Origin of the sequence: Thiocapsa sp. C2-2m (genome assembly GCF_041903745.1) — a bacterium.
Taxonomy (GTDB): domain Bacteria; phylum Pseudomonadota; class Gammaproteobacteria; order Chromatiales; family Chromatiaceae; genus Thiocapsa; species Thiocapsa roseilacustris.
Window position 1 is genome coordinate 1 of the sequence record NZ_JBBWVD010000043.1, and the last position, 44,384, is coordinate 44,384.

Here is a 44,384-nt window from a genome sequence, read left to right on the forward strand (position 1 = left end):
GGTCATCGAGGATGCGTTGCGCGCGGGCCGGATCGGCGCAGGCGAGCAGCCCGTTGTCCAGGGCCTCGAAGGGGATTCCCGCTTTGGCCAACTGGCGTTTGACGTACTCATGACCGTTCAGACAGACCCGCGCGGTGTAGGGAAAGTAGGAGCAGAACTTGATGAACAGAGGGCCGAAGTCCTCGTCGACCAGGTAAAAGTAATAGTGGTTGCACATCACCGTCCCGCGGGTGAACCAGGGGTACGGCTGGCCGGTGTGGGTGCTGATCTTCTTGATCATGCGGAAACTCGCAAATCGCTCCTGAGCCTTGCCGATGTACAGGACACCCTCGGGTTGAGCGAAGTCGCGGAGCCGCTCGCGGGTGACGTCGTCTTTGCGCTGTCCCTTGGCGAAGGTCACGATCTCCACGCCCTCGCGTTGCGCAAACCCATGGATCGCCTTGACAAAGGCATGGCTGATCGGGGCCATCAGTACCGTGGAGGCGACCTTGGCACCGCGATGGACTTTGAAGAACGTGGCCACCCCGCCACCGGTCTGTAGCCGCGGCTGATACAGGTTGAGATACAGCCGATCGATTCCTTCCAGATCCAGCGTGACCCGATCGTTCAGCAACGCTCCGACAGTTTGGTCTAACATGATGGCAGGCCCCGGTTGACATCTTGGCCACGCGCCACACGCCGCTACGTGCGGCTACTACCGGAAGTTTAGCCTTCCGTCGCTCAACCGGGGCCGCCCGACACCGGAGCTCCCCCATGACTCGTCGGTCTGAGGCGAAGCCTCGCTAGATGTTGTGCGGACGCTGCTTGCCGCGAAGGCGAATGTGAACGTCGCGAGCAAGTCTGGTTCCACAGCCTTGGATGGTGCGTCGCTAACTGGGATGTTAGAAGTCGTACGGACCCTTCTTACTGCCAGGGCAAATGTGCACACAAAGACCAAAGATGGGCACACGCCACTGATGGCTGCAGCGCTGGAAGGTCACTTGGACGTAGTACAGTTGTTGATCAACAACGGTGCTGACGTCAGAGCAACAAGTAAAGAGGGCTATACCGCGAAGTACCTCGCATCTTTGGGCCGCCACGATGAGGTTGTGCGGACTCTCGAAAAGGCCGGGGCTAGGTAAGGTGAGGTAAGGAACCAGGCTCAATTAAATCCTGTGGTGAAGAGCAGCAAGACGTGACAGTAGGGGAAAAGGCGACAGGCTCAATTATGAATCCTGAAACTGGCCTAACAAGCCACCGAAGAGGGCCGCGCAACACAGATCTGTGCTGGCTAGGTGATTTCGTGCGTGGCGTGCGCCCCTTAGCTTTGCCCTTAGGGAATCCCTTACTACTCACCGCTTCCCGCGGAACACGGACGTGTTGCCGCTCTTCGCGCCCTTAATAATCGCTGGAAGATGCACACCCTGAGAATCGCGCACTGGACGCGCGGACTGAATACTTTTCACCGTTTGCTCAACCGACGACACCGAAAGAGGCGGAAAATGAAACACGTGATGGCAAAGCTAACTGTCATAGTTGGCATTCAAATTCTTTTGAATGGATGTATGCCGCCAGGGTATCACAGTCCAGGGGAAAAGGTATATTCACTTCCTGGCCCTGAGTCGTACAAGGCAATCGATCCATCATCAAGCGCAGTAATAGCAGACCTCGACTACGCTGAAGCGAATATCGGTACAAAGGAAGGCAAGACGGCTCTTGAAAGGGCTCTTGCGGTAATTAAATACGACCAATGCGTTGAGCCCGCATCCGCCTATATGGCGTGCAATCCTCGTTCCGGCGACCCCGTCTTTCAAGTGGCCGGCATGAGCAGACATAGTTACCCCAACCTCGGTGCCTGCCTGTACGTAATCCAGATTCCTGGGTCCTACACGCCGATTCTTACTCTGAAGTATTTGGCCGGGCAATGCACAAGCAGTATAGCGGAAATTCGGACAGAAGCACCCTCACCAAAGCCGCAATAGGATAAAGGTAAAGTAGCGAGGGAATAGGAGGGAATAGGGGCCAGGGAATAGAGGGAATAGGGGCCAGGCTCGGATTTTGCTGGCTGCAATGAAGAATTCGCCTAACACTTGAATCACCCGCGACCCCAAACCGCGCGCGGAGCTCGCAGCAAGACGGCAAGCGCAGTGCCGGCGCGGTTTGGGCCTCGGTATTCAAGACGTTAGCCTTCAAGAGCAGGCCAAAATAATGACCGCACGCTTTCTTATTTTTACGTCGTTAGCCCTGTTGATCTTCGCGGGACGTACTCACGCCTCTGAGTTGAGCACCAATAAACGCTTGATCCAGGGTTCATGGTATTGCCCTCCAACCAAAGATTTGTACCATCGTTTCGACTTCAGTCCGGATGGTAATTTTATGTGGTTGAGCTTTGCTCCGACGAAACGAAACAATCGCATCTGGTCTCCCTCATTCACCGAGCCCGAGCCATACTTATTTCGCTCCCCTAGGACCTATTCGCTCAACCTCTACGGTCGGGTGCGCGACGTGGTGGCTGCCGAACAGGTGGTGATGCTCAAGACCCTGCGCTGCCAAGTGCGCGTGGTCTGGGTCTACCGGCGCACCCAATGGATCGCGCTGGTGACCACCGACCTGACCCTGTCCGTTGAGCAAATTATTGAAATCTATGGCGCGCGCTGGAAAATCGAAGCCGGATTCAGTGCGGAGCGCCGGGGTCAGGTCTTGACTTGTGACTTTCCTGATCTACCTTTGCGGTTATGGCCAGACCGCTGCGACTCGAGTTTGCCGGTGCGCTCTACCACGTCACCTCGCGCGGTGACGGACGGGAGGACATTTTTCGGGCCGTCGGTGACCGGCGGGTGTTTTTCGATGTGCTCGCGGGCGTATGGGGACGGTTTAACTGGATCATCCACGCCTACTGCCTGATGACCAACCATTACCATCTTCTTGTCGAGACGCCGGATGGGAATCTCGGCAAAGGCATGCGCGAGCTCAACGGCGTGTACACGCAGCGCTTCAACCGGGTCTACCAACGGGTGGGGCACGTCTTTCAGGGGCGCTATAAGGCGATCCTGGTGCAGAAGGAGGCGTACCTTCTCGAAGTCGCGCGTTACGTGGTCCTCAACCCGGTCCGTGCGCGCATGGTTCGATCACCGGGAGACTACCCGTGGAGCAGTTATCGGGCCATGATTGGCGAGGACGCTGCCCCCGAGTGGCTTGAGACGCGCGCGATCCTCACGGCGTTCGGCCAGACGGAAGCGGGAGCCGTCGAGGGTTACAGGTCCTTCGTAGCCGCCGGCAAGGGGCAGCCCTCGCCCTGGGAGTCCCTCAAGCAGCAGGTCTTTCTGGGCTCAGACGCCTTCGTGGAGGCCATGCAACGCAAGGTCCCGCAGGACCGGGACCTCCGCGAGGTCCCCCAAGCCAAACGTCGGCCGGTTCCGCGTTCGCTGCCTGATTACGAACGGGCGCATGCGGATCGCAATCAGGCGATCAAGGCCGCCTACGCCAGCGGCGGATACACGATGCAGGAAATTGGCGACTACTTCCGGCTACACCACTCGCGCATTAGCAAGATCATCCGCGATGTACCTGGGCGTAGCGGCGAGGCACAAGTCAAGACCTGACCCCGCGGCCATTTTGGACCCCGCGGCCATTCCGACCATTCCGACGGCTCCTTTCTGCCCCTTGTGCTGCCTGTTGGTACGACGCTACAGTGGCATCAAGGGCTGAGAGAACATCGGCAATCCGCCACTGCTCCTCCAGCGGCGGCAGCGCGAACTCTTGCCTAGCAAGCGTCTTCCAATTGATAGTCGGCGAAAGCGAGCCCACAGAGATTTTCTGCGCCAGATCCATGAACAGATCCGACTGCATGAAGAACGGCAGGAACTCCGGCAGCACCACGTCGGGCTTGGCACGCAGTACCAAGGAATGCGCCGAGGCGATCCCCCGCCACTCGGCGACACCGAGCTTGCGCTGGTAGGCACGGCGCCGGGCAAAGATGATGTCGCCGGGCTCAAACAGCAGCTTGGTTGCGCTCACGTCGGCGGGGGAGCCCCAGCGGCAGATCTTCAGACTGTCTGAATCGAGGTGCTCCAGCCCGACGTAGTGGTCCACGCCCGCCGCGGCCGGATCATCCACCCGCACGTTGACGCTGGTCGCCATCTGCTCAAAGCGCCAACGTCGCCATCCAGGCTTCAGGCAGTGCACCTGAGCGGGGTGCGGGCCAATGGTCACGCCGAAGCCATCCGCTGCGCGAGGGCCTGCCAGTTCAAACACGACCACTTCAAGGAGCGGGGCAAGGGCGGTTCCTCCCGATTGGCGCGGCAGCGATCCGCGAGGGCCCGACCTGCATCGACCGCCTCTCGGCTGTGCTTTACCCGGACACCCTCGACGGACTCGTTCGTTGTACCGGTGCTCAAGAACTCAATCCAATTCTCCAGTCGGTCCTTGGCGAAGGCGAAGACCACCTGATCGAACTCCGCCTGGGAGATCCCCTTCTCTTGGGCGACGGCCCAGAACCTATTCTTGAGGGCGAGGCAGGTGGGCATATCGTGGTCCAGGTCCGCCCAGACCATGAGGGTGGTACTGGCACCCCTGCCGAGCACCAACCTCAGTTCGGTCGGCATCCGCTCGATCAGCTCGGTTCTTCCGCCGCAATCGACGGGCCTAACGATGTTGGTGCCCGGCCATGGCCGAATCCAGTTAGGCTTGAATCGTTTAAGGAAGGCGTTGATGAATAGGGGGTCGATGCTGCGTCCCTTCTTGCCTTCGTGCAGGCAGACGATCTGGGTTCGGCTAGCCATCGATCCATCCCCGAGCCATGGCCTCGCCGGCGGTCAGGCCGGCCGGGACCTTCAGCGGGCCGGAGCGGGTCGGCGAGGAATGGTTGTCGCGCCAGAGGTAGCGCCCGTATTCCTCGCTCGCGTTGCCGAGGATCTCCGGATGATGGGAGATCAGCACCGCTTGGTGTGCCTCGTCCAGAAGCCCCCGCAGGGCCAAGACCCAGGGTTGCAGCTCAGGCAGGCCCACATAGTTGTCCGGCTCATCGATCAACACCGTGGCCACGGCCCCGGTCGCCAAGGCCGCATGGATCATGTAGAGCCCGACGAGGGCGCGCTCCCCATCCGAAAGCTGATGAAACAGGAGCGTCCCATCGCCGCTGCCTTGGGGACCGTCGAACCGGAGCTGGAGCGCCTTGGCGTTGATGCCTACGTCCACCAACTTGAACGAGCGGAAGTCGGGCCAAACCTCCTGTAGCGAATCGCGCAAGGCATCGGTCCATTCCTGCTCCTGGGCCAGATAGCGATACCAGGACAACAGGTTCTCCATATGCCGGGAGGGGCTTCGGCTCTCCGCCTTGCTCTCGAAGTCCATCCCCCTCGGACTCGGGCGCACCACGACCATGGACGCCAGCGCGCTCTTCAGGATCTCGATCTCCCGCCGGTCGGACGCTGGCTGAATGGAGCCTAACGCCGCCTGGCGCCAGTCCAATGGAAAGCTCGTTGGTACGCCGTTCGCCTTCTGGAAGGTCACCCCCTCCAGGGTCCGCTCGTAGAGCAGTCGGCCATCGCAAGTCGCCTGCTCGCGGATCACCCGCGGCTTCAACTCCGGGGCGACCTGCTCAAGATGGATCAGATAGCCCAGCTTGTGGCCTTCGGCTTGGAAGTCGATCTCGAACTCCTGCACCTTGCTATCGAGCCAACCGGTGAGATCGAGCGAGGGAATGTCCCGATCCCCAGCGCCACCCAACACCGACTCGCCCGTGGCAAGGTCGCGCAGGAGGTTGATGGCATCGAAGACCGAACTCTTGCCGGACCCATTGGGGCCGCACAGCAGGCAGAATGAGTCGAACCGCGCCTCGAAGGCGACGAGACAGCGGAAGTTGTTGGCATACAATCGCGTCAACATGTAGACGTTACCTCTGTGCCCTTGGGCCCCAAGGGTTATGGCACCCGGGATTGCCTCGAAGCCTTAGGGCGGAACGGAACTCCAACTTGAGGGCTTGTAGGTGCTCGGTCATCAGGTCTCCCGGTGGGAGATAAGGGGTCAGGCTCGATTAACTCCGGCGGGCCGCTAAGAATGTCATTGAGCCTGAAGATCATCTAGCCGACCCCGCCCCTTTTGCTCTCCGGTCGCGCCCCGGCGCAGATGTTCATTCGATCGTCCAGTCTTCGAGTTCCAACCCGGCGATACGGCCGAAGTCACGTTGGTTGCGGGTGACGAGGACGGCGTCATGACAGAGCGCGATGGCAGCGATCTTCAAATCCTGCGCACCGATCCTGAGCCGCCGGGCTGCAAGGTCCACGTAACGCCGCTCCGCTTGATCATCGAACGGCAGAACCCGAAAGGCCCGAACGAAGGTCAAGGTCTTCTCCAGCCAGGCGTATGCCCTGATCCGATCTTCGCCGATACCGGCACGACGGACTTGGGCCAACCGTCCTTGCAGCATCTCCTCGACGCTGACGATACTGATGGCAATCTGCGCCGGCGGAATCGCTCGGATGTGTGGCAAGAGTGCGGTGTTGCCCCGTTGAAACAGGCTGAGGTGGTCGGTATCCAGGACCAAGAGCGTCATGCTCGGCCTACTCGGGTGGGCAGTTCTGCGCCTGACGGTAGGCGGCGATCTCTTCCTGAAAATCGTCGAAGGTCGGGTCGTCTGCGAAACTGCCGAAATGCTCGAGCAACGAGCGGCCATCGCTGGTCGCGCCGATGTCCAAGCGGACCAGCTCCACCCGGTCCAAATAGGCCCGCAGCCGCCGCTCGACGCCGCGCAACGCGGCCTCGCGGGTTGCCTCCTTCACCCGGATCTCCGGCAGGCTGCTGACCTGTGCCAGGTAGCTGCCGCCCCGCTTGCTTAGGATGATGTCGACCTTCATGGGGTTAGCCGTGCCGGTTGGGAGTCAGTCTGACGCTAACACCCGCGCCGACACCGAGCAAGCCCCGAGCCCGCCGAAATCCTCAACCCCGGCGCTCGGTGAACAATCCGGATCAGCGTCGCAAAGAAACCGAGGTCTGTTCCTGATTACTCGCTAGTCCTACGCGCACTTTTGGTGTCGGCTGTATTGGCCTTGTTAGAGCATTTCTTCGCCGTTTAGCCAAAGCTCATATTCGCTAATGTCGATTTCCGAGTTCCACGATACAGCGTGACCGCCGGGTTCAACGGATACGTTTCTAAAGAATGCCGGATTCTTGAGAGGCAGAAACATCTCCCGTTCTGCGAGCCGATTTATGTCGTACTTTTTCTTTCTTCCATTCGAGAAGAATACAACAAGAAAATGTCCTTCTTGAGGTATCGCGCTTTGAACTTTTGGAATATTCATGGCTATTGAAGAGGTGGCAGTTTCTTGAATTCCTGTAATTTCCACATTCCTTGAAGATCGGATTGATAACAGCTTGCCCACTCCACTACGAGCTTTCGTGCTCTTGAGGGAAGGTCGCCCTCAATCATCTCCAAGATTACATGCATCGTCTCGTGTACTAGATTGCACAGTCTAGCGCAAGAGTAGCCTACGCATGTCCCACTTCAACCCCGCCAGGCCACGCCGTGAGGACGGTTCGCCGTCGAACTGGGACCGTTACCTGGATCTCCTGATCCGTCGTCAGGTTCCGGCGAAGCTCCGTCAATGGTACAGAATTCTTACCGAAGCGTGTTCGGCGCAGTTCCCGGGAAGATCGAGTTGGACTCGATGTGGTAGCCGTCAGGGCGGCGGAAGAGGACGACTGCAAATCGTCGATCCCAGGGGGCTGCGCTCGATCAGCCTAAGCCGGGGATCGGGGTATCGCGGTGGTAGCTCTGGCCCTGTCGGAAGGTTGCCGGTGTTGCATCGCTTGTCTCGTGATCCGCCCGACGGCTGCCTTGCGCCTCGGCGCCAATCGATCCTCGGCCGGGAGTCGACGTGGGTCGAAGGGTCTAGAGTAGCGCGCGCAAGGCGGTCCTCAGCAGGGGCAGCAACGCTGCCTTGTCGAGATCGGGGTGGCTGATGGCTCGACCGGACAGTCCGTCGAAGAGGGCCATGATGACCTCGATCGACGCGTCGGCATCCCCGAGCTCCATCCCGCGGGCTTGCCGGGCGGCGCGATGCAGGGCGCAGAGGCGCTCGCGCTTGGCGGCGTCGGCGGCGCGGACGATCGCGGCGACGGCCGGATTGCGGGCGGCCTCGGCGAGGATCTCCATCTCGAGCGCGGCGGTATCCAGGTCGGTCTTCTCGTTCAGGCCCACCTCGACCCGGTCGATCATCGCCTGAAAGAGGTCGTCTTCGCTTTCGAATTGAAGGACGATCTCGAGGGAGCGTTCCAACTTGCGCTGCACCAAGGCGCCGATGATGGCCTCCTTGCTCTCGAAGAAGTGATAGATGTGGCCCGGACTCATCCCGGCCGCCTTCGAGATCTTCGCAATGCTGGTCCCGTGGAACCCCTCGCGCACGAAACAGGCGGCCGCCGCGTCGAGGATTTGCTGGCGCCTCGCCTGGCCGCGGTTGGGTTCATGCTCTTGATCCGACGCCTGCATTCTTCCTCCTCCTCCGCTACCTGTTCGCGCCTTTGCGCGGGCGCTCTTTGAATGACGGCGCCGCGACGGGCTCGCGCACGACACCTTACACCTTGACCTCCTCGACTCGCGGGTCTAAAGTTCGGTCACGAACTAGAATGAACGTTCACTCTAAAACAGTCAACGATCGACGACTCAAACAGTCGACAGTGGCACCGCACTTCGAGGTATCTCATGGGATCCGCCCGCCGTCATATCGGCATCGCTCTCGCCTGGCCGATCGGCATCGCACTGCTCCTCGCCGGGTGCAATCAGACGCCTGCCGGCAGCGTCACGCCCGCGGCACCCCCGCCGCCCGAGGTCGGTACGGTCACGATCGTCGCCCGCCCGACCACCCTGACGACCGAGCTTCCCGGCCGCACCGTACCCTATCGGATTGCGGAGGTGCGACCGCGCGTCAGCGGCCTTATCCAGGATCGGCTCTTTACGGAGGGCGGCGAGATCAGCACGGGCCAGGTGCTCTATCAGATCGACCCGGCCGTCTACCAGGCGGCCTACGACAGCGCCGAGGCCGCGCTGGCACGCTCTCAGGCGACCTTGGATCGGGCGCGGCTGAAGGCCGACCGCTATGCGCGTCTCGCCAAATCCAAGGCGGTGAGTCAGGAGGACAACGACGACACGCAGGCGGCGCTCAAGGAGGCCGTGGCCAGTGTCGCCGTCGATCAGGCCGCCTTGGAGCGTGCGCAGATCGACCTCGCCTACAGCCGGGTCGAGTCGCCGATCGCCGGGCGGATCGGGCGCTCGACCGTCACCCAGGGTGCCTTGGTGACGGCCAACCAGGCCGAAGAGCTGGCGACCGTGCAGCAGATCGATCCCATTTACGTCGACCTCACACAATCCAGCACCCAGTTGCTCAAGCTGCGCCGCGCCCTGGCCGACGGCCGTCTTCAGAGCCCCAACGGAGAGCAGGCGAAGGTGACGCTCATCCTTGAGGACGGCCGGGTCCATCCGCATGCAGGACGCCTGGAATCCTCCGAGGTCACGGTCGACCAGGGAACCGGCACGGTCACCTTGCGGGCCACCATCCCGAACCCCGAGCAAGAGCTTCTACCGGGGATGTTCGTCCGCGCTCGGGTGGAGGAAGGCATTCGACCGGACGCCATACTGGTTCCGCAACAAGGTGTCCAGCACGATCGTCGCGGCAACCCGATCGCCTTGGTCGTGAACGACGAGGGCACGGTGGAGGAGCGCAAGATCGAGACAACACGCACCATCGGCGACCAATGGCTGGTGGACGCCGGGCTCGAGCCGGGCGATCGCGTCATCGTCGAGGGCAGCCAGAAGGCGCGGCCGGGAACGCAGGTCCGGGTGATGGACCTGAGCGATCAGCCGGGCGTTGCGGCGGTAGATTGAGTGAGGGGCGACTTAAGTCGCCCCTACCCGCCGACGGCTGCCCCCGCGCCCCACACTCCCGAACCAAGGACCCCAATCCCATGGCCCGTTTCTTCATCGATCGACCCGTGTTCGCCTGGGTCATTGCGATCGTCATCATGCTCGCCGGGGTACTGTCGATCCTGACCCTCCCGGTCTCCCAGTATCCGAGCATCGCACCGCCGGCGATCTCTGTCACCGCCAACTATCCGGGTGCCTCGGCCCAGACGCTGCAGGACTCCGTGACTCAGGTCATCGAGCAGCAGATGAACGGGCTCGACGGGCTGCGCTACATGTCATCGACCAGCGAGTCGACCGGGATCGCGACCGTGACCCTGACCTTCGAGAACGGCACGAATCCCGACGTCGCGCAGATGCAGGTCCAGAATAAGCTGCAAACGGCCACGGCGCTCTTGCCCGCGCAGGTGACCCAGCAAGGGTTGCAGGTCGCCAAATCGGTGCGCAACTTCATGATGGTCGTCGCCTTCGTCTCGCGCGACGGGAGGCTCGAGAGCGCGGATATGAGCGACTACATGGCCAGTCTGGTCAAGGATCCGCTCAGTCGCGTGCCCGGCGTCGGTGAGATCACCCTCTTCGGTGCCCAGTATGCGATGCGGATCTGGATCGATCCGAACCGACTCAATCAGTTCGGCCTGACGCCGACCGATGTCGCAACCGCGATCAAGGCCGAGAACGCCCAGATCTCGGCCGGTCAGCTCGGCGCCGTCCCGGCGGAACCCGGCCAGCGGCTCAACGCCACAGTGAACGTGCAGAGCCGGCTCAACACGCCCGAGGCCTTCGGCGCGGTCCGGGTGCGCACCGCCGCCGACGGCTCGACCGTCTATCTGCGTGATGTGGCCCGCATCGAGCTCGGCAGCGAGAGCTACAACACCGCCGCCTTCCATAAGGGCAGTCCGGCCGCCGGAATGGCAATCCGTCTGGCAACCGGGGCCAATGCGCTGGAGACCGCGGCGGCCGTACGGGCACGGCTCGACGAGCTGGCACCCTTCTTCCCGGCCGGGGTCGAGGCGGTGTTTCCGTACGATACGACGCCCTTCGTGAAGATCTCCATCGGCGAGGTCATCAAGACCATGATCGAGGCGGTGATCCTGGTCTTTCTGGTCATGTATCTGTTCCTGCAAAACATCCGCGCGACCCTGATCCCGACGCTTGCCGTCCCGGTGGTCTTGCTCGGCACCTTCGGCGTGCTGGCGGCCTTCGGCTATTCGATCAATACCCTGACGCTGTTCGCGATGGTGCTGGCGATCGGTTTGCTGGTGGACGACGCCATCGTGGTGGTCGAGAACGTCGAACGCGTCATGCACGAGGAGGGTCTGCCGCCCAAGGAGGCGACACGCCGCTCGATGGATCAGATCACCAGTGCGCTGATCGGCATCGCGCTGGTGCTCTCCGCCGTGTTCGTGCCCATGGCCTTCTTCGGCGGCTCGACCGGGGTGATCTACCGGCAGTTCTCCATCACCATCGTCTCGGCCATGCTGTTGTCCGTGGTGGTCGCCCTGACACTGAGCCCGGCCCTGGCGGCGACCCTGCTCAAGCCGGGACATCAGGGCGAGCGACGCGGCTTCTTCGGCTGGTTCAATCGCAACTTCAACCGCGGCACGGGCGGCTACATCAAAGGCGTGAAGGGCATCCTGGGACGGCGCAAGCTGTTCCTGGCGATCTATCTCATGCTCGTGATCGGCCTGGGCCTGTCCTATGCGCGCCTGCCGACCGCCTTTCTGCCGGACGAGGATCAGGGCATCCTCATCACCCAGGTGATGCTGCCCGCGGGTGCGACACGCGAGCGCACGCTGGAGGTGCTGCGCGAGGTCGAGCGCCACTTTCTCGAAGACGAGTCCGAGGCGGTCCAGGAGCTCATCACCGTGGCCGGCTTCAGCTTCGCCGGACAGGGCCAGAACATGGCCTTCGGGTTCGTGCGCATGAAAGACTGGGACGAGCGCAAGCGGCCGGACCTGAAGGTCAAGGCAGTCGCCGGGCGGGCGATGAAGGCCTTCTCGCAGATCCGCGATGCGCAGGTCTTCGCTTTCGTACCGCCGGCCGTCATCGAGCTCGGCACCGGCACGGGCTGGGACGCCCAGCTGCAGGACCGAGGCGGCGTGGGTCACGATGCCCTGATGGCCGCACGCGGCCAGTTCCTCGGGATGGCGAACGCCGATCCCGCCCTCGCCGCAGTCCGACCCAACGGACGCGAGGACGAGGCGCAGTTCAAGGTCGAGATCGACCGCACCAAAGCCGGCGCGCTCGGGCTCTCGCTCGCCGACATCAACACCGCGCTCGCTGCCGCTTGGGGCAGCGCCTATGTCGACGACTTCGTCCACGAGGGCCGGGTGAAGAAGGTCTATCTCCAGGCCGACGCGCCCTATCGCATGCTGCCCGAGGATCTGCACGACTGGCATGCGCGTAATGCCGACGGCGAGATGGTGCCCTTCTCCGCCTTCGCCAGCGGCAGTTGGGTCTATGGATCGCCGCGCTTGGAGCGCTACAACGGCCTGCCCTCCGCGCAGGTGATGGGTCAGGCTGCGCCCGGGGTGAGCTCGGGCGAGGCCATGGACGCGGTCGAGGCACTGGTCGGCAAGCTCCCGCCGGGGATCGGTCTGGAATGGACCGGGCTGTCCTTCGAGGAACGTGCAGCCGGTGCTCAGGCGCCGCTGCTCTATGCCCTCTCGGCCCTGGTGGTCTTTCTGGCGCTGGCGGCGCTCTACGAGAGTTGGTCGGTGCCCTTCGCGGTCATTCTGGCGGTGCCGCTCGGGGTCTTGGGCGCCGTGCTGGCCGTCACCGGGCGCGGACTGCCGGCCGACATCTATTTCCAGGTCGGATTGCTCGCGACCATTGGGCTCTCGGCAAAGAACGCCATCCTCATCGTGGAGTTTGCCAAAACGCTGCAGGAGCAAGGCAAGGACGCGGTTACCGCGGCCCTGGAGGCGGCACGGATGCGGTTGCGGCCAATCCTCATGACCTCACTCGCCTTCGGCTTCGGCGTGGTGCCGCTCGCCATCAGCTCGGGGGCGGGCTCGGGCGCTCAGAATGCGATCGGTACGGGCGTGCTCGGTGGCGTGATCGCCGGCACCCTGCTGAATATTCTCTTCGTGCCGCTCTTTTTCGTGGCAATTCGGTCGCGATTGGATCGGCGCACGGCTCGGGAGCCATCGGGACAGGCGGTTGCAACAGCGCCGACGCCGGCGGCGCCGTAGGTTGTGCCGAGCCGTGCGAGGCACAACGGACCGTCGGCGGATGTTGTGCTTCCTGCCGTCAGCACAACCTACGGGTCTGGATCGGCGCACCGCTCGGGAGGCATCCGGGCAGGCGGTCGTGCCAGCGCCGACACCGACGAGGCCGTAGGTTGTGCCGAGCCGTGCGAGGCACAACCGGCCGTCGGTGGATGTTGTGCTTCCTGCCGTCAGCACAACCTACGGGTGTCGAATTTTCAGGAAATCGCCCGAGCATCGGGGGACCCGGACGTCGACCTCAATGAAAATCCCGGCTGTAGGTCGCCTCGACCCGGACCTTCAGCAGTGACTGCGGGTCCCAGAAGGCGTCGGCGATCAGGTGCGGCACGCTATCCTGCTGCTGGATCCGTCCGGTGACGCCGAGCAGGTTCGTGGTCTTGATCAGACGTGAGTAGCGTTCGAGCACCTGATTCCAGACCACGAGATTGACGAAGCCGGTCTCGTCTTCGAGTGTCATGAAGAGGACGCCCGATGCGGTCGCGGGGCGCTGACGGCAGATCACCAGACCGGCGTAGCGCGTGCGTCGACCATGCGGCATCGCCCGCACCTCAGCGGCATCGGGAAGACGCTGCGCGCGAAACCGCTCGCGCAAGGGCGCCAAGGGATGCCCGAGCGTGCTGTGCATGCTGATGCGGTGATCCCATGAGATGGCCTCGAAGGCATCGAGATCGTCGAAGACCGCGGCGCGCTCTCGGGATCCAGCATCGAGCGGCGCATCCTCCTCGTGAACGGCCCCGGCGACCTGCCATAGGGCCGAGCGGCGCTGCGGCTCCAAGGCGCTCAAGGCCCCCGACTCGGCCAGGCGCGACAGCACTCCGGTATTCAGCCCGGTACGCCGCACCAGATCCTCGACCGACGCGAAGGGGCGCTCCGCCCGCGCCGCCGTCAACCGCTCCCACTGCGCCCGGGCCAGACCCTTCACATAACGCGCGCCCATGCGCACGGCGTAGCGCCGCGTATCCGGCCCGGCCATGTCGTTGACCCGATCGGTCGGGTGGACATGCCCCGTAGGGTGGACAAGCGCAGTGCAGTCCACCACCCTCGGCGCCGAGTTCGGTGGACTTCGCTCTCGCTCGTCCACCCTACAGGCCGATCTTGAGAACAAGGTATCCGGCCCCGTAGCGGCATACCCCGGCTCCAGCGTGCAGTCCCATTCGCTCCTGACCACATCGATCGGACCCACCTCGATGCCGTGGCGCTTGGCGTCCTCGATGATGGTCGCGGGCGAGTAGAAGCCCATCGGTTGGGCGTTGAGCAAGGCGCAGACGAAGACGTCGGGGAACCGACACTTCGTCCAAGCGGTGGCGTAGGCGATCAGGGCGAAGCTGGCCGCATGGCTCTCGGGGAATCCGTACTCGCCGAAGCCGCGGATCTGCTCGAACACCTGCTCGGCAAAGGCGGCGTCGATACCCTTGGCGATCATGCGCTGGACCAGTCGCGCATGGTGACGCTCGATCCGACCGCTGCAGCGCCAGGCGGCCATGTCGCGGCGCAGCTGATCGGCCTCGCCGGGGGTGTAGTCGGCGGCCACCATCGCCAAGCGGATCACCTGCTCCTGGAAGAGCGGCACGCCGAGTGTCTTCTCAAGCACGGGCGCCAGACACGGATGGGGATAGATCACGCGCTCCTGCCCGACGCGGCGGCGCAGATAGGGATGCACCATGCCGCCCGTGATGGGACCGGGACGCACCAGGCTGATCTCGATCACCAGGTCGTAATAGGTGCGCGGCAGCAGACGCGGGAGCATCGCCATCTGGGCACGGCTCTCGATCTGGAAGACGCCGAGCGTGTCGGCCCGGCGGATCATCTCGAAGGTCGGCGCGTCGTCGGCGGGGATGCTCGCCATGGTCTCGTCGCGACCGTAGTGGCTGCGCATCAGATCGAAACCGAGATGCAGCAGATGCAGCGCACCGAGCGCCAGGAGGTCGACCTTGAACAACCCCAATGCTTCGAGACTGTCCTTGTCCCACTGGATCACCGTCCGGTCGGGCATGGCGGCGTTCTCGATCGGGACCAGGGTCGAGACCGGCTCGTGTCCCAGCAGGAATCCGCCGGGATGGATCGAGAGGTGACGGGGCACATCCAGGATCTCGGTCGCGAGCCGGATCAGGTGCCGATGCACCGGCTGCTCGGGATCCAGACCGGACTGGCGCAGCACCTCGCCCGACAGCGCGTCGCCCGCGTGCGCCAGCAGCTTCGACAGACGATCGAGCGACGTCTCGGACAGACCCAGCACCTTGCCCACGTCGCGCACCGCCGAGCGCACCCGATAGCGGATGATGTTGGCGACCATCGCCGCGTGATCCCGGCCGTATTTGGAGTAGACATGCTGGATGACCTCTTCGCGGCGGGCGTGCTCGATATCCAGATCGATGTCCGGCGGCTCGGCCCGCTCGCGCGAGAGGAAGCGCTCGAACAGCAGCCCCATGCGCACCGGATCCACGGCGGTGATCCCCAGGCAGTAGCAGACGGCGGAGTTGGCCGCCGAGCCGCGGCCCTGGCAGAGGATCCGCTCGCGGCGGCAGAACTGGACGATCTCCCACATGGTCAGGAAGTAGCCGCAGTAATCCAGCTCCTCGATCAGCGCCAGCTCCTTCGATACCTGAGCCGATACCGCCTCGGGCAATGCAGCCCCGTAACGCTCGTGCGCGCCCTCGAGCGTGAGCCGCCGCAGCCATTGCGAGGAGGTCGAGCCGTCCGGAAGGTGCTCCGAGGGATAGCGATACCGCAGGGCATCCAGGTTGAAGCGGCAGCGCTCGGCGATCTCGAGGGTGCGGGCGACGGCGCCCGGGTCGTCCTCGAACAGCCTGGCGAAGGCATGAACAGACTTGAGTGCATGCTCGGCGTTGGGCTTGATCCGGCGCCCGGCCTCGGTAAGCCGGATGCCTTGGCGGATGCAGGTCAGCACGTCCTGCAGCTCGCGTCGGCTCGGCGCGTGATAGAGCACCTCGCTGCCGGCAACGATCGGCAGCCGATAACGCGCGGCACGCTGTCGCAAAAGCGCCTCGCGCCCCGGCTCGTCCGCGCGGCGATGACGTGCCGCCAAGGCATAGAGCCGATCGTCGAAGGCCTCGCGCAACTGATGCGCGATGAAGAAGGGATCGGCCTCCCCGCAGAGCAGTGCGGACTCCCCGCCCCAGAGCGCGATCAGGTCGCCGGCATGGGCATAGACCTCGCGCCAGCCGACCCGGCTCTCGCCCTTGGCGCAACGGCGTCGGCCCAAAGTGAGCAGCCGACAGAGATTGGCGTAGCCGTCGCGGCTCTGCGCCAGCAGGATCAGGGTCGAGCCGTCCTCGATCGAGACCTCGGACCCGGCGATCAGTGGTACGCCCAGCTCGCGCGCCTTCACATGGGCCTCGACCAGACCGTAAACCCCATCGCGATCCGTCAGGGCTAGGCCGGCGAGCCCGAGCGCGGCACAGGTCTCCACCAGCTCCTCGGGATGGCTCGCACCTTCGAGAAACGAAAAATGGCTCTTGCACCAGAGGGGGATCACTCCACCCGTCCGTGCACGAACCAGCCGCGCCGCACCCGATCGTAGAAGACCCACAAGAGCTCGCCTTTGCGGGTCTCGGCAAAGTGATACTCCCGGTGCAGTGCACGCACCCACCAGCCGCCGGCAACCACATACGGGCCCCAGACCCGCACCACGGGCCCTTGATCCAATCCATGCAGCATCCAGCCGTCCGGCTCGTGGCGCGGGCGCGGCGGCAAAGGGATCGGGCGTCTATAGAGACGACGCACCAGACGGCGCTGCAGACGTGTGCGCGGTCGCGCGGGCTCCAGTCGGGACAAGGGCTCCCACGCGAAGCTGTTCTCGGGCAGATGACCCGAGCTCAGCCGCGCCCGCACCACCGACTGCTCGCCGAATGCGGCCCGCACGCGCGCCAGTGCACGATTGGCCGCCTCGAGGTCGCGGCGCGGCCGGGCGGCGAGCAGCTCGAGCTGGCGCTGCTCGGGGCTGACAGCACGGGTCAGCAGATGCAGCTCCTCCACACCGTCCGGCAGGCGTGCCGCCGACAGACGCAGACGGATCAGCTCCAGGATCTGTCGGGCATCCAGGGTCGGTGCGGCCGGGCGGATGCGCTCCTTATGCTCGCCCAGACGTTCGAAGCGAAACAGCAGCCGCAGCTCTTCGAGGACCTGACCGCGTCCGGCAAGCGCATCCAAAAGCGGCGGCAACCGCGTCTCGATCAGAGACATCAGACGATCGGCATCGGTCTCGGGCCGATCGAGGATCAGGCGTGCCGTCACCGGCTCGACAGGACGCTCGGGCTGCAGCGGTAGAACCAGCTCGCCCGAGGCCATCCGGTGCAGGTCGAAGGCGGCCTTCCCGTAGCGCCGGCGGATACCCTCGGACGGCAGCCGGAGAAAGGCGCCGAGGCTGTGCACGCCGAGCTTGGCGAGCGCGTCCCGTGTCCCGGGCGCGATCGCCAGCCGCTCCAAGGGCACATCCTGCAAGGCGCCCTGCTCCTCCGCCGTCTCGCGCAGGACGCGCACGCCTTGTCCGGACTTGGCGAGCGCATAGGTCGCGAAGCGGCGAAAGCCGACGACCACGACGGCGCTCAAGCCGATTGCCGAGAGAGCCGTCTCGATCCCCACGGCCCAGGCATCGAGCGACCCGTAGAGCGGCTCGAGCCCGGACGCATCGAGCCAGAAGACACCGGGCTCGTCCGCCGCGGGCTCGACATGCGGGCTGTGCTCGCGCAACCGGCGCGAAACGGCGAGGACGGCCCGATCGATCTGAGTCTTGGGTACCGGAGCGGCGCGCAGATCCCCGCTCAGCGACAGGGCCGCTGCGAAGGACATGCCCGAGAGGATACGTGCGGCACGCGCGGACGCATTGACCCACAAGACGATGCCCCGCGGCTGATCGCTGTCGACGACGGCAACCGGATGCCCCCGCCACTCGGGGTGCTGTCGCAGCAGGAGCTGGAGCGGGAAGGCCGGCAGATCAAGACAGGCCATCCGGTCCATGACAGAGCTCCGCGTGGGTCCGGCCCGGTCCCTGGCGCTTGTCCTTGAGGATGAGCGTCTCGCAGCGAAACAGCGGCGGCGCACGTCCGGTGCGCGTCGCATCGGCGCGCAACGAGATCAGCGACCCCAGCGACGGACGCTCCCGCCCCTTGCGCGTCAGACACAGGAGCGCCGTCTCGTGCTTCTTCGCGAGCGCGGCAAGGCGTGTCTGCGCGGCCAGCGGCAGGTCATCGTCGGCGCCCAGATCCAGCACGACGAGACCGAAGGCCCCCGAGCGCAACAGCAGGTCGGCCGCACGCGCGGCCTCGAGCGCACCCTGCGCCCACACGACCGCCAAGGCACTCAGATCGATCCCGACCGCCGCGACATCCGGCGGATAAAAGCCGCTGTCGCGCCCCGTCACCCAGACCGTCGGCTCGTCGCACTGCTGAGCCTCGGCCACCAAACCCATGGTCAGCGTCAGCGCCGCCGTCGCCTCCCCGCCCGAGACCTCGGCGAAGCGACCGCGAAAGGTCGCCAGTCCCCAAGAGACAGGCGCCAGGCTAGGCTCGAGCCCTCGTTGAAGATCAGAAAAGGACGCCTTCATGGGAATGCTCTGATGGGGGGACATGACTTTTTTAGGTGATAGGTGATAGGTGAAAGGTGAAGGCTGCCCGTAGGTTGTGCTGACGTTAGGAAGCACAACTTCCGCCGACGGTTGGTTGTGCCTCGCAGGCTCGGCACAACCTACGGCCGCCGCCGACTCCCTTTCAATCGAGATAACGACGCACCCTGATCACCCGCCCCAGCCCGTAGGTTGTGCTGACGTAGGAAGCACAACTTCCGCCGACGGTTGGTTGTGCCTCGCAGGCTCGGCACAACCTACGGCCGCCGACTAATCGAGATAACGACGCACCTCGATCACCCGCCCCAGGACCTGAAGCGTATCCGGGTCCGGTGTCATCACCGCATAATCGGGGTTTGCCGGATGCAGCTCGATCCGGTCGCCACGTCGCCGCAGACGCTTGATCGTCGCCTCCTCGCCCACCAGGGCGACGACGATCGCGCCGTCCTCGACACTGGGCAGACGCCACACGATGACGATGTCGCCGGGCAGGATGCCGGCGTCGCGCATGCTCTCGCCGCGCACACGCAGGCCGAACAGCTCCTCGTTCGCGCCGACGCGGTCCGACTGCACCGGGAGATAACCTTCGAGGTCCTCGACCGCCAATCCGAAGGCGCCGGCCGCAACGCGGCCGAGCAATGGGACCAAACGCGGCGGCACGATCCGGTCTTCGCCCGACACCAGCACCGCCGAGTCGGCGAGCCGATAGCCGCGCGACCGACCCGACTGCTTGTCGAGGCGCCCTTCGGACACCAGCGCCTCGAGATGCGCGCGCGCGGTCTGTACGGAGCGAAAACCGAACGCCTCCTGGACCTCCCGCACGGTCGGCGGTTGGCCGGCCAGAAGCCGCTCGCGCATGAGCTGGAACACCTGCTCGCGCGTTTGTCCGGTCGGTGTTCGACCCATCAGCTTGACCTCGCTCGGTCGGAGAATCCCGTGACCGATTTATAGCATACATTTGTATGCAATGTGGAGCGAAACACCTGTCGATGGCGGATGAGGAAGAGGGCCGGGGTGACGAAGAGGCTCGGCAAGGATTTTCGGATCGAGCTCGGGGTAGAGAATTCGACCCGCCCCTCCCAGACCCTTCCCGGGAGCGCCTGCCTGAACCCGGATCTCCACGGTCAAACCGGGCGCACGCAACCCTGCAAGCCGTCCGGATAGGCCGAAGAAGACGACTGCAAGTCGTCGATCCCGGGATATTGCCGCTTCGCGACGATCACCCGAGTCGGTTGACTCGGATAAAGCGCACCCGCTGACAAACCGATGTCTGCTGCACCGCACCATTTGCGGTACAATAGTTGCTAATTCTCTAACGTTCTATCCACGCATCCATCGGCAGCAGCGAATATGAGCAGTATCGACACCTTCAAGCAGTCCCTGACCCGCGCCCGCGAATACGGCCTCGAAGAGTTCCTCGAGATCATCAGCGAGATGTCTCAGGTCAGTACCCGCAAGGGCATCATCGATCGGAAGAACAAAGAGCTGATCACCTTGGGTATGGCCCTGACGAAGCAGTGCAGACGCTGCATCGATATCCACACCAAAGAGGCCATCCGCCTGCATGTCATGCCCGGCGAGCTCACGCAAGTCCGCAAGATCGCACTCTTTCTCAAGGCGAGCCCGCGTGAAGGAGGCGAGATGTGGGACTCCTGGGAGGATTCCTGGCGCGAATACGTCCTCGGCCGCGGACCGATCCAGCATCACGTCCGTGAGCTGATCGCGTTGGGCATCGCGCTCGTGGAGCAACGCCGCGACCATATCCATCTGCACGCGCGCGCCGCGCTCGATTTCGGTGCACCGCCCGAGGAGATCTTCGAGGTCATGCCGATCGCCCTACTCATGGACGGCGCACCGGCCCTGTCGCAAATCCCACATCTCGTCGATGCCCTCGACGGCCCCCCCCTTGCGATGAGCGCCTAAACAACGATTCAAAATCAACATGAACAGGTAGGTTGGGCAAAGCGCAGCGTGCCCAACCTACGACTGACGGTGTTCATGCATCTGTACACTCGTTTGCGAGAGGTTGTTTCATCTCGCGTCATCGCCAACGGCGGCCACACCAGGCATTCGGGAGATTCGATCCTCGGCCTCGCGCCCGCGTCCCGTGCAGACATGCTGAGCAAATCCGGCACCTGCCTCTGCATAGAGGTTGAAGACCTGGCTGACGCCGGCGGCCCGAAGAATCGACTCGTCGTCGGGAAACTTTGCGATGGCACCGATGGTTCCCGCGAAGCCTTCCTTGATCAGGTGCTCGGCGGCGAAGACGTTCTCGGAGACCTGCGGCATCGCCAAGAGCACCAGCTTGATGTGGCCGTCGTCCAGATGAAGACGGTGCCAGAAGTCCGCGTCCGTGGCACTGCCTTGAACGACATTGCGACCGCTCGCCGAGTGCCGCGCGACGGTATCCGGGTCCGCATCAATGCCGACGGGCTTGAGCCCTTTGTCCAGCGTGAGAGTATCGTAGGCGCCGGTGCCGACTCGCCCCATCCCGATGATCATCGCGTTGGCGTCCGCGGGATCGATCTCGCGCTCGACCGGCACGCGTACCGCGCGCTCTTGGCGCCGCAGCCGATCGCTGAACAGCTCGTAGAGGTCGTGAGCGCGCGCATTGAGCAAGGCGGCGATCACCAGCGACACCCCGACGGTGATCGCGACGATGGCGAGCCAATCCGACGACAACCAGCCTGACTTCGCGGCGATGGCGGCAACGATCAGACCGAATTCGCTGTAGCTCGCCAGCGACAGCCCCCCGAGCAAGGCGGTGCGGGCGCGTAGCCGAAAGGCCAGCAGAAGCTGCTCGAACAGAAACCCCTTCAACACCAGGAACAGCACCAGCAACAGCACCGTCGGTGCCATGTCGGCACTGGGTACTGCGGTCAACCCGATGCTCAGGAAGAACCCGACCAAAAAGAGATCCTTGAGTCCGAGGAGCGTCTTCGCCAATTCCCCGGACTTGGCGTGCGGAGCGATCAAGATCCCGAGCAGCAGGGCGCCCAAATCACCTTTGATGTGCAAAGCCTCGAAGAGCTGGGCGCCCCCGAGCGCGAAGGTGATCCCGAACAACAACAGCAGCTCGCCATGTCCGGCGCGATCCAGGACCCGACCGATGACTCCGCGCAACGGGATCAAGGCCAGAAGCAGCAGCGACCAGAGCATCGGCACCTTGCCCAAGGAGAAGGCCAAAAACAGCACCGCCGCGAGATCCTGAATGATCAGGATACCGATCGCGATGGTGCCGTAGAGAGAGCCCATCTCGCCCTTCTCCTCGAGTACCTTCACGGCGAAAACGGTGCTCGAGAAGCTGAGCGCGAACGCGAGAATCAAGGTGTTGCGATGATCGAGCGCGTCCAAATAGGGCACGCCGAGCGCTCCGAACGCCAAGAGGGCCGGCACGAGTACACCGATGAAGGCGACCATATGCAGGGTGGCGACGCCCCAGACCTGCGGCTCGGCCAAGCTTTTGAGCTTAAGCTTGAGGCCGATGGAAAAGAGCAGAAGGGTCACGCCCAGGTCCGATAGCGTGTTGACCATCGGGGTCGCCTCTGCCCCGAAAGCGTGCAAGGTAAAACCAGCCACTAGATAACCCACCAGCGGCGGCAAACCGATCTGGCGCGCCGCCAGGCCCGCCGCAAACGCAAGGGCCAGCCAGCTTATCGTGTCAATCATTCAGTCAGCCTCCGCCTCGATGTACGTCCGGCAGCGGCTCCCGGATCGCTGCCGTCGGAACTGCCCGCGACCGGTTTGGAAGCCTGCCGGATTGTCTCAGCAAACTCCGCGCCCGATAACCTAACACGATACCGAGCGCAGCGTGCCCGACTGCTCCCTAGTTAATACATCGTGAGCGCGACGTCGGTTGTCATATGGCGCATCGAGGCCCAGCTCGCGCAGCGCCGACTTGAACTCCTCGATTTGCTGAGGAGTGTCGCCGTCCTGCCGGTTCACAATGACCTACGCCCTCAGGACCAACGCATCCGACGTTGCGGGCTCGTTCATAGCTCCGGCCAGAGCGGCACGTGGCGCGGAGCGCCAAGAGAGGCGTGATACCGCCGAAGCGGTGTCACGAGGACGCAGGTTGATCCAGTCGTTTGCTCACGGACAGGATCTCGATCCCGACCAAATGCCCGTCGGCGTCATAGTCAGCGATGATCCCTGGCTCGATTGCTTTGGTTGTGGCGACTTTCGCCGGGGAGATCTCGAAATAAGCGGCATCCGCCCTGGGATCGAATTCGAGCTTCATAGAGCGTTCACCTCGTCGACGAAGTAAGCCGTCACGATGAAATCCATTGTCAGTCCTGATTCTGACGCTTCTGATGCGTGGCTGAGATGATCTGCTCCTCGAGCTGCTTCAGCGCCGGATCCCCTGGGGCTTGGACGCGGAGTCTCTTGAGCCAGCGCTCGGCGGCGTCCGCTCGGTCGAGCTTGACGTTGTACTGGATCAGGGCGATCAGGATGTCGCGATCGGACGGGGCTTTCCCGTGTGCTGCTTCCAGAACGGAGAGCGCCTCCGGGGTCCGATCGACACCGTCGAGCGCGACCGCATAGACGTAGGCATAGCGACTGTTCTGCGGGGACAGCTCGGCGGCACGCGCCAGCTCTTGGACGGCCGCATCGAGTCGCTGCGAGCGGACCTGCGCCAGACCCAAGGCGTAGTGAAGGTCGGCGCGCTCGGACGCGGTGACGGGCTCGGCGGCGAGCCCGGCCGTCAGCTCCGCCACGGCCTCGGACTCGCGGCCCAGCGCCCGATAGAGATCGGCCAGATTGATCCGCGCCGGGGTGAAGCGTCGATCGAGGCTCAAGGCGGTGCGATACGCCTGCTCGGCCACGCGGGGCTCGCCGGCATCGAACGCCAGCAGGCCGAGATTCAGGTGTGCCTCGGGTCGGTCGGCATTCACCATCTCCGCGATCGCGTACTCCTCCAAGGCGGCACTCAAGCGATCCGCGAGCTCACCCCCGATCCCTTGTGTCATGACCGGCGCCAGCACGCGGGCGGCCTCCAGTCTCACCGTGAGTGCCGGATCGGACAGCAGCGGCCAGGCCAGCTCGACCCGGGTCTGCAGGTCCGCGAGGTCCAGAAAGCGCACCGCCTGCGTGCGCACCAGAACCTGCGGATCGGCGAGCAGGCGCTGCACCGTCATGAGTGCCGATGGATCCGCGTGGTCACGGAGCCGCTCCAGGGCACTGGCGCGAGCGATGGCGGGCTGTGTCGGGTCTGCCGCGAGCGCGAGCAGCCGCGCGGTCGCGTCCGGAGCATCGGTAAGGGCGGCATGCAGCGCCTCGCCGAAGTGGGGCCCACGATACGCCGGATCCGGATACCAGGTCTCCACCGCGCTCGCCGCCCAGGCAGCGTCCTTGTCCCGATGACAGGCGCTGCACGCGTTCGGTGTGCCAAGCGTCAGGGACAGATCAGGCCGAGGCACGCGCAGGCTGTGGTCGGCGCGCTCGTCCACGACCATGTAATAGCGCTGGGGCATGTGACAGGCCACGCACGCGGCACCGGTCGTGCCGGTTTGGTGGTGATGGTGCTCGGGTGAATCGTAACGGGCGGGCGTATGGCAGCGGGCGCAGACGGCGTTCCCCTCGGCGTGCAGCTCGAGGCTGTGGGGCTCGTGGCAGTCGCTGCACACGACCCCTTGATGGTACATCCGGCTTTGGATAAAGGAGCCGTGGACGAAGACCTCGTCCTTGATCTGGCCGTCCGGGAAGTAGAGCGCGGGATCGAGCAAGGCGAGGCGGAAACCCTGATGCAGGGGTTCGCCCGGGCTCGGCGTGTCCTGGATACGGCCGCGTCTGGAATGACAACGGGCGCAGGTCTCGGTCTGGACGTGGGGACCGCCTTCGGGCGAGCGGGTTACGGATCGCTGTGGTTTACCCGTCTCGGGATTGATCTGCCAGACACCGCCGTCGCGATCCTTGAGATCGACCAACAGACCGCGGCCGGCGGCATCGGTCGCCGCGGGCGTCTCGGCATTCTCTCCGGCAGGCTGGGCCCTGGCCCACTCGACATGCCGGGCACCGGGTCCGTGGCAGGCCTCGCAGGCGACGTTGATCTCCGCGTAACGGGTGTCGTAGACCTGCTGCTCGGCGTCGTAGCGCTTTTGTAGGTCGGTGGAGTGGCAGTCTGCGCACTGATAGTTCCAGGTCTGTTCCGCGGCGGTCCAATGCAGCGGATTGCGGTGGTCCATCGGCGCGTCCGGATCGGTGTCGGGATAGAGATGGAACCAACGCTGTCCCCCCTGCTCAGGTGAACGCGTATCCCAGGCCAGGCCGAGCGCCTGGAGTCGTCCGCCCGGAAACACGATCAAATATTGCTGCAGCGGAGACCAGCCGAAGGTGTAGCGGATCGGATAATCCCGCAACGTGCCGTCCGGTCCGTCGGTCTGCACGAAGAAGCCGCCGTCTCGACGGAAGAACCGGGATTTGACGCCGTGGGCCTCAATCTCGGCGTCGTCGAAATTGCCGAGGACGGTCTGCGGCGTCGCTTCCGTCATCGCCAGGTCGTGGTCGGAGCCCTTCCACAGGTCAAACTCCGCCTGGTGGCACTCTGCGCAGACCGCGGCGCCCACATAGCCGCGTTGCGTACGCTCCGGATCCAGAGACGCTTCAGACCCCGGCGACCCTGGAGCGTGCGTCTCGACAGGCACATCCGCAGCCTGAGCCGAGGGCATCAGCAAAAGGGCGAGACAGAGGGCGCGCAGATTCATGAGGGGGGCTTCTCGGAAGGAAACAAGAACGGCCAATGGTATACCGACCAGGTTCGCGTTTTCCCTGGCCGACGCGCGAAGTGCCCTCCGATGCGCTCCGAAGCCTTCAGGATTGCACCGAGGCCCGCTCCGTAATCCTCGTAGCGCGAACGAACGCCCACGAAAATTCGCCCAATTCGGACAGTCTGCTTATCGTTCGCGAGTGATCTTGTTGGCCAACAGTGGCCAGTTCGGGGACTCCTGACGTCTGAGTTGACTGTATTGACGGCGCACATCCGTATGCCAGGCATAGATCGTCTGTACCATCTTGCCATCCACTTTGGTTGCGGCCAGCGGATAACCCAGGCGCTGGCCGGGTACGATCCGGTGCGCGTCAAGCCACTGCCGCAACAGATCATCGTCGAGTTTCTCCCGTAGCGTGCGGATCGCCTCGCTGAGTGTTTCGTCCGCAGCCGGCTCATTCGGAAAGGAGGGTTCTTTCTCTTGGCGTACCCGCAGTGCCCGTCGGCTGATGCGCACGCTGCCCATCCCCATGGGTCGCCCCAGACCGAGTTTGTGGGCGAATTCGTCCACCGTCCCTTCAGGGGCGAGCCGATGGGGTTCCAGCACGGCGAGCAGGGCGCCCAACTCCCATGCGCGCAGTCGGGCGAAACGAATGGCGAAGCGAAAGCGGGTTCCAGGCTGAGAGATGAAGCGCGCAAGGGTGGCCTGATCGGAGGCGATGATGTCGTCCTCGCTGGCGGCGATGTCAGCCTGGCTCGTGCCCGGCTGATGTCGGTAGAACTTGCGTCCGGCCAGCTCGCCACCGGGGTCGCCCGGCAGATCGCCATAGGTATGGAGTCGTTGCTTAGGATCCTTGGGCTGCTGAAGGTAGAGCTCCCAGGCCGATGGCTTGGGTTGACCGAGGATCTTCAGCGGGATGCAATAGCCTTTATCTGGATCGCCGAGAAAGCGCGGTGTCCCTTCGCTGACGGCGTGATTGATCGCGATGCGTCCGGCTAGGCGCTCGAATGCGCCCTCACCAATCGGGTTGGTCTTGTCGCGGACGTAGCCGAAGAGCAGGCGGGCACCGGTGAGGCGCTCGGGCTTATCGGCGGTTCGCTCGTCGGCAAGCGGGGTCAGGCAGGCGCGCGGGTGGCCTTTTACCTCGCGGATCGATGAGGTATAGGCCCAGCGATAGCGAAAATGATGGCCGCAGGAGACGACTCTGGAATCTTTGGTAACCTTGCCGTCAGAGTCGGTCGTCAATTCCACATAGATCAGTTGACCAGGCGAGAACTCGCAACGCGTGCGGATGCTGCGCGCCACCTGCTGGACATCGAACTTGGAGCCGAGCGGATGTCCGGTGAGATGACCGTTCTTGTCATCAGCGAGAACATGCTCTTGGTCGCTCAAATAACGCTGATACAGATCGGCCGAGAGGTGCAATGAAAGATCGGCCTCTTGAGGCACCAGCGCCAAATCGTAGGTGAAGGGACCGCGTCGGCCATCGTTGAATGACGCCGCAAGCAACCCTTGACCATCGATTCCACCCTGATAAGTCGCGAGACGGTGTTTGAAGAACTCCGATCCGGTCGAGGCAACGACACGGTTCTTCTCTTTCGCCACCCTAGCGATCCGACCCGACACTTGGTTGTCATCGGTGACCGCGTCTCGAACACTTTTCACCGCATCTCGACGAACGAACAACGCGGCGCGTGCATCATCGAACACATCGAGGTTCCAGCCGCCATCGCGGGTTTCGACCACCCGTGCCGGTCGCACGACGTAGCGCTCACTGACCCCATATTTATTGAAATCGAGGTTCGGCCGATAGGTGAAATGCCGCTCTCCAACTCGTTCCATTGGCGCCGAGGTCAAGGCGCCCAGACTCTGGCGAATCATTCCCTTCAAGGCAGTGCCTGCGATGACTACCCGACCGTCGGGCAAGCGCAGGGGTTCAGCGATCTGCTTGCCTTCTTTCAATTCGCCAAAGCCCCACTGCTGCAAGCACTTGCGGTCTGCGTCACTGACCGGATAACGCGCATTACCCGGCAGCAAGGGTGTCAGCGCTTGCAGTTCGCAGAGGATCTCACCCGAGAGCAAATCCCCGCCGCTGGAACCGTCGTGTAAGACTGGGATATCGGCGACGGCCTTATCAGGAAAGATCGGGGCGAAGCCATAGGGCAGCACAGTGCGCTCGTTTGATTGATGTCTCGGATCCGATGACCGTATTGTGACGTGTACCGCGGACGTGCCACCCGCTGGCTTAATATCGTACGCTTCTTGTTGGTCGGCCCTTTTCTTTCCTGGACGCAGCTTGAACTCAACCGAATCGCCTTCCTTCAAGGAATCAAACCTATAGTTTTCTACTAGATAGCTCTTGTGAAAGAAGTAGTCGCCTGAGGTATCCTCCGCATTAATGAAACCAAACCCTTTATCGGTATTCACCCATTTAATCGTTCCCTCAGACATCACGAGATTCCTCAGTTGCAATCATCAGCCGCCACGCCACCAAACGCCCACGTTCCCGGTACTCAATCGCCCTCAAACCCTCGATCGGCTCATGTTCGGTGATTCCAAAACGCGCCAGATCGCTTCGGGTATGCACCGGGATTTCCGAGCGCATCGCCCGTAAGGTACCCTCGTGGGGGTTGACCTCCTCGATCCGCGTCCAGACACAGCCACCGGCCTCGCGCGCCACGAGATGCAGCGTCGCCCCGGGCCAGAATAGCCGTGCCTCGACCAGCGGCAGGTCAGTGGGCCAGGACGGCACGCCCCTCACCAGTGGAACAAAATCGCCGCGCCGCCCGGAACCATTGACCGGATCGACATGCAACGGATCCGGCTCGGCCCATGCCAGCAGCGGCGGGGATTCGCCCGCGTGATAGGCGATGACCTCGGCAAGGCGGGTGTCGTCCTGTTGGGTTTGGATGCACAACGCGCATGATGTTTCGGAGACTTTCACGATCGAAATACCTCGCCGCCGCGTTCGGCGCTAAACCGCGCCCGGTATGGACGCGGTTGAGTCGCCCAGAATGTATCCGACATCGATCTCAAGGGTATCGAACGGCGGAATACGCATCGTCCGCTCCTCGGTACCGGACAGGGTGACGCTTGCGATCACCCGATAGCTCTGACCATCGAGCTGAAAGGCGATCAGGGTGCGGTCCTCGGGCCAGATCAGCCAGTAAAAGGGCACCTGATGGCGTTGCAACAGCAGGAAGATCGTCAGCGTGTCCTTACGCTCGTGACCGGGGGAGACGATCTCGCACACCCAGTCCGGGACGATCTCGACCACCCCGCGTGGGCGCTCAGGCAGTCGCTCCTTGCGCCAACCGGCGAGATCGTGGGTCGGACACTGATGACTGGAATAATTGACGCTGATCTCGGTGACGATCCACCAGCCACCGGGCCCAGAGGTGCGTCGAAACGTATCCAACTCGGCGACCGTGTTGCTTTGTACGAACCCGTGCTCCATGCGCGCCATCGGTCGTTGGACGATATCGCCATCGATCAGCTCGACGCGCTCCTCGGGCGTATCGAGCAGATCCGTTAGGGTCTTGAGTTTGAGCGCTTCCATCATCGAACCTCCTCGCCGTCGAATCGCTCAATCCGCCAATGGAGCCAGCCGTGCCCGCGCCATTGGCCGCCGCCGATGCCGATCTGGCCGTTTCGCGACAGCGCGAACAGTACCCGAAGTGCTTCACGTTCCTCTGGGCTTGCATCCTCAAGCACCATTTTCCAGCGGAAACATCCACTCATCACCGCCACGCGGTCGAACTTCCCGGAGCCATAGGTGCTCCCGGCGAACTCGTCCTCGGCATGGTGTTGAAACCAGGCCAGACGGAGATCCTCGTTCGGATCGGGGAAGGCGTCCCGGACCAGCAGCTTTGCACTCTGCTGCGTGGTGCCGAACAGCGCGCGGACCAATGGTGGCCAGGCGTCGGCGTCAATCTGTCCTTGTGCGCGCAGCAACCGCGCCAGCGCATGGCGCAGCGGTCCACGCAGACTGGAGCCGGGGATATAGGGCAGGCGTTCACTCGCGTCCCCATCGCCTTGCCTCGCAACAGTGACGACCGTGAAATCGGGATCGAAGCTCTTGCCCGGATCGCCCAGACCACGCGGCGCGAGAAAGCGGTCGCTCCAGGCCGTCGCCAACTCGTCGCTGGCATGACCGCCGATCGAGAGGCTGTCCAGACCCCAGGTGGTTTGCCCGTCGCCATGCCAGACCGGTTGATACTCCCCGGCAGTCAGAGTGCCGACAATTTCGCACCAGCCCGGCAACGGATCGGACGTTGGCTCTAGGGGCGAGGCAAAATCCGCGAAATGCTCCCTGATATAGCGCGGATAGTCGTTGGCGGCGCGCGCGCAGGGCCATTGCTCCGCCTGCTCGGTGCTCAACCGATATTCCCGGCAATCCTCCAGACTCAACCAGCCCAGACCACGCGCGACCTCCCGCCCGAGCAGACAGCGCCCGGCGGCCCAGTGACCGAGTACCTGACGCGCCCAGTCCGCAGCCTCATGATCGCGGGAGGTATCCACCTCCAGCAGAAACGGCCAGCGCGTACCCGGCGGCAGGGTCTCGACATCGAACAACAGGCCGGTCGCCGCCGCGCCGGTGCGGGCATCGATCGCCACATGCTGGCGCACGACGGGTTGGGACGGGGCGCTCGGATGGCTGTTGAAGCAGCGCCAGACCGAGGGATGACGCCCATCGGAACTGCCCGAGATCGTCTTGGGAACGGGCTTGGGTTCGGCGCATCGCATCCGGCGCAGGGTGGCGACCAGCGCCCCCGCCAGTCCACTGCCGCGCAGCGTCGGGCGCTCGCGCCCGTCGAGACAGAACGGGCTATCCAGGCTCGAGGTCGGATCGTCGCGACCGCCGACGCTCAGGAAGGACTCCTGCACCAGGGTGCCGACGAAGAGGGTGCGATAGGGTTGGGTCATGACCGCGCCTCCTTGGCCTTCGGAACCCGCCATTGCACCAGATAGGCGATCAGTTGGCGTTGCTCCGTCAAGTTACTGCATTGCTTAAGCGCGTCCTTCAGCGCTGGCAACGGGAATGTTTCCTTCGCCCAGGGTTTACCGCCCTGCGGACGACGGGTTGGCGCCTGTTCAATCTCATCCAGCAAGGCTTGCAACTGCGCCTCCGTGCGTACCGCCGAGGCTTGCGATCGCAACCACTGCAACTGACTCAGACTCGGGCCATTGCCCTTGAGCTGATCCGCCAATTTCCGCGCCTGCACCAGCAGTTCCTCATGGCGATTCGGCTTCGGCGCCTCCTGCTTGCCGGGCGGTTTGCCGATTTCACCGGAGTCGATCGGCTGGAGACCGATCAGGAAGCGCCCGCAACCCTCGCCGGCGCGCTCGCCAATCGTGCCGATCTGAAACAGGGCACGCGCCAGTTCGGCGCTGCCGGGTCCCCGGACGCGCCAGCACGAGCCGCGCCGCAGGGCCGAAGCAGGCGCACGGGTCAAGCCCGTGACCGCGTTGAAGCCGTGCAGCGTCTCCGTCTCGACCGCGTCGGTAGCGATCTCCCAGCCATCACCCAGTGGTATACCAGCCAACCGGCACAGCCGCTCCCGACTGAGATTGTCCAGAAACCCGAGCCGCTCGCCGCGAACGATGGCATCGCTGATCAAGGTCAGGGTCCAGTCGTCGCCAAGGCTCAACGGCAAGGTCGGCGGTGGCGCTATGTCCACCGATTCGATGCCGACGGGCTGCCCGCCGCGCCCGATCCCCAGCCAGTCAGTGCCCGCCAGTAGCGGGGCGAAGGCAGCCCGGAAGTCTTCGAGGGTTTGGGCATCGGCACAGCGCAGCTCAGCCTGAAAACAGGTGTCCTCGGCGATCTCCTCCAAGCTGAAGAGCCGTGTGTCCTCGGTCGAACTGCGTTTCGGCGTGGCATTGCGCAGCCGCACCTGCATGGACGGCGTGTAGCGTTGCCAATACGGAACATCCTTCGTGCGGCATAGGTATTCGTGCGCGCCGGGGCGCTTGCGTTTCTCCTCCGCTTCCGGCACCTCTCCAAGCGCATCGAAGACGGGCGAACTGGCCCCGCCGCCGATCCACCAGGGGAGCGCTGGATCCCCGCCCTTAGGCTTGTCGGTCAGGATCGACAAGGGGATAGGGATCACCTGCTCGGCGCCGCCGCAGCCCTCGGGCAGGGGCAGCGCATCGCCGACCGAGACCTGCTTGAACAGTTCAGTCCGATCCGCCTGCCCGTTGTGAATCGCCCAGGCCACGAACGCGCCACGCAGGGTCTGGCCACGAATGAAGGAGTGGCTTTTGATGAGGTTGCCCGGATATCCGGTCGCCGGCAGACACAGAGGCTCCAGATTGCGCAGGACGAAGCGAACTGAGAGCCCCCCTGCCGCCGCGAGAGGAGTTGGGATGGAGGCGGTTGGCGGCTGAGCACGCCAATCGAGCCTCACCAGCCCGCCGCCGCGATTGCGTGCGCCGCCGATCCGGTCGATGCGGTTCAGGAGCCGTTCGAGCAGTGGTTGCAGCCGCGTATCGGCGAGCCGCAGTTGCGCCTTGAAGCGAGCTCCTGCGGCGACATGCTCGATGAAGCGCAAGGTATCCGGCCGGGGCGCGCGGCCGTTCTCGACACGCTGGGTCGAGCCCCAGATCAGCGTCCTGCCGGCATCGCCCTCGGGCAGGCGCAGCGAGGTCAGGCGCAGTGCCCCGCGCCCCGTGCCTTCCGTGCCGAGCAGTTCGTCCAACTCAGCCGCTGCCAGAGTACCCAGCGCAATGAGTTCCTCGCCCGCCTCGCGCAGCAGTCCCTTGAAATGACTAGCGCGAATTACCGGTCGGCCGTTGCGGTCGCGCTGCACCAGGGCATCGATGTCGCCGCCGCCGGTACCCGAGCCGGTGTGCAGATCCTCCAACACCTCGGCACTGAGCTGAATAAATAGGGCAGTCGTCGCGGTATCAGTCATGTTTCTCCCCTCACCCCAACCCCCTTCCCGATGGGAGCGGGGCTTTGGTCCGAACGTTTTCCCAAGCGTTCGATCTCGCGCAGGCCGATGATGTCGAGGGCGCGGTTGAGATAGACCGGGCTGTGATCAACCGAGACAGATTTCCACAGTTCATCCTTCTCCCAACCCAGGCAGGCGCGCGTCTCGGGGCGGAGGCGGGCAAAGGCCATCTCCGCCATCAAGCGCCCCTGCTCGCAGGCGGTACGCAAGGCGCGCAAGGGCGAGCGCGCCGCCTTGTCCTCGTCATTGGTGTCGTCGCCGGTCCTCGCACCCTGGGGTTGTTGCCGTCCTTTACGATCAAGCTCTTGCACAGCATCAAGCAATCCGTCGAGACCGCCCGGACCCAGAACGCGATAGGGCCGCCCCGTCAGCAAGAGGGTTTCTGACTGATCATTCACTTGATACCGGATGCGCTCGGATTGGCGCCGTGCCTCGGCGACATCCGCGAACCAGGATTGAGTGACGACCTGCCAGTCGATGACCGAGGATTCTTCGTCATCGGGCAGTGCCCGATAGAGCCGCTTGGCGCTGGAGGCCAGCTCCTCGGCGAGCTCATGCAGCCGATGCAGAGGATAGGTCTTCTGGGCGATAGCGACGCCGATGGCGACGGTGAGCGGTTGGCCGTCGGCGAGTCTGTAGCGGGTCAGCTCCTCGGCATAGGCGCGGGCGAAATCGAGCGCGCGGTCGGCGCGACAGGCGAGCAGCAGATCATCGCCGCCGAGCATCAGGATCTCGTAGGGGCGCACACCGCCCGGCCCACTGAAGGTGGCTTGCAGGGCATCGACCACCGCCCGCCGCACTGCGACACGCATGCTGTGAAAAAACGCCTCTCCGTGGGCTTCCTTGACGACCTCGACGGTCGATCTGGCTCGATCGCGCCAAGACTTGTAGCGTTTGCCGATACCGTTGCCGTCGGCATGAATCAGCGCCAGATAGCCACCCGCCGCCAGTTGCGCCAGATCGTCAGGCTCCTGCCAACCCATGTCGCGGTCAGGGTAGAGCGTGGGACGCAGGAGGCCGATGATGTCTTGCGTCAGCCCTTTGTAAAACCGATCGCCCCACTCCAGGCGATAGCGCACCGATTCGCCTTGCCAGTTGCCCTTCTTGTTACGGGCAGACGCCGGCCCCTGCCCCGTCTCCTGACACACCTGCAACACCGGCAGATCCAGGAGCGCTGTTTCGTGTGGATGGCGCGCTTGACCCTGGCGCTCTTTCGGCTCTGGAAATGTCTCGATCCGCGCCTCGTAGAGCACCCCCGGCAGCCGCTCGGCGAGCACCGCCTCGGCCTGTTCCAGGAAGCGCTTGGCGGCTGGCTCGTCGTCGAACAGCACGATGAAGTGCCCGCCATCGCGCGCGAGGATGCCCCGTTGATAGAGCTTGGCGGGATCATCGCGGTCGTCGGGATCAGTTGCGGCATGATCCAGCGGATCGTCACCGGACTGAAGCCCGATCTCAGCCGGCCAGTCGAGCCGGCTGCCTTGTTCGTCCAGCAGCGCCGGAAGCTCATGCCGCATGGTCTGTCCGATCAGGGCATTGGCGCCGAGCATGGCCTTGAGGCGTGGGACCTCGAAGATGAAGGTCTGAACCCGCTTGAGCTCGATGGTGAGTTTGAAGGTTGGTGTGCCCATCGCCGGTTAGCCCTCGATGACGCGCTGACGGACATCCGCCAGATAATCGCGCATGCTCTCTTGCAGATCGCCCTCGCCCAACGCGTCCAGCAGATTGGCAACAAGTTCGCTGCTCATGAAGTTCTTCCCGAAGCGTCGTCCGGTTGCCGCGATCAGGCCGCGCTCCTTCATGCAGCGTGCGATCTCCTGCAAGGCGACCGTCTGGTCCGAGCCATGCGCCAGCAGATTGCGGTATTGGCGTGGACTCGTCCCCAGCTTATCGCTGTTATAGGGAAAGCAGACCTGGAAGAGCGCCTGGGCCGCCTCTCGCTGACCGCCGTCCGGCTCGGCCAGCCACTTCGGCCACTCCCAGGTCAAGGCATTGACGCGATGATGATCCGTGCCCTCGGGATTCGGGCGGAAATACTGACCTTGACTCGAGAATAAGGCGTGGCCCCAGGGGATGGCGCCCAGCAGACATTCATTGGCACGATCGACCCGCAGGCCCAACTCGCGGATGCGCGCGTCCTCCGCGATGAGCTTCCAGGCGACCGACTCGATGAAAGGCCCCATCCGCAACAGCGCGCCGACGACATCGCCCATGCACAAGCGTGTCTCGACTTGGCAGGCATGCAGGACAAAGGGGTCGACCGTGTCGCCCTTGAGCTGCAAGGGCTGCCCCGGCAGCTCAAGCAGAGGTCCCATACGGTTGCAGACCGCGTCCGCCCAAGGCCGGTGACCCGCGCGGCGCGCCAACCCATAGGTCCCCGCATAATCGCCGCCACGCAGCGCCTCGACGCAGTGAAACCGCAGCGTTTCGCGCTCGGCGACACGCTCGCCATAGTTCAAGGCCGAGGCGGCGGCATTGGCGCCCCGGCCTCCCCGCTCGGGCTGATCGAGCAGCGTGACATGTTGTTGACCGAAATGAATCGCCGGCAGGCGCTCGATGAGCGGCTTCAGCGGCGGTATCCCGCCGCTGGTGGTCACCAGCACGCGCTGTTCACCTTGGTTGCCGCCGCTCCAGGCACGCAAGGCATCATTCAGCCGGGCGGCAACCTGCGCTTGTGCATCGAGGTCTTCCATGGCCTCATGGCCAGTCAAGATATCGATCCAGGTCGACACTCCCGAGCCGAAGGGCCGAGGCAACCGTCCGTCGCTGTCCTGCCAGTCCAAACCCAAGCGTTCGGCCAGATAGCGCGCGACCAGCGGGCCCGACGCGATCGGCTCATCGCGCGCCTCGGGACCGAACTCCTCGGCGCGCCGCGTATTGAGCACCAGCACCGCGACCGAATCACTTCCGAAGATCTCGCGCGCCTTGTCCGCCAGCGGCGCGACCTTGGGACAATAGAGCAATAGGCGCTCCTCATGGGCATTGGGTACAAACTCACCACGGCCCGACAGACGATAGATGGACGGATGCAGCGCCGCCAGAAACTCGTCGCTCGCGGGATCGTGCTCGAACTCGAAGCGCAGTTGGTCGGCCACTTCGCGCTCGACCAATGGCGGACGTTCGGGATCGAAGCAAATCCGCTCGCGGCGCAAGAGATTCAAGAGTCCCTCATGCGTTTTGCGCACCCCGCCGCGCCCGAGCTGGAAGCGCCGTGGTCCTTGCCAGATTCCGTATTCGTCCTGCGTCCAGACCGGAAACTGCACATCGGTCACCCCTACCGAGATCAACCACAACCAACGCATGCCGATGCTCCTTCCATATCCACCGATTTAATCCAACGGGGTCAGCTCGATGCCGCCGAACCCCTTGTCCGCATTCTCACCGCCCCCGCACAGCGCGATCAAGGTGAGCCAGGGCAGCACAGCCGGCGCCGCACACACGGTCGCCCGCCCGTTCCAGGTCAGCGCCGCAAAGCTCCCCCCGTTGCCCCGGCTGGCCAGCGCCAGCGGCAGGGTCTCGACCTCCGCGTCTGCGACGCTCAAGCCATCCGGCAACAGCGCCTCGGCCACATGATGCGCCAGGTGCGCGGCCAGGCGCTGCGCCTGCGTCTCCTCGCAACACAAGGCCGTCAGCTTATGAGCACGCAGACGCAGCGCCTTGCGCAACTCGTGCGCCACCGTCTCGGCGCTTGGCGGTATCGCAACATCCGGCCGGCCCTTGCCGACCAGCCAGGGCGTCACGAAGGTCAATTCCCAACGGGTCGCACCCGTCAATTCCAGATCCGCCAGGGTCGCGACCGCCAGCCGCTCAGCCCCGTCCAGACCCTGTCGCTCACGCAGACAACGCGCCGCCCAGCCGATCGAGTCGCACGCCGCCGCCCCGAGCGCAATCAAATGCAGTTGCTCGAGCGCTGGTCGCCAGCGCACGAAGAGCGTGGCCATGCGCCAGGACGGTGCCCCACCGCCGAGCTTCATCGGAAAGAGCAGATCGGCGCGACACTGTTCAGAGCGCTCGCAATCCCGGCCCCGATCCGCGCAACTCTCTGGCATGGACGAGGCGCAGTGCTCGCGCCAGGCACGCGCGCGCAGGGTATCGCTGAGCGCAGCCAGCCCCAGATGCGGCGGACAGGCCGTCACCGGATAGGCAAACGCCGCCGCCGGCAGGGCACGCCACAGGTCGGCCAGATCGCGTGCGCCGCGGATCTCGGGCGGGCGCTCAGTCGGCATGATTGCCTTCGCGAAGACTGGGCCAGAGGCGCGGATTCAGGTCGGTCTTGAGGAGGATGTCCGACACAGTCGATTGGCCGCAGCCAAGCAAGGCGCCAACGTCATCCTGACTGCGTCCATCGGCCAGCGCTCGCTGCGCAATCGCCCAGCGGATCGCATCGAGCACATCGGCGAGCCGATGCCGCCCCGGTCCGAAATCCATGCCGGCGACCGCCTGCCACGCCTCCTCGAGCAGCCGCCGCGCCGCGTGCCGATCGCGCGCTTGCAGATAGGCCTCGCGTTTGGGATGCGCGCCTGGACTGTGCGCCCCGGCGGTGGCCAGCAGGGCTTTAAGATCGTGCAGATTGCAGGGATAGACATCGGTCAGGAGATCGTACTGAAGGCGTTCCTTGAGTTTGCCATGGAGCAGGCCGAGTTGCCGCGCCAAGGCTTCGCCCAACGCCAACACATCCGAGCGCGCACCCAGCGCCGGCAAGGCAATCTGTACGGGTAGGATGCGGCGAGCGTGCGCACCGCATCCGCCGCCGAGCGCGCGGTCGGTGCGCACGGTCGCGGCGATCGCCAGATCGGGGCGTGCGTCGGCCAGCAGGGCCAGCTGGTTCAAGGCCGGCTCAGGCCAGACATCGAGCCAGCGGATGAGCAGGGTGGCGCCCTCGGGCAGTTCGGGACAGTGCGCGGGATCGCTCCATACGACCGGGGCGTCGCACTGGCGCCACTGCGCAAACTGCTTGCAGGCATGCCACTTGCCGCTGCCGGTGGGGCCGCCGATCAGCACGCGCTGGGGTTGCTTGCGGTTGATCGCGGCTTTGTGCAGCGCGGCGTAGGCGCTTTCGCCGTGCGGGTCATCGAGCACGCTGTCCTTGAGCAGTCCCTTGCGAGCCTCCTCCGACAGCGACCCCGGGCTTTGATACGCCACCCGCTCGCGTTCGCGTTTTCGGCGCAGCGCCAGCGCATAGGGTGGTTTCAACTCGCGCACTCCCTGCTCGCGCGAGGTCTCGAACAGGCGCGCCTCATCCAGTCGCAGACTTTGTGAGGCCAGCATCAGCGTCAAATGCATCGCCGGCGTGCCCGAGGTCAGATGAAACACCACTTCATCGACGGCCTCCGGCCCCGAGGTGGGAATCGTCGCCCAGACCTGTTCGTAGAGCGCGCTCAGGTCGGTCGGTCCCTTGGGCAAGGTTACGGCGCGCCGCTCCAGTGTCAGTCCGTCGAGTCCAAGCCCCGGCAACTGCTCGTGCAGCCGTTCGCAGAAGCGCGCCCGTTCGTGCTGGCCCGCGCGATCATCGAAGAGCGCCAGACGAGTGTCTTGCGGTTTGATGGGGCGCCCTTTCTGAAGGTCGGAATCGGGATCGAGCGATGCCAGCAGGAGACGCAGAATGGGACTCTGATCGTCCCCTTGCGGCTCGAAAAACTTCAGATCGGTATTGCCGATAAAGGAAAGAATCAGCCGGGTCGGCGGTCGCGCCATGAGCGATCCTCAGGAGAAAAAATACTCGGAGACCGCGTCCGCGTTCAACGGGAGCGCCGCCGCCGCGGGCGGTGTGGGCAGGCTCGGCGGCGTCTTGGGCGTCGGGAGGTCGGCGGCCTGCTCCAGCAACCGACTCAAGAGGAAACGCGCGGGCGGCGGCGTGCGATCGCGGATTTTGGCCAGCCATGCACGGGCGTCGCTGGCATCCGGTTTCCCCGCGTCGGCCTCCTGTTCGAGCATACGCTCGCCCATTCCGCCCGGATGATCCAGCATCGCCTTCAGCGTGCCCCGTCGCGGCAGAGTGCGCAGTTCGACGACTTGCTCCATCCAGTCTTTCCAAGCACTCAAGGGCTTGGGCAACCCGGTCTTCTCATCCGGCGCATAGAGCTCGGCAAAGGTCTGGCGCACCGTCTGCGCCAGGGTCTCGGCCCGATTCGGATGGCACAGCAGGCAATCGTGCACGCTGCCGATGTCATTCACCCCGTGCGCCCTGGCCTCCAGCAGCGTCATCATCAGATGGGTGGCATCCAGACTGTGGATCAGATTGGGCAGCAGGGCATCGCGCTGCTTGCCCGGCTCGACATCTTCGGTCAGGCGCTGCACATCGATTTTGATCGACTGCGCGCCGAACCGGACGGTGACGCTCGTTCCCTTGGATTTGAACTGATTCTGCACGACTGGAAAACCGAGCGGGGTCAGCCACAGCAGGGGCAATCCCTGGCACTCCGGAGACTCAAACTTGGCCTCTGTCGCTTTTTTATATGCTCCGACCAATTTTTTGATTTGATTCTCAGAAAGCTTGGTCTTCCGATCTAATGCTGCTGTTGTCTCGGCAACGAGTTTTTCTAACTCAGAAAGCTTGGTCTTCCGATCTAATGCTGCTGTTGTCTCGGCAACGAGTTTTTCTAACTGCGTTTTGGAGTATCGAGGAAACGAGATCGAGTCAGCGATATCTTCCAGCCAAGCGGAAAATTTGCCGACCTTCGGATAGTTCCGATCCAGCGCGCCGCGCAGATGCTCGACCAATATCAGCGCCACATAGGCGCCAAAGGTGCGCAGTCGTTCCCATTCCACCAGCGCCAGGGTTTTCACGAGTTCGTCATCGCCAGCAAAGGCGCGGCGGCGTGCCTCATCGAAGCGGTCGCGCGTACAGCGCGCGACAAAGGCCCGGCGACGATAGGTCTCGTCGTTCTTTATCTTATCGATGAGGACGTCCAGTTTGGACAGCGGGGGCGGATCGCGCTGCCAGTCGGCGACGATCCGCTCCTCGATCGCCTCGAGCACGCCCTGCGCCTGCGCGCCGCGACTGGCGCCGTAGGGGATGGTCATCACCACCTTCTTGGCCGTCTTGCGGTCCAGCCACGCGCGGCGCGCGGGATCGGCGGCCAACCAGGCATCGGCCAGCTTCAGGCCATCCCGATGCACGGCCTGCCCCTTGGGGATAGGCACCTGGCCCAGCGTCTGGCGTGCGCGCTCGGCCAGCTCGCTGTAGATGTCGGCCGGCAGGCCGTCCTGACGCGGCAGCACATTGACCGCCCTGGCAAGCTGCGCATCGCCGGTGAGGGCCGCGATGTGCTGGATGCCGTTACAGGTGCCGTCGATCTGCACCGGCAGATGGATGAGCCCCTCGGGCTGCTCCATCCACTGCCGATAGGCCAGACAGAAGGCCAGAAACTGCATCGGCTTATCGGCTGCCTCGCGCCAGAAGGGCTCGGCGAGCGGGTCGGCGGCGCTGGCGAGGATTGCATGCTCATGCTCGACCACCCAGCGTTCGCGTTCCTCCAGGGTCAAGACCTGCCGGTCGTCGATCCCCAAATCGCTCAGCAGACGCCCACGCGCGATCAGATTCGCGCCGTGGCGGCGCAGCGCGCCGACCCCGGCCTCGGTCAACGCCTGACCGCGCGCGAACTCCAGCAAGGCGCGTTGCAGATCACCGCCCTGCGGGTTGAGCCAGGCGGTCTGGGCATAAATCCGCCCGCGATAGTCGGCCTTCCAGGGAAGATAGAAGGCAGGCCGGTCGACCAGCGGATCGCTCGGACAGAGTGCGTCGAGCGCCCGACCGGCCGCGGGATGGTCGAGAAACTCCCCCGGGCGCGCCTTGCGGCTGTCGCGGTCCCTCTTGGAGTGGAAGCGGGTGCGGGGACGTTCCTGCTTGGGGCGGTAGAGATTTTCACGCACCCAGTCGGGTAAACCCGCGTCCTCGTCGTGCGCATTCGGCGCTGCGTCCACCGTCGCGATCAGCGCACGCGTCCAGTGCAGCAGGTCGCGATTGACCCGCCAGGGTACCGACTGTTGAAGATCGATGGCCTCAACATAGCGCGCGAAGACGGGCGGGCAGTGATCCGCGTGGAGAATGCCGCGCTGGGCGCTGCGCATAAACGCGTTGGTCCGGCGGTAACCGATGAGGTCGATACGGATGGCGGTTTCGGCCGCGTCATCCGTCGGGGCGGAAGCCACGCCACCGTAGAAGACAGGTGAGATGAGCGGCTGCGGCGTCAAATGCAGCGGCAGATTCCGGAGCAGGCGCTCGATGCGTTGCTCCAGCGCGGGATTTCTGATCTCGATGCGTTTTTCGGTATGGGGTTTGCCGTCGCGGTGGCGCGTGTTGCCGGTTTGCACCGCGAACCAGCCGCCGAGCGCCGCCAGCAGGTTATCGAGCAAGGCGCGTGCAAGGATACGCCAAGCCTCGGCCTCCGGGCGCTCGTCCTCCGGCAGATCGCGTCGCCACTTCCAGGTGATTTGACGCAGTTGCTCCACCAGCACGCCGACCACTTGGGCGTGCTCGACGGCCAGCGGGGCGCCCGGGGGCGCGTCCGTCTCGTCGTCGTCGTCTCCCCCATCAATCTCGTTGTCGTCCGGATCGCGATTTGGGCCATCGACCCATTGGCCGGCCAGGGGCGCGCACAAGCAATGCAAGGCGAGGCCGAAAAGCGCTTCGATACGCTCGGGGACCGGGCTGCTCGGCAGCTCCGCGACCGTCGGCGGGGCGGTTTCCTCTTCCGGGAGCAGCGCCTGCCACAAACGCCGCGCCGCCTCCCACTCCTTGCCGATGGTCAATCCCGCTCGGAGTCTCCCGGCGAAGTCGCCCAGTACGCGCGCATAGGTGTCGTCGTCCTCGAACAGATGCCGCTTGATGGCCTGCGCCACGGCCCGCTGTGCCGCGCCTTGCTGCGCCTTGGACTCGCCAGGGGCAAGCACACCGTACTGCGAGGCCGACGAAATCCACACCGACAAAGCCATCTGCATCCTCCCAATCCATGTCCGCGTTCGGTTCCAGAGCAGCGCCACAGCGAGGGCGCGCGGGAGCGATCCTAACACGCGGGGTCGTCTTGCTCCATGACCCGGATTCCGAGGCATGGAGAGGAGCTCGCCCGGGCCTCGCGCGGAGGAAACTGGCCGCCCGAATCACCAGTCGCTGCGACACCTACTTTGCGGTGTCACGCATGCCCCCTAGCGCTCTGCGCCACCTACCGCGACGGCCGAAGTGACGCGCGATGCACTCACCCGTTCCAGCGATGAAGCGTGGAAAAATAAAAAAACTAAAGCTATTTCAATGAAACAGCGTGTCTCTGCACGTCGGAAATGAATGACCGCCATTCACCAGTCAAATACTCAGGCCGGCCTTGGTCATCCTTTCGTTCATGCCTCTTGGGTTCCCCGATCAGACGCGAGACTTCGGCCGCACGCCTGGGTACGCCGACTTCAGTCGGCACCTGGGGAAGGCAGACTTCAGTCCGCCGCGCGGGCGCGCTCCGGCGACTAAAGTCGCCCATCCCCGGGTGCCGGATGAATCCGGCGTACCCAGGCCCGGATGAATCCGGCGTACCTCGGCGGTCGCGGTGGGTGCCCCGGTCACGGCCAATGTGGCCGAAACGATGATCGAGACCCGGCTACGCTTGTTTCCAGCGTGTCTCTGCACGTCGGGAATGAAGGACATAGTGCATCGGACAAAAAAGGGGTTTTAAACTGTTTCCAGCGTGTCTCTGCACGTCGGGAATGAAGGACCAACAGGATCAGAAAACGCCGTTACGGGCGTTGTTTCCAGCGTGTCTCTGCACGTCGGGAATGAAGGACGAATTTTCTGCGTGGACGAGTCATAGGATATTGGTTTCCAGCGTGTCTCTGCACGTCGGGAATGAAGGACTTACTGGCGTCAAGACCTGGCTTAAAATCCAGTTTCCAGCGTGTCTCTGCACGTCGGGAATGAAGGACAATTCCATGCAATCGACCGCGCGCCTTTCGGGTTTCCAGCGTGTCTCTGCACGTCGGGAATGAAGGACATAAAACCGTGATGGATAAACTCTATTATTTGTTTCCAGCGTGTCTCTGCACGTCGGGAATGAAGGACGTTTTAATTTTCATAGTGAGGTAAGTGTATGTTTCCAGCGTGTCTCTGCACGTCGGGAATGAAGGAAAAAACACATTCTGGATTATTTCATGCAGACGGTTTCCAGCGTGTCTCTGCACGTCGGGAATGAAGGACGTAAAGAACCTCACGTATGAAGCCTGTTAACAGTTTCCAGCGTGTCTCTGCACGTCGGGAATGAAGGACCGCAGAGATCAGGAAACCCCTCACGGATCGGGTTTCCAGCGTGTCTCTGCACGTCGGGAATGAAGGACGCAAGCCTTGTCCGAAGAAGAGCAGGCTTTGTTTCCAGCGTGTCTCTGCACGTCGGGAATGAAGGACCGTTCTAGCCGTTCAATCGATCGCATGGAACGGTTTCCAGCGTGTCTCTGCACGTCGGGAATGAAGGACACGGAATCATGCCTTCGAGCGTGCATGAGATCGTTTCCAGCGTGTCTCTGCACGTCGGGAATGAAGGACTTAAAAATCCCAAATCGAAAAACTGGCTTAATGTTTCCAGCGTGTCTCTGCACGTCGGGAATGAAGGACATCGAGAATCATTTAAATTAGGAACTATTATGTTTCCAGCGTGTCTCTGCACGTCGGGAATGAAGGACAAATAAGGAGGTCAGTATGAACGCGAAAGTATTGTTTCCAGCGTGTCTCTGCACGTCGGGAATGAAGGACTGATCGGGCGCAAGAAGCGCATCGATGCCTTTGGTTTCCAGCGTGTCTCTGCACGTCGGGAATGAAGGACCTTCGCATCCCTGTCCCAGATCGACGCCTTCCGTTTCCAGCGTGTCTCTGCACGTCGGGAATGAAGGACAATTCAACTTTTGGTAATGCTCTCTGAATCGAGTTTCCAGCGTGTCTCTGCACGTCGGGAATGAAGGACCTGAATGGCTGCTGGAAAAAGCCGCCAAACTCCGTTTCCAGCGTGTCTCTGCACGTCGGGAATGAAGGACTGGGAGCTAGTCAACATGGACTACGCAAAGAGTTTCCAGCGTGTCTCTGCACGTCGGGAATGAAGGACATATCGTTGGGTTAGAGAGAAACGTGCAAACTGTTTCCAGCGTGTCTCTGCACGTCGGGAATGAAGGACCTATGCTCGAAAAGGTAGGTATAGATTCCCGGAAGTTTCCAGCGTGTCTCTGCACGTCGGGAATGAAGGACCCCACTCGCCCCTACTGATACTCATGATATCGGTTTCCAGCGTGTCTCTGCACGTCGGGAATGAAGGACCTGGAATTGGACCGCAGCCCGAGAGAATTGGGTTTCCAGCGTGTCTCTGCACGTCGGGAATGAAGGACCTGGAATTGGACCGCAGCCCGAGAGAATTGGGTTTCCAGCGTGTCTCTGCACGTCGGGAATGAAGGACATCCTACTACTGGAAAACTAGATTGCGCATTAAGTTTCCAGCGTGTCTCTGCACGTCGGGAATGAAGGACATGAGGCTAACATGTACATTGCATTGCAGAATGTTTCCAGCGTGTCTCTGCACGTCGGGAATGAAGGACACCAACAGTTGTTTGAGAAGCAGCAGTAGTAAGTTTCCAGCGTGTCTCTGCACGTCGGGAATGAAGGACTTTAGCGTTTTCGCTTCCATGTCACAAGTCGAGGTTTCCAGCGTGTCTCTGCACGTCGGGAATGAAGGACTCGACGATCGTTAATCCTGCGAGCCCTGTTGTTTCCAGCGTGTCTCTGCACGTCGGGAATGAAGGACATCAACCGCCTCGGGAGGGGCAACATGATCAGTTTCCAGCGTGTCTCTGCACGTCGGGAATGAAGGACGGTAATGTAATTGCTATTGGGGTTATTGAATTGTTTCCAGCGTGTCTCTGCACGTCGGGAATGAAGGACTTTCGTAACTGTTCAGGTCGCCAACCGCCTTACGGCAAGCGCGGCATCGGGGGCTGACCTCGGAAGGTCATCACCAGGGCGGGGTAGAGAGCGATCGACTGCTTGCGCAGGGTGGACAGATA

General features: G+C 63.5%; 30 protein-coding genes, 1 pseudogene and 1 CRISPR repeat array. Of the genes and pseudogenes, 6 read left to right on the plus strand and 25 right to left on the minus strand.

Annotated elements, in window-relative coordinates; translation table 11 throughout:
- A pseudogene (locus AADX97_RS24550) lies at nt 1–637 on the minus strand (hypothetical protein); the annotation flags it as partial.
- A 241-nt stretch (nt 638–878) separates the two neighbouring features.
- On the opposite strand from AADX97_RS24550, the gene AADX97_RS24555 reads away from it, so the two are divergent.
- The 3 genes from AADX97_RS24555 (at nt 879) to AADX97_RS24565 (ending at nt 3,581) form a co-directional block, all read left to right on the plus strand.
- The gene (locus AADX97_RS24555; protein ID WP_374236677.1) at nt 879–1,121 is read left to right on the plus strand and encodes an ankyrin repeat domain-containing protein; all 243 of its coding nucleotides are present in this window, start codon (nt 879–881) and stop codon (nt 1,119–1,121) included.
- Nucleotides 1,122–2,187: 1,066 nt separating this feature from the next.
- Entirely contained in the window at nt 2,188–2,883 is a 696-nt protein-coding gene (locus AADX97_RS24560; RefSeq protein ID WP_374236678.1) for a hypothetical protein, read from the plus strand.
- A complete protein-coding gene (locus tag AADX97_RS24565) occupies nt 2,790–3,581 on the plus strand; it encodes a transposase (RefSeq protein WP_374236706.1) in 792 nt (263 codons plus the stop codon). Before AADX97_RS24560 ends, AADX97_RS24565 begins: the two co-directional genes overlap by 94 nt.
- Here AADX97_RS24565 and AADX97_RS24570 read toward each other — a convergent pair.
- The 7 genes from AADX97_RS24570 to AADX97_RS24600 all read right to left on the minus strand — a co-directional run bounded on the left by AADX97_RS24570 (nt 3,571) and on the right by AADX97_RS24600 (nt 8,464).
- Nucleotides 3,571–4,191 carry a restriction endonuclease subunit S gene (locus tag AADX97_RS24570; RefSeq protein WP_374236679.1) on the minus strand — a complete coding sequence of 207 codons (621 nt, stop codon included), beginning with the start codon at nt 4,189–4,191 and terminating at the stop codon, nt 3,571–3,573. The genes AADX97_RS24565 and AADX97_RS24570 overlap by 11 nt on opposite strands.
- On the minus strand, nt 4,188–4,760 hold the full coding sequence (locus AADX97_RS24575) for a hypothetical protein (protein WP_374236680.1): 573 nt from the start codon (nt 4,758–4,760) through the stop codon (nt 4,188–4,190). The genes AADX97_RS24570 and AADX97_RS24575 overlap by 4 nt, the downstream gene beginning before the upstream one ends.
- Nucleotides 4,753–5,865 (minus strand): AAA family ATPase, encoded by a 1,113-nt coding sequence (locus AADX97_RS24580; RefSeq protein ID WP_374236681.1) that lies wholly within the window; start codon nt 5,863–5,865, stop codon nt 4,753–4,755. The genes AADX97_RS24575 and AADX97_RS24580 overlap by 8 nt, the downstream gene beginning before the upstream one ends.
- A 244-nt stretch (nt 5,866–6,109) precedes the next feature.
- The gene (locus tag AADX97_RS24585; protein ID WP_374236682.1) at nt 6,110–6,532 is read right to left on the minus strand and encodes a type II toxin-antitoxin system VapC family toxin; all 423 of its coding nucleotides are present in this window, start codon (nt 6,530–6,532) and stop codon (nt 6,110–6,112) included.
- Between the two features lie 7 nt (nt 6,533–6,539).
- Nucleotides 6,540–6,833 (minus strand): hypothetical protein, encoded by a 294-nt coding sequence (locus AADX97_RS24590; protein ID WP_374236683.1) that lies wholly within the window; start codon nt 6,831–6,833, stop codon nt 6,540–6,542.
- A 195-nt stretch (nt 6,834–7,028) separates the two neighbouring features.
- Nucleotides 7,029–7,358: a DUF2442 domain-containing protein gene (locus AADX97_RS24595; RefSeq protein WP_374236684.1), complete on the minus strand. Its 330-nt coding sequence runs from the start codon at nt 7,356–7,358 to the stop codon at nt 7,029–7,031.
- Nucleotides 7,359–7,867: 509 nt separating this feature from the next.
- The gene (locus AADX97_RS24600) at nt 7,868–8,464 is read right to left on the minus strand and encodes a TetR/AcrR family transcriptional regulator (protein ID WP_374236686.1); all 597 of its coding nucleotides are present in this window, start codon (nt 8,462–8,464) and stop codon (nt 7,868–7,870) included.
- A gap of 213 nt (nt 8,465–8,677) precedes the next feature.
- Between AADX97_RS24600 and AADX97_RS24605 the strand changes: the two genes are divergently transcribed.
- Nucleotides 8,678–9,856, plus strand: coding sequence for an efflux RND transporter periplasmic adaptor subunit (locus tag AADX97_RS24605; protein ID WP_374236687.1), 1,179 nt, complete (start codon nt 8,678–8,680; stop codon nt 9,854–9,856).
- 80 nt (nt 9,857–9,936) lie between these two features.
- Nucleotides 9,937–13,086: an efflux RND transporter permease subunit gene (locus AADX97_RS24610; RefSeq protein ID WP_374236688.1), complete on the plus strand. Its 3,150-nt coding sequence runs from the start codon at nt 9,937–9,939 to the stop codon at nt 13,084–13,086.
- A gap of 274 nt (nt 13,087–13,360) precedes the next feature.
- On the opposite strand, the gene AADX97_RS24615 is transcribed toward AADX97_RS24610, so the two are convergent.
- The 4 genes from AADX97_RS24615 to lexA form a co-directional block, all read right to left on the minus strand.
- Nucleotides 13,361–16,618: an error-prone DNA polymerase gene (locus AADX97_RS24615; protein ID WP_374236689.1), complete on the minus strand. Its 3,258-nt coding sequence runs from the start codon at nt 16,616–16,618 to the stop codon at nt 13,361–13,363.
- Nucleotides 16,615–18,099: a DNA polymerase Y family protein gene (locus tag AADX97_RS24620; protein WP_374236690.1), complete on the minus strand. Its 1,485-nt coding sequence runs from the start codon at nt 18,097–18,099 to the stop codon at nt 16,615–16,617. Before AADX97_RS24620 ends, AADX97_RS24615 begins: the two co-directional genes overlap by 4 nt.
- Entirely contained in the window at nt 18,077–18,685 is a 609-nt protein-coding gene (locus tag AADX97_RS24625) for a recombinase A (RefSeq protein WP_374236691.1), read from the minus strand. The genes AADX97_RS24620 and AADX97_RS24625 overlap by 23 nt, the downstream gene beginning before the upstream one ends.
- A 288-nt stretch (nt 18,686–18,973) precedes the next feature.
- A complete protein-coding gene (gene lexA, locus AADX97_RS24630; RefSeq protein WP_374236692.1) occupies nt 18,974–19,609 on the minus strand; it encodes a transcriptional repressor LexA in 636 nt (211 codons plus the stop codon).
- A gap of 444 nt (nt 19,610–20,053) precedes the next feature.
- Between lexA and AADX97_RS24635 the strand changes: the two genes are divergently transcribed.
- The gene (locus tag AADX97_RS24635; RefSeq protein ID WP_007191099.1) at nt 20,054–20,626 is read left to right on the plus strand and encodes a carboxymuconolactone decarboxylase family protein; all 573 of its coding nucleotides are present in this window, start codon (nt 20,054–20,056) and stop codon (nt 20,624–20,626) included.
- 108 nt (nt 20,627–20,734) lie between these two features.
- On the opposite strand, the gene AADX97_RS24640 is transcribed toward AADX97_RS24635, so the two are convergent.
- From AADX97_RS24640 to AADX97_RS24700, 13 genes are all read right to left on the minus strand, one after another.
- A complete protein-coding gene (locus AADX97_RS24640; protein WP_374236693.1) occupies nt 20,735–22,372 on the minus strand; it encodes a cation:proton antiporter in 1,638 nt (545 codons plus the stop codon).
- 391 nt (nt 22,373–22,763) lie between these two features.
- Complete coding sequence (locus AADX97_RS24645; RefSeq protein WP_374236694.1) at nt 22,764–22,943, minus strand: DUF2283 domain-containing protein; 180 nt, start codon at nt 22,941–22,943, stop codon at nt 22,764–22,766.
- Between the two features lie 49 nt (nt 22,944–22,992).
- On the minus strand, nt 22,993–25,407 hold the full coding sequence (locus AADX97_RS24650) for a tetratricopeptide repeat protein (RefSeq protein ID WP_374236695.1): 2,415 nt from the start codon (nt 25,405–25,407) through the stop codon (nt 22,993–22,995).
- A 189-nt stretch (nt 25,408–25,596) separates the two neighbouring features.
- Nucleotides 25,597–27,861 carry a TIGR03986 family CRISPR-associated RAMP protein gene (locus AADX97_RS24655; protein ID WP_374236696.1) on the minus strand — a complete coding sequence of 755 codons (2,265 nt, stop codon included), beginning with the start codon at nt 27,859–27,861 and terminating at the stop codon, nt 25,597–25,599.
- A complete protein-coding gene (locus AADX97_RS24660; RefSeq protein ID WP_374236698.1) occupies nt 27,854–28,327 on the minus strand; it encodes a hypothetical protein in 474 nt (157 codons plus the stop codon). Before AADX97_RS24660 ends, AADX97_RS24655 begins: the two co-directional genes overlap by 8 nt.
- 57 nt (nt 28,328–28,384) lie before the next feature.
- Nucleotides 28,385–28,969, minus strand: a complete 585-nt coding sequence (locus AADX97_RS24665) for a Uma2 family endonuclease (RefSeq protein ID WP_374236707.1) — start codon at nt 28,967–28,969, stop codon at nt 28,385–28,387.
- Nucleotides 28,969–30,336 carry an RAMP superfamily CRISPR-associated protein gene (locus AADX97_RS24670; protein WP_374236699.1) on the minus strand — a complete coding sequence of 456 codons (1,368 nt, stop codon included), beginning with the start codon at nt 30,334–30,336 and terminating at the stop codon, nt 28,969–28,971. Before AADX97_RS24670 ends, AADX97_RS24665 begins: the two co-directional genes overlap by 1 nt.
- Nucleotides 30,333–32,327, minus strand: a complete 1,995-nt coding sequence (locus tag AADX97_RS24675) for an RAMP superfamily CRISPR-associated protein (protein ID WP_374236700.1) — start codon at nt 32,325–32,327, stop codon at nt 30,333–30,335. Before AADX97_RS24675 ends, AADX97_RS24670 begins: the two co-directional genes overlap by 4 nt.
- A complete protein-coding gene (locus tag AADX97_RS24680; protein WP_374236701.1) occupies nt 32,324–33,994 on the minus strand; it encodes a hypothetical protein in 1,671 nt (556 codons plus the stop codon). Before AADX97_RS24680 ends, AADX97_RS24675 begins: the two co-directional genes overlap by 4 nt.
- A 6-nt stretch (nt 33,995–34,000) precedes the next feature.
- Entirely contained in the window at nt 34,001–35,665 is a 1,665-nt protein-coding gene (locus AADX97_RS24685; RefSeq protein WP_374236702.1) for a hypothetical protein, read from the minus strand.
- A gap of 27 nt (nt 35,666–35,692) precedes the next feature.
- Nucleotides 35,693–36,589 carry a hypothetical protein gene (locus AADX97_RS24690; RefSeq protein ID WP_374236703.1) on the minus strand — a complete coding sequence of 299 codons (897 nt, stop codon included), beginning with the start codon at nt 36,587–36,589 and terminating at the stop codon, nt 35,693–35,695.
- Complete coding sequence (locus AADX97_RS24695; protein WP_374236704.1) at nt 36,579–38,057, minus strand: hypothetical protein; 1,479 nt, start codon at nt 38,055–38,057, stop codon at nt 36,579–36,581. Before AADX97_RS24695 ends, AADX97_RS24690 begins: the two co-directional genes overlap by 11 nt.
- Before the next feature lie 9 nt (nt 38,058–38,066).
- Nucleotides 38,067–41,297 carry a DNA-directed RNA polymerase gene (locus AADX97_RS24700; protein WP_374236705.1) on the minus strand — a complete coding sequence of 1,077 codons (3,231 nt, stop codon included), beginning with the start codon at nt 41,295–41,297 and terminating at the stop codon, nt 38,067–38,069.
- Between the two features lie 658 nt (nt 41,298–41,955).
- Nucleotides 41,956–44,262: direct repeats of the CRISPR family, unit length 37 nt; unit sequence GTTTCCAGCGTGTCTCTGCACGTCGGGAATGAAGGAC.
- Nucleotides 44,263–44,384: the final 122 nt, after the last annotated feature.

Bases quoted from the DNA above. Each gene is read 5' to 3' on its own strand.
- AADX97_RS24645 (WP_374236694.1), bottom strand. From the start codon at position 22,943: ATGAAGCTCGAATTCGATCCCAGGGCGGATGCCGCTTATTTCGAGATC.
- AADX97_RS24605 (WP_374236687.1), top strand. From the start codon at position 8,678: ATGGGATCCGCCCGCCGTCATATCGGCATCGCTCTCGCCTGGCCGATC.
- AADX97_RS24590 (WP_374236683.1), bottom strand. From the start codon at position 6,833: ATGAAGGTCGACATCATCCTAAGCAAGCGGGGCGGCAGCTACCTGGCA.
- AADX97_RS24670 (WP_374236699.1), bottom strand. From the start codon at position 30,336: ATGACCCAACCCTATCGCACCCTCTTCGTCGGCACCCTGGTGCAGGAG.
- AADX97_RS24690 (WP_374236703.1), bottom strand. From the start codon at position 36,589: ATGCCGACTGAGCGCCCGCCCGAGATCCGCGGCGCACGCGATCTGGCC.
- AADX97_RS24610 (WP_374236688.1), top strand. From the start codon at position 9,937: ATGGCCCGTTTCTTCATCGATCGACCCGTGTTCGCCTGGGTCATTGCG.
- AADX97_RS24620 (WP_374236690.1), bottom strand. From the start codon at position 18,099: ATGGACCGGATGGCCTGTCTTGATCTGCCGGCCTTCCCGCTCCAGCTC.
- AADX97_RS24685 (WP_374236702.1), bottom strand. From the start codon at position 35,665: ATGCGTTGGTTGTGGTTGATCTCGGTAGGGGTGACCGATGTGCAGTTT.
- AADX97_RS24695 (WP_374236704.1), bottom strand. From the start codon at position 38,057: ATGGCGCGACCGCCGACCCGGCTGATTCTTTCCTTTATCGGCAATACC.
- AADX97_RS24680 (WP_374236701.1), bottom strand. From the start codon at position 33,994: ATGGGCACACCAACCTTCAAACTCACCATCGAGCTCAAGCGGGTTCAG.
- AADX97_RS24655 (WP_374236696.1), bottom strand. From the start codon at position 27,861: ATGTCTGAGGGAACGATTAAATGGGTGAATACCGATAAAGGGTTTGGT.
- AADX97_RS24675 (WP_374236700.1), bottom strand. From the start codon at position 32,327: ATGACTGATACCGCGACGACTGCCCTATTTATTCAGCTCAGTGCCGAG.
- AADX97_RS24585 (WP_374236682.1), bottom strand. From the start codon at position 6,532: ATGACGCTCTTGGTCCTGGATACCGACCACCTCAGCCTGTTTCAACGG.
- AADX97_RS24650 (WP_374236695.1), bottom strand. From the start codon at position 25,407: ATGAATCTGCGCGCCCTCTGTCTCGCCCTTTTGCTGATGCCCTCGGCT.
- AADX97_RS24580 (WP_374236681.1), bottom strand. From the start codon at position 5,865: ATGTTGACGCGATTGTATGCCAACAACTTCCGCTGTCTCGTCGCCTTC.
- AADX97_RS24635 (WP_007191099.1), top strand. From the start codon at position 20,054: ATGAGCAGTATCGACACCTTCAAGCAGTCCCTGACCCGCGCCCGCGAA.
- AADX97_RS24665 (WP_374236707.1), bottom strand. From the start codon at position 28,969: ATGGAAGCGCTCAAACTCAAGACCCTAACGGATCTGCTCGATACGCCC.
- AADX97_RS24640 (WP_374236693.1), bottom strand. From the start codon at position 22,372: ATGATTGACACGATAAGCTGGCTGGCCCTTGCGTTTGCGGCGGGCCTG.
- AADX97_RS24700 (WP_374236705.1), bottom strand. From the start codon at position 41,297: ATGGCTTTGTCGGTGTGGATTTCGTCGGCCTCGCAGTACGGTGTGCTT.
- AADX97_RS24555 (WP_374236677.1), top strand. From the start codon at position 879: ATGTTAGAAGTCGTACGGACCCTTCTTACTGCCAGGGCAAATGTGCAC.
- AADX97_RS24560 (WP_374236678.1), top strand. From the start codon at position 2,188: ATGACCGCACGCTTTCTTATTTTTACGTCGTTAGCCCTGTTGATCTTC.
- AADX97_RS24575 (WP_374236680.1), bottom strand. From the start codon at position 4,760: ATGGCTAGCCGAACCCAGATCGTCTGCCTGCACGAAGGCAAGAAGGGA.
- lexA (WP_374236692.1), bottom strand. From the start codon at position 19,609: ATGGGTCGAACACCGACCGGACAAACGCGCGAGCAGGTGTTCCAGCTC.
- AADX97_RS24600 (WP_374236686.1), bottom strand. From the start codon at position 8,464: ATGCAGGCGTCGGATCAAGAGCATGAACCCAACCGCGGCCAGGCGAGG.
- AADX97_RS24625 (WP_374236691.1), bottom strand. From the start codon at position 18,685: ATGAAGGCGTCCTTTTCTGATCTTCAACGAGGGCTCGAGCCTAGCCTG.